This is a genomic window from Hymenobacter aranciens, from assembly GCF_030580865.1.
GTDB classification, from domain to species: domain Bacteria; phylum Bacteroidota; class Bacteroidia; order Cytophagales; family Hymenobacteraceae; genus Hymenobacter; species Hymenobacter aranciens.
Genome location: NZ_JAUQSY010000021.1, coordinates 1 through 57,239 on the forward strand (window position 1 = coordinate 1; position 57,239 = coordinate 57,239).

The 57,239-nt window shown below is 64.0% G+C and carries 46 protein-coding genes, 1 tRNA gene and 1 pseudogene (1 of these 48 running past the window's edge); 17 read left to right on the forward strand and 31 right to left on the reverse strand.

Annotated features, from left to right (window positions below; all coding sequences use genetic code 11):
- Positions 1-191 precede the first annotated feature (191 nt).
- Entirely contained in the window at positions 192-647 is a 456-nt protein-coding gene (locus tag Q5H93_RS22340) for a hypothetical protein (protein WP_305008937.1), read from the reverse strand.
- A 269-nt stretch (positions 648-916) separates the two neighbouring features.
- Here Q5H93_RS22340 and Q5H93_RS22345 point away from each other — a divergent pair, with 269 nt between their 5' ends.
- Together Q5H93_RS22345 and Q5H93_RS22350 are read left to right on the forward strand one after the other, a co-directional pair.
- Complete coding sequence (locus tag Q5H93_RS22345) at positions 917-1,156, forward strand: HNH endonuclease (RefSeq protein WP_305008938.1); 240 nt, start codon at positions 917-919, stop codon at positions 1,154-1,156.
- A gap of 27 nt (positions 1,157-1,183) precedes the next feature.
- A complete protein-coding gene (locus Q5H93_RS22350) occupies positions 1,184-2,239 on the forward strand; it encodes a DUF6687 family protein (RefSeq protein WP_305008939.1) in 1,056 nt (351 codons plus the stop codon).
- Position 2,240: 1 nt separating this feature from the next.
- Here Q5H93_RS22350 and Q5H93_RS22355 read toward each other — a convergent pair whose 3' ends face one another.
- The 10 genes and pseudogenes from Q5H93_RS22355 to Q5H93_RS22395 form a co-directional block, all read right to left on the reverse strand.
- Positions 2,241-5,957, reverse strand: a complete 3,717-nt coding sequence (locus Q5H93_RS22355) for an AAA family ATPase (RefSeq protein ID WP_305008940.1) — start codon at positions 5,955-5,957, stop codon at positions 2,241-2,243.
- A gap of 442 nt (positions 5,958-6,399) precedes the next feature.
- Entirely contained in the window at positions 6,400-7,641 is a 1,242-nt protein-coding gene (locus Q5H93_RS22360; protein WP_305008941.1) for an exonuclease SbcCD subunit D C-terminal domain-containing protein, read from the reverse strand.
- A 173-nt stretch (positions 7,642-7,814) separates the two neighbouring features.
- Positions 7,815-8,360, reverse strand: coding sequence for a riboflavin biosynthesis intermediates N-glycosidase (gene ybiA / locus Q5H93_RS22365; protein ID WP_305008942.1), 546 nt, complete (start codon positions 8,358-8,360; stop codon positions 7,815-7,817).
- Positions 8,361-8,398: 38 nt separating this feature from the next.
- The gene (locus tag Q5H93_RS22370; RefSeq protein WP_305008943.1) at positions 8,399-8,929 is read right to left on the reverse strand and encodes a hypothetical protein; all 531 of its coding nucleotides are present in this window, start codon (positions 8,927-8,929) and stop codon (positions 8,399-8,401) included.
- A gap of 7 nt (positions 8,930-8,936) precedes the next feature.
- A complete protein-coding gene (locus Q5H93_RS22375) occupies positions 8,937-10,316 on the reverse strand; it encodes an MBL fold metallo-hydrolase (protein WP_305008944.1) in 1,380 nt (459 codons plus the stop codon).
- A 242-nt stretch (positions 10,317-10,558) separates the two neighbouring features.
- A complete protein-coding gene (locus tag Q5H93_RS22380; protein WP_305008945.1) occupies positions 10,559-12,115 on the reverse strand; it encodes a hypothetical protein in 1,557 nt (518 codons plus the stop codon).
- Positions 12,116-12,183: 68 nt separating this feature from the next.
- On the reverse strand, positions 12,184-14,169 hold the full coding sequence (locus Q5H93_RS22385; protein ID WP_305008946.1) for a T9SS type A sorting domain-containing protein: 1,986 nt from the start codon (positions 14,167-14,169) through the stop codon (positions 12,184-12,186).
- 6 nt (positions 14,170-14,175) lie between these two features.
- Positions 14,176-15,816 (reverse strand): hypothetical protein, encoded by a 1,641-nt coding sequence (locus Q5H93_RS22390; RefSeq protein ID WP_305008947.1) that lies wholly within the window; start codon positions 15,814-15,816, stop codon positions 14,176-14,178.
- 594 nt (positions 15,817-16,410) lie between these two features.
- Positions 16,411-16,659, reverse strand: a pseudogene (locus Q5H93_RS24270) (ice-binding family protein); the annotation flags it as partial.
- Positions 16,551-16,979, reverse strand: a complete 429-nt coding sequence (locus Q5H93_RS22395) for a hypothetical protein (protein WP_305008948.1) — start codon at positions 16,977-16,979, stop codon at positions 16,551-16,553. The gene Q5H93_RS22395 and the pseudogene Q5H93_RS24270, both read right to left, overlap by 109 nt.
- A gap of 251 nt (positions 16,980-17,230) precedes the next feature.
- Here Q5H93_RS22395 and Q5H93_RS22400 point away from each other — a divergent pair, with 251 nt between their 5' ends.
- On the forward strand, positions 17,231-17,593 hold the full coding sequence (locus tag Q5H93_RS22400) for a hypothetical protein (protein WP_305008949.1): 363 nt from the start codon (positions 17,231-17,233) through the stop codon (positions 17,591-17,593).
- A gap of 71 nt (positions 17,594-17,664) precedes the next feature.
- Positions 17,665-18,288, forward strand: a complete 624-nt coding sequence (locus tag Q5H93_RS22405; RefSeq protein WP_305008950.1) for a hypothetical protein — start codon at positions 17,665-17,667, stop codon at positions 18,286-18,288.
- A gap of 68 nt (positions 18,289-18,356) precedes the next feature.
- Here Q5H93_RS22405 and Q5H93_RS22410 read toward each other — a convergent pair whose 3' ends face one another.
- Positions 18,357-18,824: a DUF4890 domain-containing protein gene (locus tag Q5H93_RS22410; RefSeq protein WP_305008951.1), complete on the reverse strand. Its 468-nt coding sequence runs from the start codon at positions 18,822-18,824 to the stop codon at positions 18,357-18,359.
- Between the two features lie 178 nt (positions 18,825-19,002).
- Positions 19,003-19,389, reverse strand: coding sequence for a DUF4890 domain-containing protein (locus Q5H93_RS22415; protein WP_305008952.1), 387 nt, complete (start codon positions 19,387-19,389; stop codon positions 19,003-19,005).
- A gap of 330 nt (positions 19,390-19,719) precedes the next feature.
- Between Q5H93_RS22415 and Q5H93_RS22420 the strand changes: the two genes are divergently transcribed.
- Together Q5H93_RS22420 and Q5H93_RS22425 are read left to right on the forward strand one after the other, a co-directional pair.
- On the forward strand, positions 19,720-21,276 hold the full coding sequence (locus Q5H93_RS22420; protein ID WP_305008953.1) for an amino acid permease: 1,557 nt from the start codon (positions 19,720-19,722) through the stop codon (positions 21,274-21,276).
- A 270-nt stretch (positions 21,277-21,546) separates the two neighbouring features.
- Positions 21,547-22,233 carry a hypothetical protein gene (locus Q5H93_RS22425; RefSeq protein WP_305008954.1) on the forward strand — a complete coding sequence of 229 codons (687 nt, stop codon included), beginning with the start codon at positions 21,547-21,549 and terminating at the stop codon, positions 22,231-22,233.
- 6 nt (positions 22,234-22,239) lie between these two features.
- On the opposite strand, the gene Q5H93_RS22430 is transcribed toward Q5H93_RS22425, so the two are convergent.
- Positions 22,240-22,449, reverse strand: coding sequence for a hypervirulence associated TUDOR domain-containing protein (locus Q5H93_RS22430; RefSeq protein WP_305008955.1), 210 nt, complete (start codon positions 22,447-22,449; stop codon positions 22,240-22,242).
- 247 nt (positions 22,450-22,696) lie between these two features.
- Between Q5H93_RS22430 and Q5H93_RS22435 the strand changes: the two genes are divergently transcribed.
- The 4 genes from Q5H93_RS22435 (at position 22,697) to Q5H93_RS22450 (ending at position 29,792) form a co-directional block, all read left to right on the forward strand.
- The gene (locus Q5H93_RS22435; RefSeq protein ID WP_305008956.1) at positions 22,697-24,697 is read left to right on the forward strand and encodes a tetratricopeptide repeat-containing sensor histidine kinase; all 2,001 of its coding nucleotides are present in this window, start codon (positions 22,697-22,699) and stop codon (positions 24,695-24,697) included.
- 72 nt (positions 24,698-24,769) lie between these two features.
- Positions 24,770-26,827 carry a tetratricopeptide repeat protein gene (locus Q5H93_RS22440; protein ID WP_305008957.1) on the forward strand — a complete coding sequence of 686 codons (2,058 nt, stop codon included), beginning with the start codon at positions 24,770-24,772 and terminating at the stop codon, positions 26,825-26,827.
- 217 nt (positions 26,828-27,044) lie between these two features.
- Positions 27,045-27,710: a response regulator transcription factor gene (locus Q5H93_RS22445; protein ID WP_305008958.1), complete on the forward strand. Its 666-nt coding sequence runs from the start codon at positions 27,045-27,047 to the stop codon at positions 27,708-27,710.
- Positions 27,711-27,752: 42 nt separating this feature from the next.
- Positions 27,753-29,792 carry an RICIN domain-containing protein gene (locus Q5H93_RS22450; protein ID WP_305008959.1) on the forward strand — a complete coding sequence of 680 codons (2,040 nt, stop codon included), beginning with the start codon at positions 27,753-27,755 and terminating at the stop codon, positions 29,790-29,792.
- Positions 29,793-30,000: 208 nt separating this feature from the next.
- Here the strand turns inward: Q5H93_RS22450 and Q5H93_RS22455 are convergent, their stop codons facing one another.
- Positions 30,001-31,044, reverse strand: a complete 1,044-nt coding sequence (locus tag Q5H93_RS22455; RefSeq protein ID WP_305008960.1) for a hypothetical protein — start codon at positions 31,042-31,044, stop codon at positions 30,001-30,003.
- 95 nt (positions 31,045-31,139) lie between these two features.
- Positions 31,140-32,783 carry an FAD-dependent oxidoreductase gene (locus tag Q5H93_RS22460; protein ID WP_305008961.1) on the reverse strand — a complete coding sequence of 548 codons (1,644 nt, stop codon included), beginning with the start codon at positions 32,781-32,783 and terminating at the stop codon, positions 31,140-31,142.
- 387 nt (positions 32,784-33,170) lie between these two features.
- On the opposite strand from Q5H93_RS22460, the gene Q5H93_RS22465 reads away from it, so the two are divergent.
- A complete protein-coding gene (locus Q5H93_RS22465) occupies positions 33,171-33,635 on the forward strand; it encodes a hypothetical protein (RefSeq protein ID WP_305008962.1) in 465 nt (154 codons plus the stop codon).
- A 210-nt stretch (positions 33,636-33,845) separates the two neighbouring features.
- Here Q5H93_RS22465 and Q5H93_RS22470 read toward each other — a convergent pair whose 3' ends face one another.
- The 10 genes from Q5H93_RS22470 to Q5H93_RS22515 form a co-directional block, all read right to left on the reverse strand.
- Positions 33,846-35,099, reverse strand: coding sequence for a sensor histidine kinase (locus Q5H93_RS22470; protein WP_305008963.1), 1,254 nt, complete (start codon positions 35,097-35,099; stop codon positions 33,846-33,848).
- 21 nt (positions 35,100-35,120) lie between these two features.
- On the reverse strand, positions 35,121-35,564 hold the full coding sequence (locus tag Q5H93_RS22475; RefSeq protein ID WP_305008964.1) for a response regulator: 444 nt from the start codon (positions 35,562-35,564) through the stop codon (positions 35,121-35,123).
- Between the two features lie 241 nt (positions 35,565-35,805).
- Positions 35,806-38,112: an ATP-binding protein gene (locus Q5H93_RS22480; RefSeq protein WP_305008965.1), complete on the reverse strand. Its 2,307-nt coding sequence runs from the start codon at positions 38,110-38,112 to the stop codon at positions 35,806-35,808.
- Positions 38,094-38,648 (reverse strand): biliverdin-producing heme oxygenase, encoded by a 555-nt coding sequence (locus tag Q5H93_RS22485; RefSeq protein WP_305008966.1) that lies wholly within the window; start codon positions 38,646-38,648, stop codon positions 38,094-38,096. Before Q5H93_RS22485 ends, Q5H93_RS22480 begins: the two co-directional genes overlap by 19 nt.
- Before the next feature lie 193 nt (positions 38,649-38,841).
- A complete protein-coding gene (locus Q5H93_RS22490; RefSeq protein WP_305008967.1) occupies positions 38,842-39,363 on the reverse strand; it encodes a DUF6985 domain-containing protein in 522 nt (173 codons plus the stop codon).
- Between the two features lie 55 nt (positions 39,364-39,418).
- Positions 39,419-40,972 carry a polyamine aminopropyltransferase gene (locus tag Q5H93_RS22495; protein WP_305008968.1) on the reverse strand — a complete coding sequence of 518 codons (1,554 nt, stop codon included), beginning with the start codon at positions 40,970-40,972 and terminating at the stop codon, positions 39,419-39,421.
- Positions 40,965-41,180 (reverse strand): DUF350 domain-containing protein, encoded by a 216-nt coding sequence (locus Q5H93_RS22500; protein WP_305008969.1) that lies wholly within the window; start codon positions 41,178-41,180, stop codon positions 40,965-40,967. Before Q5H93_RS22500 ends, Q5H93_RS22495 begins: the two co-directional genes overlap by 8 nt.
- A 102-nt stretch (positions 41,181-41,282) precedes the next feature.
- Positions 41,283-41,489, reverse strand: a complete 207-nt coding sequence (locus Q5H93_RS22505) for a hypothetical protein (RefSeq protein WP_305008970.1) — start codon at positions 41,487-41,489, stop codon at positions 41,283-41,285.
- Between the two features lie 146 nt (positions 41,490-41,635).
- Positions 41,636-42,919: a DUF4178 domain-containing protein gene (locus tag Q5H93_RS22510; RefSeq protein ID WP_305008971.1), complete on the reverse strand. Its 1,284-nt coding sequence runs from the start codon at positions 42,917-42,919 to the stop codon at positions 41,636-41,638.
- Positions 42,916-43,272 carry an S-adenosylmethionine decarboxylase family protein gene (locus Q5H93_RS22515; RefSeq protein ID WP_305008972.1) on the reverse strand — a complete coding sequence of 119 codons (357 nt, stop codon included), beginning with the start codon at positions 43,270-43,272 and terminating at the stop codon, positions 42,916-42,918. The genes Q5H93_RS22510 and Q5H93_RS22515 overlap by 4 nt, the downstream gene beginning before the upstream one ends.
- 75 nt (positions 43,273-43,347) lie before the next feature.
- Between Q5H93_RS22515 and Q5H93_RS22520 the strand changes: the two genes are divergently transcribed.
- The 4 genes from Q5H93_RS22520 to Q5H93_RS22535 all read left to right on the forward strand — a co-directional run bounded on the left by Q5H93_RS22520 (position 43,348) and on the right by Q5H93_RS22535 (position 45,557).
- The gene (locus Q5H93_RS22520; RefSeq protein WP_305008973.1) at positions 43,348-44,259 is read left to right on the forward strand and encodes a DUF6929 family protein; all 912 of its coding nucleotides are present in this window, start codon (positions 43,348-43,350) and stop codon (positions 44,257-44,259) included.
- Positions 44,260-44,416: 157 nt separating this feature from the next.
- Positions 44,417-44,836, forward strand: a complete 420-nt coding sequence (locus tag Q5H93_RS22525; protein WP_305008974.1) for a hypothetical protein — start codon at positions 44,417-44,419, stop codon at positions 44,834-44,836.
- 92 nt (positions 44,837-44,928) lie between these two features.
- Entirely contained in the window at positions 44,929-45,462 is a 534-nt protein-coding gene (locus Q5H93_RS22530; RefSeq protein ID WP_305008975.1) for an iron-sulfur cluster co-chaperone HscB C-terminal domain-containing protein, read from the forward strand.
- A gap of 13 nt (positions 45,463-45,475) precedes the next feature.
- Positions 45,476-45,557 (forward strand) — tRNA-Leu (locus Q5H93_RS22535).
- 107 nt (positions 45,558-45,664) lie between these two features.
- On the opposite strand, the gene Q5H93_RS22540 is transcribed toward Q5H93_RS22535, so the two are convergent.
- Positions 45,665-46,033, reverse strand: a complete 369-nt coding sequence (locus tag Q5H93_RS22540; protein ID WP_305008976.1) for an ASCH domain-containing protein — start codon at positions 46,031-46,033, stop codon at positions 45,665-45,667.
- A gap of 85 nt (positions 46,034-46,118) precedes the next feature.
- Here Q5H93_RS22540 and Q5H93_RS22545 point away from each other — a divergent pair, with 85 nt between their 5' ends.
- Positions 46,119-46,835: a phage tail-like protein gene (locus Q5H93_RS22545; RefSeq protein ID WP_305008977.1), complete on the forward strand. Its 717-nt coding sequence runs from the start codon at positions 46,119-46,121 to the stop codon at positions 46,833-46,835.
- A 31-nt stretch (positions 46,836-46,866) separates the two neighbouring features.
- Here the strand turns inward: Q5H93_RS22545 and Q5H93_RS22550 are convergent, their stop codons facing one another.
- Entirely contained in the window at positions 46,867-50,217 is a 3,351-nt protein-coding gene (locus Q5H93_RS22550; RefSeq protein ID WP_305008978.1) for a DEAD/DEAH box helicase, read from the reverse strand.
- Positions 50,218-50,262: 45 nt separating this feature from the next.
- Positions 50,263-50,754: a hypothetical protein gene (locus tag Q5H93_RS22555; RefSeq protein WP_305008979.1), complete on the reverse strand. Its 492-nt coding sequence runs from the start codon at positions 50,752-50,754 to the stop codon at positions 50,263-50,265.
- Positions 50,755-50,931: 177 nt separating this feature from the next.
- On the opposite strand from Q5H93_RS22555, the gene Q5H93_RS22560 reads away from it, so the two are divergent.
- On the forward strand, positions 50,932-52,047 hold the full coding sequence (locus Q5H93_RS22560; protein WP_305008980.1) for an AI-2E family transporter: 1,116 nt from the start codon (positions 50,932-50,934) through the stop codon (positions 52,045-52,047).
- 58 nt (positions 52,048-52,105) lie between these two features.
- On the opposite strand, the gene Q5H93_RS22565 is transcribed toward Q5H93_RS22560, so the two are convergent.
- Positions 52,106-52,528: a secondary thiamine-phosphate synthase enzyme YjbQ gene (locus Q5H93_RS22565; RefSeq protein ID WP_305008981.1), complete on the reverse strand. Its 423-nt coding sequence runs from the start codon at positions 52,526-52,528 to the stop codon at positions 52,106-52,108.
- Positions 52,529-52,601: 73 nt separating this feature from the next.
- A protein-coding gene (locus Q5H93_RS22570; protein WP_305008982.1) for an FG-GAP-like repeat-containing protein crosses the window boundary here: on the reverse strand, positions 52,602-57,239 show its 3' portion. Its footprint extends 3,723 nt past the window's final position; the window shows 4,638 of its 8,361 coding nt (coding positions 3,724-8,361); the start codon falls outside the window, past its right edge; the stop codon is at positions 52,602-52,604.

The window sequence follows — 57,239 nt, forward strand, 5'->3', positions numbered from 1 at the left end:
GTTAATGGTTAATGGTTAATGGTTAATGGTTAATGGTTAATGGTTAATGGTTAATGGTTAATGGTTAATGGTTAATGTGGGGCTTGATAGCTGGCTTAAACGAAGAAAGCCTGACGCGAGGTCAGGCTTTCTTTACGGAGCGGACATAACCGCAATTAACCGCTAACCATTAATCATTAACCATTAAAAACTTACCGTTGGCCCAGCACCGTGATATCGTTGCCGGTTTCGGGGAAGACGAAGTGGCCGCTGACGGCTTTCTTGCCCGCCACGCGGCATTCCCAGGTGTAGCGGCCGGGGACGGCTTTGGCCGCCTCGCCGCCTTCGGTTTTGAAGTAATCGGGGTCGGACGGCTCGGTGGGGAAGAGGACATCGATGCCGGTCTGGCCTTTTTCGAGCTCTTTGATGAGCAGGTATTCTTTGCCGGTTTTCTCGCTGCGCACCACAAACGTAGCAGTGTAGGGGCCGAGCTGACCGTATTTATCCAGAATGCCGAGCTTGATTTGAGCGGTTGTGCTCACCATCCAGGTTTGGGCCTGGGCCTCGGTGGTAGCGCCGAGAGCAGCCAAAAAAAACAGCAACACAACTACCCGCCCAAGCGGGGCCAACTGCTTGAGTCGGGAAGACCAGAGTAAAGTAGATGTCATCAGCAAAATGGAAAAAAGTGGTGAGTGAGGAAATTGGACTTATCGGAGAGTGTAACCAGTGTTGCTATGCAAGTGCTGCGGCCAAGTTAGGGCTTGCTTGCTGAAAAAGCAACTTGCGCCCACTTTTTTTTGTTAAACAAGCAAATCAGCTACTTCCCAAAGTTGGCTTTTGGCAATATATGGCACGACGACCCAAATCCGGTGTGGCTCCCGCGTGGCCCAGACCGGCAACTTCGCCCGAGACGTATTGTGGGCTTTGTGAGCGGCAGGTGCAGCATACCTCGCGCCACCACCTGGTGCCGCGCGAGGAAGGCGGCCGCTACGGCCCGGTGGTGGATTTGTGCCAGCCCTGCCACAGCAGCGTTCACCGCTTTTTGAGCAACCAGGCGCTGGCCCGGCACTACAATACCGTGGAAGCGCTGCGCCAGGCCGAGGAACTGCAGACGTATCTGAAGTGGATTCGGCGGCAGCGGGTGGAGCGCATCAGCAACCGGCGCGCCCGGCGGTAGCGCCAGGTTTCGCCCGACCTTTGCGCTGTGAAACGAACCTTCGTACCCTTCGCCCAGCTCCGCCAGCAGCCTACTATCATCGTGGATAGCGTGGGTACCGGCGCTGCCCTGACGCTGGCCCACTGGCGCGGCGCCAGCACGCCCGAAGCCCTGCGCGACGATACCAGCGCCGGCTCGGTGCTGCGGGCGCTGCACCAGCCTGCCACGCCCGGCCTGGAAGCAGCGGCCGTGACGGCCAACCACTTCGATGTTGATGGTTTCGTGGGCGTGTGGAGTTTGTTGCATCCGGAACTGGCGCGGCAGCACGAGAAGCTGTTGCGGCTGGTAGCCGTATTAGGCGACTTCCGGGAAATCGACTGGGCGCACCCGCTGGCCGACCACGCGTTGCAGCTGGTGGGCTGGCTCAATGCCGAGGAAAAAGCTCATTTCTACGAGCCCTTCGGCGCACCCGCCCGGCGGCGGCGCGAGGATGAGGCCTCGGTCGAGAAGTTCGAGTGGTTTTTGCCGCGCTTCGCGGCGGTTTTGGAAAATCCTGAGGCGGGCCAAGCGGCGTGGCAGCCGGAATACGAGCGGGTGAAAGCTGCGGCAGCCACTATGCGCGGCCCGGCTACGCAGCTGCGCGATTACCCGGAAATCGGGCTATTGGTGGTGCAAACCCCGGCGCCGCTACCTTATTATGCACTATTCGGACCCACGGCGGGCTTCGATATCGTGCTGAGTATGTACAATAACCAGCGCTACGAGCTGGAATACAAATACACGACGTGGATTGACCTGGCAAGCCGCCCCACGCTGCCGCGCCTGCACCTCGCGCCGCTGGTGGCCCGCCTGAATGAGCTGGAAACCAGCGGCCATAGCTGGGCCGCCGACGGCATCACCGACACCGGCCCGCTACTGCGCCTGAGCGGCCGCAAGCTCAGCAAAGCCGAGCGCTACGCCGACCCCGACGGGCGGCCGATTTATGCGTCGTCCATCGCGCCGGAGGTGCTGGAGCGGGAGGTCGTGGCGTTTTTCCGGCGGGGCTACGCGGGCCTGCTGCCCCGAAAATACTGGACCTGGGCGGAGATAAAAGCTTCTTCCTGAGCTACAATACTGCGCAGCTGGTTTCGTCGCCCATTACGCCCACTACGTGCACGGTGCTGTTGCCGCCCGCGCCGGGCCGCACCCGGATTTGGGTGCTGATACGGTCCTTCAAATCAGCGACGTGCGAGATGACGCCAATCATCTTACCGGAGTGCTGCAGGCGTTCGAGGGCGTCGAGGGCGGTGTTGAGGGCGTCGGGGTCGAGGGTGCCGAAGCCTTCGTCGATAAACAGCGACTCGATGCGGGCCTTGTGACCAGCCAATTCACTTAGGCCCAGGGCCAGGGCCAGGCTTACGAGGAAGCTTTCGCCGCCCGAGAGCGAGGCCATGGGGCGCACGGTGTCGGCCTGGTCGTGGTCGATAATTTGCAGCTCCAGGTTGCGGTTGGGGGTTTTGAGGATGGTGTAGCGGCCGGTGAGCTGGCGCAGGCGCAGGTTGGCCAGCCGGGCCAGGTGGCTGAGCGTTAGGCCTTGGGCAAACTGACTGAACTTGTCGCCCCGCGCCGAGCCGATTTGCTCGCTCAGGTCCTGCCAGCGCTGCTCTTCCTGCTGGCGCAGCTTCAGCTCGCGCTGGCCCTCGGCCTGCTGTTGGCGGGCGTCGTCGTCCTGCTTGAGCTGGTTGCCGATGGCGCCCAGCTTCTGCTGCAGAATGTCGTCGGCCGCCGACAGGGCTTGGAGCTGGGCCGTGAGCTGGGCGGTGGAGTGGGGCGTGAGGGCGGCCTCGGCGTGGCGGTGCTGCTCGGCGCTGAGGTCGGCGAGGCGGCGGGCGGTGGCGGCCTGGGCAGTGAGGTGGCTTTGGCGCCGCTTTTCGAGGCGCTCGGCCTCGGCCGGGGGCAGCAGCAGGGCCTGGGCTTCGGCCACGGTGCTGAGGCCGGCGGCGGCCAATGCCGCAGTCAGGTCGGTCTGCCTTTGGGTATGGGTTGCCTGGTGGGCAGCTAGTTGGACCTGGCGTTCGGCTTGCGCATTCTGGCGGATGGCCAGCTCCTGCTGCTGCTGGGCCAGGTGCGTCTGGGCCTGCGTGAGGGCTTCGGCCAGCTGGCGGGTGGTTTGGTGCAGCTGCTCGGCCTCGGCGCTGGGGTCGGCCCCGGCATAGTGGGTGAAGCGGGCGGCGCGCTGCTGGTCAACCTTCTCCTGCTCGGCTTCCAGGTCGGTGGCGTCGGCGGCCAGCTCGCTGGTTTTTTCAGCTAGCTTTTTCTCATACACCGTATGCTGGCCCTTACGCTCATGTAGTTCTTTTCCCAGTTTTTCCAGCTTACCGGCCTGTTCGTCGTAGTGTTCAGCGCGCTCGCGCAGGGTGGCCAAGATGCCATCGAACACCAGCCGGGCGGGCAGCGCCAGCTGGTGCGGCCGCAGCAGGTCCTGAATGGTTTGCTGAAAAATATCGGCCTGCTCGCGCCAGTGAATCTGCTCCGTGGCAATGGTATTCAGCTCGGTTTCGGTAGCTAGCTGCCGCTCTTCAAGCCGGGGAATTTCTTTTTGGGCGACGGTAGCTGCCTCGACGGCTTTCGTATATTTATCCCGCAGCTCAGCCAGTCGCTCATCAAGCGTAGCCAGGCGGCGGCGGCTGGCTACAGCGCTGGCATGCTGGGCGGTGGCTGCCGCCAGTAGCTCGCGAATAGCCGCCGGGTCGGCCGGTTGGGCGGGGCTGGGGTTGAGAATGGCGGCCAGCTCCGCTGCTTGCTGGCGGGCGACTTCGGCGGCAGCAGTAGCTTCCTGGGCCAGCAGCAGGCGCTGCTGCCGAGCCGTTTGGCGGCGGGTGAGGTCGGTGGTGGCCTCCCGCAGCTCCTGCTCTAAAATTATCAGGGCCTGCTGCTGCTGGGCTTCGCGCTGCTCCTGCTCGGTGGTTTCGGCGGTGAAATCATGGCCGAAAGCGTGCTCCAGCGCGCCGCAGAGGGGGCAGGGCTGGTGGGGCTGCAGCTGCTGGCGGTGGGCGTTGAGGTCGGCCAGGGCCTGCTGGGCGCGCAGCTCGCGCCGGTAGCTTTCCAGCAGGCGCTGGCCGTCGGCGCGGCGGGTTTCGAGGTGGGCCACGGCGGTTTCGGCGGTGGTCAGGGTGGGGGCTTCGCGCTCGGTTTCGGCGGTGAGGGCGGCGGCGCGGGCCTGATTGTCGTGGGCGGCTTCGGCTTTGGGCAATAGCTGCTGCAGGCCTTGCAGATAGGCCGTGATGTCGTCGGCGCGCTGGGCCAGGGCGGCGGGCGTGGTGCCCGCCAGCAGGGCGTCGCGCTCGGTGCGGCAAGGCTGGCCCTCGTCCTTGATTGCCTGCTGCTCGGCTAGGGCGGCTTCGGCCAGGGCCTGCTGCCGCGTCAGGTCGGCGGTAGTGGCTTGCTGGTTTTTGCTTAGCTCGTCGCGGCGCGCTTCGCGGGTGGCTAGCTCCTTTTGGGCAGCTTGCAGGTCAATTATTTCCCGGCTTAGGTTGTTGATTTGGTCACTTAACTTAATCTCGGCGCTGTGGGCCATAAGCCACTGGTCGAGCGCTGTGTTTTCGGTTTGCAGGCCGGCTATTTCCTCGGCTTGCCGGGCCAGGGCGCTTTGCTCCTGCGTCAAGTCCCTCAAGTCTTTCGCGTGCGCCTGGCGCTTCTGCGTCAGCTGCTGCTGACTCACGGCAATGGCGGCGTCCTGCTTGCCGGCTTCTTCCAGCACGGGGCGCAGGCGGGTTTCTTCGGCTACGGCGGCGGCGTGGGTTTCGGTGGCGGTGGTGTGGCGGCTGGTGGCGGCGCGCACGGCCTGCTCCCAGTCGGGCAGGGCAGCTTCCAGCTCTTGCAGCTGCGTTACGTCGCGGGCCAGCTCCTGGGCGGCAGCTTCGGCCAGGGCCAAGGGCGTGGCTACATCTTTGGCCCGCTGGTGGCCGGCCAGACGGGCAAACTCAGGCTGCAGCCGCTCGTCGTCGGCTTGTAGCTGCTCCACTTCACGGGCGGTGTCGCGCAGCTGCTTATCAAGCTGGTCAAGTTGGGTGCGCCAGGTTAGGCACACGTTCAGGTCGCCGTACTCCTCGTGGTGCTGTTCCACCTGCTCGTTAAGCTCGGCAATCTGGGTTTCCAGAGCCGTGCGCTCGTCTGCCGTCAGCAGGCGGGTGGCGGCTAGCTTGGCGCTTAGGAGCTTGGTTTTGAGTTCTTCTTCCTTGGCTTTCTCAAATGCCGCAATTGACAAGCGCGAGTAAATACCCACGTTGGTCATCTTCTCCAGTAGGGCGCTGCGCTCCTTTTCCGGCGCGTGCAGAAACCGCGCAAACTTACCCTGACTGAGCAGAATGGCCTGCTCGAACTGCCCGAAGTCCAGCCCCGACAACTCGCTCACCCGCGCCGGCACCGCTTCCTTGCCGCTCACCACCGCCTCACCCGACGGACTCACCACCAGCGTCATGGCATCCTGGTTCAGCCCGCCCTTGTCGGTGCCGCGGGTCTTGCGCTTCACCTCCCAGCGCGAGCGGTAGCGCACGCGGGTGGTGGCGCCGGTATCGGCATCGGTGGCGTACACTTCAAACTCTACTTCCGAAAACGCCTCATTAGCGTGGCGGCTCACCATCTCGCCCACCTGCCGGTCGTGGCGCGGCACCCGGCCGTAGAGGCCCACTGCAATGGCATCGAGCAGGGTGCTCTTGCCCGCCCCCGTGGGCCCGGTGATGGCAAACAAGCCGGTATCAGCCAGCGGGGTAGTGTCGAAACGAATAAGGTAGGGTCCGGGCAGCGAGTTGAGGTTGGCGAAGCGGATGCTGATAATTTTCATGCTAACTAATTTCCTGCAATACTCCCCGAAGATACGACAGGGGGCGGCCCGGCTACAATGGCTGCCTGGGCCGCAACCGGTGCCGGCCTCACACCATTTTGCCCGGCGTAACATTAGGTGAGGTGCTAACTAACCTCACACCTTTTCGAGTCAAGCAAAATTGCGTGAGGTACCGGGCGACCTCACACAATTTTGTGCCCGTCAAAATCCTGTGAGGTCGTTCTTATTCGCGGACTACAGAACTCAAGCGGCGGAATAGCCGCGAAGCGGCGACATGTTGGTAGTTGTAACGGAAAGCAGAAGTAACCAGAGCCGCAAAGCGGCGGCACTTTCACTAGGCAGTAGTGCCGCCGCTTTGCGGCTCCCCAACGTCTGGGCTTGATTATTACCAACGTGCCGCTGCTTCGCGGCTACGCCGCAACGTAGGTTTCGCAAAGCCGAACTACTCCTGCCCGCCCCAGGCGGCTGGGTCGGCTTCCGATAGTAATTGCCGCAACTCGCCGAACGTGCTGGTGAGCGCCGCCGCCCGCTCCGGCGGCAGGCCGGCCACGCGGCGGGCAAACACTTCTTCCACCGTCAGGTCGCTCAGCATTTGCAAGGGGGCCATTGCCGCCGCCAAATCCACTACTTCCGTCACGCGCTGGTGGCGCACGCCGCGGGGGGCCAGCAGCTGGCCTTTCTGCAGGTTCAGGGCGGCTTTCACCCGGGTCTGGACTTCGCCGGGCGTTTCGTCGGATTGCACCAGCACGTCGGCCCAGGCCACCAGCGGGAAGGCCGAGTTGTCGTAGGCAATGATTTCGCGCTCTACCTCTTCCAGCGAGCCGTGGAAGCGCTGCAGCCGGCGGCTCACCGGCACCGGCAGCGGCGTGATAACGGGCGGTGTGCCGGCCCCCGCAAAGTCCAGCAGCAGCACCTGCTGCCGGTCATCGGCTTCGGTGAACGACAGCGGCACCGGCGAGCCCGAGTAGCGGATGTGCGCCCGCCCGCCCACCACCTGCGGGCGATGCAGGTGGCCCAGCGCCACGTAGTCAAAGGCGGCCGGGAAGTGCTCGGCCCCCACCAGCCCCAGCCCGCCGATGTGCACGTCGCGCTCGGCGCCTTCGCGGGCCTCGCCGCCGGCGGCGTAGAGGTGGCCGGTGGCCAGCACCGGCCGGTCCTGCTCGCGCAGGCGGCGCAGGGCGTCGTGGTCGGCCAGGGCGGCGTAGTGCCCGGCAATGCTTTCGCGGATGCGGAGCTGGCGCTCGTCGGGCGTTTCGCCGGCCACGGCCAGGCGGATGTCGCGGTCGCGCAGGAAGGGCACGGCGGCTACGGCCAGGCCGGGCAGACTGATTATCTGCTCGCCGGGGTCGGTGGGCACGCCGCCCACTACGTGAATGCGGAGCTGCCGCAGCAGCTGCCGCGAGGCGTTGAGCAGGCTGGGCGAGTCGTGGTTGCCGCCCACCACCACGATGTCGCGGCAGCTGGTGGCCTGCATCCTCACCAGGAAGGTGTAGTATAGCTCCTGCGCCGCGTGCGAGGGCGAGGTGGTGTCGAACACGTCACCGGCAATGACCAGCGCGTCCACGCCGTAGGTTTGCACGGCCGTTAGCAGCCAGTCGAGAAACAGCTGCTGCTCGGTGAGGCGCTCCTGGCCGGTGAGGAAGTGCTGGCCGAGGTGCCAGTCGGCGGTGTGAAGGACGCGCACGGGGGGGTAGAGGGAAGCGTTGGGGGATTTACTCAAAGTTACGGCCGAAACCTCACCCCCTGACCCCCTCTCCAAAAGAGAGGGGGCACCGGTCCTGCACCTATCGAGAGTCGTTCGGCTCCCCCTCTCTTTTGGAGAGGGGGCCGGGGGGTGAGGTTGAACGCGGAGGGCGACTACCGCAGCCTATCCCGCACCTCCATCAGCGCAAAGCCCAGCAGGTTGAGCCCGTCCCAGCGGCGCGGGTCGGCGGCGCGCTCGTCATCCGCCACCAGCCCGATGCCCCAGATGCGGTCCACGGGGCTGGCTTCTACCAGCACGCGGTTGTTGGTATTCAGCAGGAACTCCCGCAGCTCGGGGTGTTGACTGAACTTCGCGAAGTTGCCGCGCACCACGATGGCCATGCGCTTGGCAGTCCACGCCGCGTCGTCGAAGCCGCGCACCTGGCGGCCCAGGCTCTTGGCCTCGGCCGGGGTTTTGGCGGCGATGATGCGCTGGAATACGTCTTCGTTGTCAAACAGCCGGGCCTTCTGCGCCATCATCCAGTGCTCGGCCGTGGCGTAGCTTACGCCGTCAATCACAAACGGCGCCACCCACCACTGGCTGAAGCAGCTGGCGGTGATGTCGCCGCTCTTGCTGCGCTGGTGGCCCCAGAAATAGAGGTATTTCGGGCGCTGGCCGCTGTCAATGACTGTGAGGAGCCAGTCTAGGGTGTAGGTCATGGTAACGTTTATGGGAATGCGAGGCCATTCATTCCTGACTATCCATTACTACTATCCGGGTAGAACTCCTTACTGGCTTCGTAATGAAGCAAGGCGTCTTTCAGGGTAGGAAGCACAAAAAGGGCCGGGGCAATTTCAGTGCAGCCCAGCGTGTCAAAGATGAACTGCAGGTCTGGGCTTATACCACAAAAAATAATGGGTTTGCCTTTGAGCGTCTTATAGGTCTGATTAAGTAGGTGGTATTCACAGCTGCAATGACCAGCCCACTTTAACAGACTGAAATCGATGATGAGTTGCTTCGCTTCAAATAAGGTTTCTCTGGTTGAAGCCAGTTCCGCATCCTTATGAATCAGGCCCCACACAAAGCCATACTCAATAATGTCATGTGACTCACCCGCTGCTAAAATGGCAACTTCACCTTGCAAGGTTGTTGTCCACTGATTGCGAGACACGACACTCCCTGTTGATGCAGGGAGTGTCGTGTTTTTGTGTGGCAAAATGCGCTGACGGCTAATAAATAGAATCAGCGCGGCCGTAATAAAAACAATTATTGCCAGCGCTGACCCCATAGTTGCATTAATGCACCGCCGCCTTCTGAAACTCCGTAATCGCCTCGCCCAAATCCAGTACCTCCGCGCCCGGCAGGGCGGCCTGCACGATGCTGGCCCCGGCGGCCGAGCGGTAGCCGCCGGCGCAGTGAATGAGCACCGGCTTGCCGGTGGGAATCTCGTGGGCGCGCTCGCGCAGCTCGGGCAGCGGAATCACCAGGGCGTTGTCGAACACCTGGTTTTTGGCCTCGGCGCGGTTGCGGATGTCCACGATGGTGAACTGCCCGGGGTGCTCGCGCACGGCCGGCACATCCACGGTGGGGGCGGTGGCGGGGAGCTGGCTGGGCACCAGCAGGGCGCCCTTGATGTTGCCCTCGTAGCCGATTTTGGCGGTTTTGCGCACCACGGTGTCCAGGGCAATCTGCGAGTCGGCGAGCAGGTAGAAGGGCTCGGTGGGGCCCACCACCGAGCCCAACCAGGTTTCGAACTTGCCGCCGTCCTGCAGGTTGATGGCGCCGGGCAGGTGGCCGGCGCGGAACCGGGCCGCCGGGCGGGTGTCGATGACGAGCACACCGGCTTCGAGCGGGGCGCTGGGGCTGGGGTGCGGCACGGCCCGGATGCTGTCTTCGAAGCCGCGGGCGCCCTGCTTGTTCAGCTTCACGTCGTGGCCGAAGTACTTGGGCACGAAGGGCTGGTCTTCGAGCAGCACGCGGATGAACTCGTCCTGCGCCATCGGCTGGAGGGCGTAGTTGGTTTTGAGCTCCTTGGCGATGGTCGAGTCGAGGTCGGGGCTGGTGGTTTTGCCGCAGAGGCTGCCGGGGCCGTGCGCGGGGTACACCTTGGTGGTGCCGGGCAGGGTCATGAGCTTCTGGCGGGTGCTGTGGTAGAGCTGGGCGGCCAGGGCCTCGCGGGCGTGGCCGCCGATGGCCTCGTCCTCGCGCAGGTCGGGCCGGCCCACGTCGCCCACGAAGAGCGTGTCGCCGGTAAACACGGCGCGGGTCTGGGCCAGGTCGTCCAGCAGCAGCACGCTGATGCTGTCGGGCGAGTGGCCGGGGGTGTTGAGGGCGTGCAGCTCCACGGTACCCAGCACGATGCGGTCGCCGTCGTCGAAGCCTTTGTGGGGGTATTTGGCGCCCACCAGCTTGCTGCAGTAGATGGTAGCGTTAGTTTCCTCCGCGATTTCCAGGTGCGACGACACGAAATCGGCGTGCGGGTGCGTCTCAATCACGGCCACGATGCGGGCTTCGTGCTCGTCGGCGAAGTCGTAGTAGGGCTGGGGGTCGCGGCCGGGGTCGATGATGGCGACCTTGTGGCCGCAGCGCACGGCGTAGCTGGCGTGGGCCAGGCCCTTGTCGTAAAACTGCTGAATCTGCACGGCCGAGGCCGTGCTACTGGGAAGGGGAGGCATCTGAGGGAGAATTAGGTGAGCGCCCGGCCAGGCCCGGCGCGTAGGCCAAATATAAGCGGCGGGCTTCAGAAACGCTTGGGTGAGGCGAATGTTTTAGGCGGTACCAATCGGCGCGGCCGGTGAACCTCACCCCCTGACCCCCGAAGAATGCTTAATGCGCATTCCCAAAAAAGAGGGGGCACCGGTTATGTGCGGATAAGAATCGTCAGGCTCCCTTCTTTTATTGAAGAGTGGGGCTGGCGCTAGGGCTGCACGAGCAGGCGCTGGGTGAGCGTGGGCCCTTGCGTGGGCACGAGGCGCACGAGGTAGAGGCTGGGAGCCAGCCCGGGCAGCAGCAGCGAGCCGGAGCGCGGCCCGGGGGGCAGCGGGTGGCGCTGCATCAGGCGGCCCAGCACATCCGTCACCAGCAGCGTGCCGCCGCTCGTGCCGGGCGGGAGTTGGTAGTGAGCGGCCGTGGGGGCGGTAGTGGTGCCGGGGGTAGGGTAGAGGCGCAGGGAGGCCCCGCCCGCCTGGGTGGCGGGGCGGCCGGTGGCCAGGGGTGTTTGGCGAAAGTCCCAGCGGGCCAGGTAGCCCTGGGTGACGCCGACGCCGGTGCCGGCCTGCGTACTCTGGCCGCAGAGCACGAGGGTGCCGTCGCCCAGCCACTGCCAGTCGAAGACGCGGATGCCGGTCTGGCTGGGGCTGGGCAGGGTATAGCGGGAAAGCCGTTGGCCCGTCGTCAGGTCGATTTGGACCAGGCGCAACGTGGGGCTGAACGAGCCCTGGCTACTGCGCACGTTCAGGTCACGCACAAGCAGGGCGGCCGAGCCGTCGGGCAGCAGGCGCACGCGGTTGGCATCCTGGCTGAGCTGGCCGTCGAGGGCGGGGGGGTGGGCGTAGACCCAGGTCACGTTGAGGGCCGTGTCGAGGCGCATGAGGTAGGCCCGGCCATAGTGCAGGCCAGGGCCGGGCGTCGAGTCGGCCATGCCCGAGGCCAGGTAGCCCTGCGCGTTGGGCAGGGCCAGCAGGTTTGTCCAGGTAGAAAAGCGGTAGCCGTTGTTGAAGTTGGGACCCAGCGGATAGATGAGGCGCTGTTTTAACTGGTTGCCCAAGCTATCCGTTTCCAAAAATAGGTGTTGGAAGCCAGCAGACAACTGCCCATCACCGGAAATGAGATAGCCGCCTTTTGGAGTGCGCACTAAGTCAGTCGGATAGTCGTTGGCAAAGGGCGGACGGTCGTAGGCGTGGCGCCAGCGCACCTGCCCGGAAGCCGTGTCCACACTGGTCAGGGTGTAGCGCCGGATTTGCAGGTTGGCTCCCCTGGTGACTTCGTAGCCCGCCACGAGCAGGCGGCGGCCGTCTTCGAGTACGGCCGTGGCGCTGTGCTCTGGAGGAACGGGGGCCAGCATTGGCCAGGCGGGCAGCGTGTCGCCGTGCAGCGTCAGGCGTTGTACGTAGGAGCCTTCCGATATGGGGGCAGCACACACGGGCTGCGTACCAGCCCACCAGTAGCGGCTGCCCGTACCTTGCTGCAGGGCCTGTGGATTCTCAGCTTGTCGGCGGCCCAACTGCTCACGCACCAGTTGGCCGTTCAGGTCATACAGACTGAACACCTGCTGCCAGCCCTGGCAGGGGCTCAGGCCCAGGGGCCGGGTGTAGCCCGGCACGAGCAGCCGCCCCTGCGGCGTGAGCGAACAATACACCAGGTAGGTGTTCTGGGCACCGGGCGGATTGTAGATGCGCTCCCACAACAGTTGCTGTGCCCCGCCCACGAACGGCAACGCCCACAGCAAGAACAGCCAAAGTAGACGGAACGTCATATGAACTAGTCGAAAAAGTGCCTAAGGGGTGGCCCGCTCCCACGCGGGAGCAGGCCACCCGCTCTAAGTTAGTGAACAACGACGAGTTTGGTCGTCGCCAGCGGCTGGCCGTTGGGGCCCACCAGGCGGGCGGCGTACACGCCGGGGGGCAGAGCCGCCACATTTAGCTCCAGGCTAAGCTGGGCGGGCGCCACGGGCTGGGCGTGGGCTATCTGACCGTTGCCCACGGCCACCAGTTCCAGGCGGGCTGCGGTGGGGCACGGCTGGCTCCAACTCACCTGCACCGTTTCGTGGGCCGGGTTGGGGGCTACGCTCAACCGCAGCTTTTCGGTATGAGTAGTGGGGTGAGCTGCGGCCAGCAGGCGGGCCGCCGGCGGCGGGGGCGGAGTGCCCTGGCAGGTCACGCCGGGGTAGTAGTAGCGTAGCGTGGTGCAGGCCACGGCGGCGTAGCTGGTAGCCGAGGCCGCCACGGTGGCCAGGGTGGCGCTATCGGCGGCGGTAGGCCGCTGACCGGGCCGCAGGTGGCGCAGCTGCTCACTCACGTCGAAGTACGCAATGCGCTGGCGCAGGTCGGGGTTGGCACCGCGCCAGCTCAGCAGGTCCGTCCGCAGCCGTTGGACATCGGCCGGCTGTTGGAGGCGACGGTAGGTTTCGAGCAGGTACAGGCCCAGGCGCTCGTAGGCGGCGTCGTTGCTCAACGGCAGCGTGGCCGTGAAGGCATCCAGAGTGGCCCACTGCTCCTGGGCGGCGTAGTAGGCGATGATGCGCCGCTCGTACTGGCGCAGCTGCTGCGGGCTACCGGTCTGGGTCAGCAACTGCTGCTGCCAGTGCTCCACGGTGGTAATCGGTACGGGCGGGGCCGCCCGCAGGCCGTACTGATGGCCTCGCGAGTTGCAGTCAAGATACCCGCTAGAGCTGTAAAGAACGTTCAGAAGAGGTCCTGTCACCAACTCCTGCGGGTGAGCGTAATAATCAATGCTCACGCCACTGCCATTAATCACCGAAGCCGCGTTGACGCTGTAGTTGTTGCCACAGGGCTCATCGTTAGTCCCCAGGTAGCCTACGTCGGCCCCGTTTTCCAGCACGATACCGTAATCGCTGCCCTCGATTTGGTTACAGGCCACGGTGGGGGCGTAGATGTCGTCCCGCAAGGCCACGGCCTCTTCGCAGTCGTTGAAGAGGTTGTTGGCCACGGCGCGGCTAACGTCCAGCTGGGCCGTGGCATCCTGTAGGCGCACCCCCGTGTCGAGGGTCGTAAAGACGTTGTGGTGCTCGATGCTGGTGCGCTCGAAGCACAGGTAGCCACCGAGGCCGACGAGCCGCTTTTGCGGCGAGTTGCCGCGCGACAGCCCCGTCACGTCGTTGCCGGTCACGTAGAGCTCGCTGCCTGTCGGCTGCTCCAGGCCCATGCCCATGAGCTCGATGCCCATTACCTCCGCATCGGGCGGCACCTGGCCTTCCGGGAACGGATTGTCGGGCACCGTTACCTCGTTTTCCTCCACGCGCAGGTAGCCGATGAGCTGTCCTTCATCGGGCGCGCCCACCCGAATGGCGGTGCCGTAGCAATGGTCCAGCACGTTGTAGTCAAACACGATGCCCTCGCCGGCCAGCTCGGCCCCCGCATACAGCTCGTGAAACGCATTGCTGCGGTAGGGAATGCCGGCGTGGCCGTCGCCGCGCAGCACCAGGCCCGCATTGCCGTAGTTGCCGTCGGGGCTGCCCGGGTTCTCCATCGATGTATTCTCGGGGACCAGGCGCTGGGTATGGTCGCTGTAAAACTGGCAGTATTCGATGCGGCAGTTGGCGGCCATCGCCGGGTCGTTGCCCCACACGGCCACGCCGTAGGTGTTGTTATAAAAGTCGGTATCGCTCAGGTCGTAGCTGGCCTCGGTGCTGCGGCACGAGGTGCCCACCAGCACCCCTACGGCGGCCTCGCTGATGCGGCTCGGACCGTTGTCGTATAGGGTGACGATGCGCCCGTTATCGACCAGCTCTACGCCGCCCCACATAGCATCGCAGGTCGAGGTAAGCGTGGCCCCCTGTAGTTGCAGCACGGCATCCTAGCCTACAAACAGGTGTAGATAATGGTCGCCATCCAGCAGGTCGGGGTAGCATTGGGTGCCGCGCTGCACAAACGGGTAGCCCGGCCGGCCGCCATCGACGTAGAAGACGGTGCCCGGCATGAGGATAAATTCGCCGTTCATAAACTCCACCGGCCCCACCACATGGTAGCTGCCGTCAAATATAACCTGCCCCCCTTGGCCGTCGATAATCGTGACATCGTTCCAATTGCCGGCTTCGCCCAACTCATCATCCGGGCCGACGGGGTTCCTATAGTCTCCGTTGTTGGCGTATGGATGCGAGCAGGCATTGGGGCAGGGCTGCCCCCCGTTAATGGTGATGGTGGTTTGCCCCGCTGTCAACAATTGGTTTAGGCTCGGGATAGCCACCATCAGGGTATAGGTGGTGCTGGGGGCAGTGGGCGTCACGGTGGGGTTGAGTCCACTAATGGTCGTACCGCCCACCGTCCAGAAGAATGTGGCGCCCGATATAGTGGTCCCCATACAAGTGGTCCCCAGTATGGTCGAAGCGCCGCAGACGATGTTTTGGTTGGCCCCGGCCCGGGGCGCTACGTACACGGTGCTGGAGGCGGTATAGGTGCGGCTGCGACCCGGCAGGCTAATGCTCACGGAGAAAGTAGTAGGTACCGTGGGGGATGCCGTAACGGTATTGTTCTGGGTCACGGGGGCGGGGCTGATGCTTGGGCTCGTGGTCCAGTTGTACACTATGCCCGATGCACTTGGGGCACCTGATGAGCACAGCACGCTCAGCGTAGCTGGCTGGCCACAGTTCACCAGTAGGGTGCTGGGCAGCGTGGGCTCGGTGATAGTGATGGTGGTGAGCGACGTATAGGGCAGGCCGTTCACGGTGGTGGTCAGCCTATACGTGGTGGTGTAGTCCGGCTGCACCGTTATGCTGGGAAGGATTCGTTCGCTGGGCGTCAGGGTGGGAAGGGGGCCGGGGGCAGCGCTGCTCACTATCTCCCAGAGGTAGGTGGCTCCGGTTTGGGGCGGCATGGCGCAGGTGCCGAGCGGCGTGGGCGGGGCGTAGGCGCAGAAGGTGTGGTTCGGACCGGCCTCGGTGAGGGGGACGAGGAGGACGTTGTCGATGTAGTAGGTGGCATGCCAGTTGCGCTGGTTCTCAATTTCCGTGCGGAAACCGAGGTTGCCTAGTCGGTACTGCTCTTTGTCCGGTTCTGGGTGAGGAGAGGTATTAGCAGGGAGCGGTATCTGCGAGTTACGGATGTAAGCCGGACTCGAATACTCCGAAGCTGTCATCACCGAGAAATCACCAATCATTAGGTGTTGCTCGGGGGCGGCGGAGGTGGTAAATACACCGCCGATACGTTGCCAGTTTCCGTAACTGTTATTGGGTGCACCTTCTATCACGCTCGAAATAGCAGTGCGGCTGGGCGTAGCCGAACACAGCGCTAAACCCAGGCTCTTGGCAGTATGTCCACTATTGGGCGAAATGGTATTGTAGAACTCGGCATAATACCGTCGATTGGGTTCTACGCTGTTGCCGTTGCCCAACTGCTGGTACAGATAGTCGCGCGAAGCAGGAGCCCCACCGGTCGAAACCCCACCAGCAACTAGGGCACGGTAGCCGCTGCCAGTAAGGGCTATACTATGCTGTGCCATCGCTGACAATCCTGGTGCTGTTGCAAATATGGGGTAGTAGAAGCTCTGAACAGGGCCATTAGGTCCGCTGGGATAAACGTAAAAACCACCATAGGAATTGAGAAAGTTGTTCGGTACTCCCAATCCTCTCCACGCCTGATTCTGAACGACGCCATAGAGCGAACTGTTGTTCTCACTCGCACAAGCATGGAATAGGCTGCGGCGGCCGCTACTCTGACTCTGGGTATAGAATTGTCCAACTGGTACTAGCGCACCATTAAAAGATTGCTGCCAGGCAACACTCCAGTAAGAATTGACAAGCGGTTGCGGAGCAGATTCGTTCGGGCAGAAAGGATAACACTCAAAGCTGCCATCCTGTACCAGGTTGCAGTAACCGCTTTGCGGTATATAGGTAATGGGTGGTTGCACCGTAGGCGGGTCGTCGTCGTTGCCTGGTCCAGGGATGAGCGCAACGAACAAGTTGCCTTCCCCCGCATTTAGCAGATTAGTCAGGCCGATGCCAGCTAACGATAAAACGGAACGCCGGCCTACCTGCGTACCCTGTGCACTCACCGCACCCCCGGCCATCAGTACGCCTGATACCTTGGCCAGCGAGGCCAAGCTAAGCTGCTGCCCGATGTTCCAGAATACCTTGCGGGCCAGCACCCCCTGTAGGCGTACCCGGCTGTTGCTGGCAAAGCTCAGATTGCCACTGACGTTAAGGATAATCACCGTGCTGGTATCGCCCACCAGCGTCAATGAATCGCCGCCGGCCAGCGTAGCATTGCCCGTGAGGCTATATACCCCCCCCCGAATTGTTGCCCCGTCAGGGTCGTGATGGTGGTACCGCTCAGGTTGCTGCAATAGCTGCGCGCCGCCGCCAAATCAGTCAGCGCCTGCCCGACGTTGCCGCCGCCCAGCGCAAAGGCCGTATCGCTGACGTACAGCGCCGGGATGTGCAGGCTGTCGGTGGCTCCTATCCGGCCCAGGGCCTGCACTACGCAGTTGGCCTGAATGTCGCCACCACTCAGCAGCGCATATTGAGCCGCCGCGCCAAGCGGCACTTGCGGCGGCCCAGGCAGGGTATTGCTCTGGGCTGCCGCTAGCTGCGGGCTCAGGCCCAGCAGCCAGGCCAGCAGGCCCAGCCATGCGCCGATAAAAGGATGAAGTAGAGTTCTTCGCATTGTGAAAAAGTGAAAAAGGTGGATGATGGCGTAAACATATCGAATTGAATTGGCAAAGCCGCTACACCCTATCAAATTAATTTTCAGTTAAGAGGCTTCCACTGCTACCCGTGAGCAACAGCGTCTGCATCTCCACGGGCAGGCTCGTGCGCCGCTAGCTGCCAAGGGATTGGTACTATTCCTGGGGGATATATACCTGCTCACCCCGTAAAAACACCTGTTTAGCAAATCAGGTGTTTTTACTCGTGTTTTTGGCAAAACCCGCCAATAGCTTTGTCCCCGTCAATTGTTGTTTTAGCCGTGTTACTGTTCTCCTTTCCACAGCCGGCGTGAAAAGGGGAGCTGCCACAGCCTTGAGTCTGCCTGCAGCCAGCAGTAAAAAGGTGTTACTACAAGTTGAATTGTATCAAACACAAGTGAGTTTGGCGCAAACACAATTGAGTTTGGCGCAAACACAATTGACTTTAGCGCAAACACGATTGAGTTTGACGCAAACACAATTGACTTTAGCGCAAACACAATTGACTTTAGCGCAAACACGATTGAGTTTGGCGCAAACACAATTGACTTTAGCGCAAACACAATTGTGTTTGGTGCAAATGCAAGTCGATTGACACCTATTACAAGTGCTTTCAAGCACTACTGCCCATCACTTTTTTCACCTTTCACCTTTCATTTTTTGTTTATGAAACTCAATACTACCTACAATGGCGTCCGTAACGACAAGCTGTCGCTCTATGCCCACAGCGTAATCGACAAAACCACGGGCAGCAAGTTTATCAAAACCGGCGACACGCTGGTAGGCCCGCTCACCGATGCCACGCTGGCCCTGGATACCAACGTGAGCACCATTCTCTACCCTACCCCCGCCGAGACGGCCCAGCGCCGCCGCCTACGGCTGGCGGTGCGCGTAGAGCTCGGGCGGCTGGCGGCGCAGCTCAACCTCAGCTTCCCCAACAATGAGGAGGCTTTGCGCTCCTCGGGCCTCACGCTGGGGGCCAACGTAGCCCACCGGCGCCCCGTCGAGCTGCCCGCCCCCACCGACGTGGAGCTCGTCGATGGCTCGCAGCCGGGCTACCTCTGCGTCAAGGGCAAGCGTGCCAAGGGGGCGTTGCAAAACCTCATTCGGGCCAGCCACGACCCCGCCGTGCCCGCCGAGCACAGTGCCACCATCTTCGTGGGCGGTGGCCGCGAGCGCGAAATCGGGCCCTTCCCCTCGGGTGCCGTTGTAGAAGTGGTGTGGGCCTGCCTCAACAGCTCCACCACCGAGCCCATGTACTGCGCGCCGGTACGGCGGCGGGTGCAGTAGGGCCGGCCACAAAAAAAAGCTCCCGCCGGTGGGCGGGAGCTTTTCGTGGTAGTTACTACAAGCCGGGCTTAGCCCTTGCTTTTCACTTTCATTTTGCCATCCTGCGGGCCGTGGCCGCGGTGGTCGCCGTGGCCCTTGTGCTCGGCGCGCAGCTGCTGGTATTTGGCAAACTGCTCGGCCGTCAGGGCGCCTTTCAGCTCGTTGTCGTACTTGGTGCGTACGGTTTTCATCTGCTCGTGGGCGGCTTTGCGGTCGGTGCCGGCTTTGTCTTTCAGGCCTTTCATTTCCTGGTTGCGGGCCAGCAGGATTTTCTCCACGCGGGCTTCCTGGTCGGGGCTCAGGCCGAGCTGCTTGGCCATTTTGGCCGCGCCGTGGTCGGCTTTCTGCTCGGGGCTGAGCTTGGGCTTGTCTTTTTTGGGGCCCTTGTCGGCCTTCACTTTCATTTTGGAAGTGCCGGTGGCGGGGGTAGTCTGGGCAAAGCTGGTGCCGGTGGTGGCCAGGGCCAGGGCCGCCAGCAGGATGAGGGTCTTTTTCATAACTTGAATCCGAAACGGGGGGTGGGGAATACGGGGGATAATGGCCGATACGTAAGCGCGCTTCCTACGGTGGCTGCGGGAGGTGTTTGCAAGAGGTGTGCCAATATTTTTTTGGCGCTGAAAACCCGCGTTGCAGCGCCGGGCAAGGGTTTTTGTAGCGCAAACCACAACGTTCGCGCTACTTCCGGCGGTCGCGCATTTTCTGCATCCGCTCCTGGCGCAGCTGCTCCAGCTTGGCGAACTGCTCGGGCGTGAGCACGGCTTTCAGCTGCTCGTCGTATTTGGCTTTGCTGGCCTTCAGCTCGGGGCCCAGGCCGCGGCGGTTGCCGGCGGGGTATTTCTCGTTCAGGGCCTGCAGGTCGGTCATCTGGGCCTGCAAGATGCTTTCCACTTTGGGCTCCTGCTCGGGGCTTAGGCCCAGTTGTTTGGTGAGGGCCTGGGTTTGGCGCTCGGCGCGCTCGGCGGGCGTCTTCGTGGCACCCACGGGGGCCATCCTGGTTTGGGCGAAGCTGGGGGCAGCGGTAGCGCAGGCCAGCGCGGCAAGGATAACAAACGTCTTTTTCATGGAAATGAAGCGGGGTGAAGGGATGATTTGGACGCTTCGACGCGGTCAGGCGGGCAAGGTTTAAGCGGCCTGAAATGCGCGGGCGCGCCCGCCCTTCACCTGCGGCACCCGGGGCTACGGCGCCGGGCAGTAGCTGCGCCCACCGGCACCCGCGCCGCCGGGGCCGGATTTGCTGCCTATATTTCGGCTCGGCTGCTGGGTCCGGGCGGGTTTTTAAGGCGGGCAGGCCCGGGCGCACGTCTCGGGGCGCGCCGCCGGGCTTACCCGCCGGGGCTCCGGCCGCCGTGCTATCACTCCCTATTTCACCATCTCCCCACTTCACCATCTCGCATGGCAAAAATTTTCGCTAAAAAACCCCTGGCCATCCTGCTGGGGGAAGCTAACTCTACCGGGCACGGCACGCTGAAGCGCACGCTGGGCGCCGGCAACCTCGTGGCGCTGGGCGTGGGCGCCATCATCGGCGCGGGCCTGTTTGTGCGCACGGCGGCGGCGGCGGCGCAGGCCTCGGGGCCGGGCGTCACGCTGGCTTTCGTGGTGGCCGCTATCGGCTGCGTGTTCGCCGGGCTGTGCTACGCCGAGTTTGCGGCCATGATACCCATTGCCGGCTCGGCCTACACCTACGCCTACACCACCATGGGTGAGTTCGTGGCCTGGATTATCGGCTGGGCCCTCATCATGGAATACGCCCTGGGGGCGGCCACCGTCAGCATTGCCTGGAGCGAGTACCTGAACAAGCTCCTGCAGGTCTTTGGCACCGAAATACCCTTTGCCTGGTGCCACGCCCCGGCCGAGGGCGGCATCATGAACCTGCCGGCGCTGCTCATCATCGTAGCCCTGTCGCTGCTGCTCATCAAGGGCACCCAGGAGTCGGCCATGTTCAACGCCGTCGTGGTGTTCCTGAAAGTGGCCATCGTGCTGGTGTTCATCGCCGTGGGCTGGCAGTTTGTGAACCCCGCCAACCACACGCCCTACCTGATTCCCGAAAACGCCGAGCCCGTGAAAAACGCCGCCGGCGAAATCGTGCGCGAATACACCGCTTGGAACAAGCACGGCCTGGGCGGCGTGCTGGGCGGAGCGGCCATCGTGTTCTTCGCCTTCATCGGCTTCGATGCCGTGAGCACGGCCGCGCAGGAAGCCAAAAACCCCAAGCGCGACATGCCCATCGGCATTCTGGGCTCGCTGGCCGTGTGCACGGTGCTCTACATCCTCTTCGGCCACGTGCTGACGGGCGTGGCCAACTGGCGCGAGTTTGCCGACCCCGCCAAGGGCGGCGAAGCCTCCGTGACCTACGCCATCAAGGCCCACATGCCCGGCTACGAGTGGCTGGGCACGGCCGTGACGGTGGCCATCCTGCTGGGCTTCTCGTCGGTTATTCTGGTGATGCTCATGGGCCAGAGCCGCGTGTTCTTCTCGATGGCCAAAGACGGCCTGATGCCCAAAGCCTTCTCCGAGCTGCACCCCAAGTTCAACACGCCATACAAGTCGAACCTGGCGCTGCTGGTGTTCGTGGGGGCGTTTGCGGCCTTCGTGCCCGGCTCGTTGGCCGGCGACCTCACCTCCTTCGGCACGCTGCTGGCCTTCGTGCTGGTGAGCGCCGGCGTGTGGATTATGCGCCGCTCCGACCCCGCGCAGCCGCGGCCGTTCCGGGCGCCGCTCTCGTCGCCGCTGTTCCCGTTTGTGCCCATCATGGGCATCATCGTGTGCCTGGGCATGATTGTGGCCCTCGACGCCTTTACCCTGAAGGTGGCCCTGGGCTGGATGCTGCTGGGCTTCATCGTGTATTTCCTCTACGGCCAGCGCAACAGCAAGCTGCAGCAGGGCGTGGTGGTGGTGCCCACCGAAATGGACGAGCAGGCGTTTATTGAGCCCGATAAGGATAATTCGTAAGGGAGTAGCTTCCTGCTGGAAAGCCCTGTCAGTTTCGTGCTGGCAGGGCTTTTTTGGGTATTGGGTATTGGGTATTGGGTATTGGGTATTGGGTATTGGGTATTGGGTATTGGGTATAACTTATCTTGAACACCGAACACCGAACACCGAACACCGAACACCGAACACCGAACACCGAACACCGAACACCGAACACCGAACACCGAACGGAACTCCATAAATCGTTCGTCCTGCCCTTGATACCTTTGGGCTTTATTCCTTTCTGCCATTGTGAGAAACCAACTGTACCTCCTGGCCCTGAGCGGCAGCCTGCTGGCCCACGCCGCTTCCGCCCAGAGCGCCATTAGCTCCTCCACCCGCAGCGACTCGCTCACCAGCACCGCCAGCTACAACAAGAAGCTGGTGCTGCCCATCAAGGTGTGGGGTCCTGAGCGTCGTGTGCTTCCTGCCAGCCAGGCCCTGGTGTATGGCAGCAGCGTGGGCACCAAAGGCAGCGTCTATGGGCACTATATGCGGCTGGCCAACCTTAGTACCGGCAAGGTTGTGCTCCTGGATGTGAAGCCATCTATGCCCACCAAGGTCCACGATGCTTTTTGCTACGCCTTGCCGCCCGGTCGCTACGCGCTTTACAAATACGAGTATGCCCTGCACAAGACGATTGGCGCGGGCTATGGCGCTACCAGCAATGGTATGGTACCCGGCGGAGGCGTCGAGTATTACAAAAAGGAAACGTACGAAGCGGACCTCTACAAAGCCCTGGGCGATGGGCTGCCGCTGCGGGCCCGGCGCTACGAGTTCGTGGTGGCCCCAGGCCAGCTGTACTACCTGGGCACTTGGGATGTATCGAAGTCCGACCAGCCTGTTTTCCGCAACGAGAAACTGCAGTTGGACGAGGAATTGCACGGCATTTACAAGTACATCGACCTGGAAAAGGCGCTGGTAGCCCTACCGCAGTAGCCGCCGTTACGCCACGGCCTTCACCTCGCTTTTCAGCTTGAGTACCCGGTCGCCGTTGTCCTGCACTATCACCAGGGCCGGGTCATCGGCCGAGCCGTTGCGCTTGATTTCGCTGCCCTTGATGGTGCGGCTGATGGACTCTTTGTGCACTGATTCGATTTTGCCGGTGGCCGTGCCGGTGCCGTATTTCCAGCTGACTTTGGTGCCTTTGCGCATGGGGTGGGAGGGAAGGAGGAGAGCGTACTACGCACTGATACGGAAGTAATGGCTGGTAGTTGGCCCGGGGCCGGGCCGTTAGCGCCGTAATAGCTCTGGGCAGCAGTAGCCATAGCCCGGCTACGGCCGCCGGGCTGTATCCGTGCTGGCACGGATACGAAAATCAACTGCCAATCGGAATAATTGGAATAAAAGCCGAACTTGCCCCAGTAGTACCGCTGGCCGAGGAGCCGCGGAGCTACCGACCATGAAACGTGCGTTCGGCAACGCTGCTTTACTGCTATTTGTAACCCTGTGGACGGTGGGTGCCCGCGCCCAGCCCCCCACGGGCCGCAACCCCCGCCTCGATTCGCTCGAAGTGGCCCTCAAAACCCAGACCCGGGCCGATACCAACCGCGTCAAAACCCTCAATGAGCTGGTGTGGGAGCACCGGGGCAGCAACCCGGCCCGCTCACAGCAGTTGGGGAGCGAGGCCTTGCGGCTGGCCCGACAGCTGCACTTTCGGATTGGCGAAGCCAAAACCCAGGCTCTGCTGGGCATTCTGCATAGCTACGCGGGACGCAATGAGCAAGCCCGCCGGGCCTTCGAGGCCTGCATCCGGCTGCGGCGTGAGCTAGGCGACAGTGTGGGCGTTGCGGGCATGATTAACAACATCGGCAGCACGTACGTGGCGCAGGACCGCTACGAAGCCGCCGCGCGCGAGTTTGTGAAAGCGCTGGCGATGGAGGAAAAATACGGTACCCCGCAGCGGGTGGCCGAAGACCTGGCCAACCTGGGCAACGTGATGGCCATGCTGAACCGCACCGACCAGGCCCTGAAATACCTGCGTCAGTACCTCGCCGTGAAGAACCGGGACCAGTACCCCCCCAACGAAGCCGAGATTCGCTACAACCTGGCCCAGCTACTTCTACAAGTCGGCCAGCCTGATTCGGCGCGCTATTATGCTGACGAAGCCCGTCGGCTCAGCGAATCGGTAGATGACCGTCGCGGGGCCGGAATTGCCCACCGAATTTTGGCGCAGGTGATGGCGGTTACGGGCCAGCTGGCCCAAGCTGAAGCCCATGCGCAAACAGCGCTAAAACTAGCGCAACAGCTCGAGGATAAGCCTGATATTACGTTGGCCTGGCTAACCCTGGGCCGGGTGCAGCACGAGCAGCGCAACTGGAAAACCGCCCGCGCCAGCCTGACAATTGCTTTGCGAATGAGCCGCGAAGCCAATGACCTGCGCGGCCAGCAGCAGGCCGTTGCTGCCCTGGCGAAGGTAAGCAAGCAGACCGGAGACTTCCGACAGGCCCTGGCTTACCAGGAGCAAGCCAGTAGCTTGCAAGACAGCTTGCTGGCTGCTGAAACTACCCGCCAGGTAACCGACATTCAAACGCGCTATGACACAGATAAGAAAGATGCGCAAAACCGCCTGCAAGCTGCGCAGCTACGCACGCAGCAGCAGGTGATTCGGCAACGCAACGTACAGCTGGTGGCCGGGCTGGTGATTGCCGGGCTGCTGTTGGGGCTGGGCTACTTACTCTACACCCGGCGCCGCTTGCGCCGCGAGGTGGAGTTTGCCCAGGAACGCCAGCAGCTTGAGCGCCTGCGCTCGCAGGCCGTGCTGGAGGCCGAGGAAGCCGAGCGCCGGCGCATCGGCTCCGACCTGCACGATGGCGTGGGCCAGTTGCTGACGGCGGCCAAGCTCAACCTGCACGCGCTGGGCGAGCAATTGAGCATCCAAACCGCTGGCCAGCAGACAATGCTGCAAAACGCGCTGGATGTGGTGGACGAAAGCTTCCGCGAGGTGCGCAGTATCAGCCACAACCTGATGCCGAACGCGCTCATCAAGCGGGGGCTGGCGCAGGCCGTGCGGGACTTTCTGAGCAAGATTTCGCCCGACGACCGGCTCAAGATTCAGCTCGAAGTAGTGGGGCTGGACCGGGGCGGGCGCCTGGATGCGACGGTGGAGAATGTGCTGTTTCGCGTGATTCAGGAGCTGGCCCAGAACATTGTTAAGCACGCGCAGGCCACGCAGATGACTTTGCAAATCATTCGTAGCGAAGACGAGCTGACCATCATGGTGGAAGACAACGGCGTGGGCTTCGACCCGGCGGCGCTGGGCGCGGAGGCGGGCATCGGGCTGAAGAACATCGAGAGCCGCATGGCCTACCTGGGCGGGCGGGCCGAGTTCGACTCCTCGCCCGGGCGAGGCACCACCGTCACGCTCGAAGTGCCCCTGGCGGCTCAAACCGTAGCAAGCTAGCGGATGGACCAGCGAGCGGGAAACGCGTGATGGCCGGCCTGTAGTATATTGCCCCCTAATCCCGTGGGCTTCATGATATCGACTCCTTTATTTGTACGTTGCCTGGCCGTGGTGGGGTTGTTGCTGGGGGGGCTGACGGCCCGGGCCCAGACCGACATGTCGCCGCGCCTCACCGACTCGCTGCTGACGCGGGTGCGCAACCACCCGCAGGCCGATACCGTGCGCGTGAAGCTGCTGAACGGCGTGGCGCGGAGCGTGATTTTTCGGGACCCCAGCAAGGCGCTGCCGTATTTGCGGCAGTCGCAGGCGCTGGCCCGGCAGATTAGCTACCACCGGGGCGAGCTGGTGAGTGTAAGCATTCAGGCCGCGGCCTATCAGCTGCGGGGCGACGCCGATAGCGCCCGGATACTTAACCGCCGGGTGATTCGCATGGCGCGCGGGCCCAAAGACGAAAAGGACATCGCTAAGGCCTACAACAACATCGGCGGCACCTTCATGCAGCAGGACCGCTACGACTCGGCCCACTACTACTTGGTGCGCGGCCTGCGCATGTACGAAAAGCTGAACGACCACCTGCTGGCGGCCTCGGCGCTAGGTAACCTTAGTAATATCAGCAAGCTGCTGGGCGATTACCCGCAGGCCCTGGAGTATGCGCAGGCCTACCAGCGGCAGCCCGCCGCCGTGCGGCAGCCCACCTACGATGTCACGTCGATGCTGCTGGTGGGAGAGGCGCACGACAAAATGAACCATCGGCCCGAAGCCCGGCAGGCTTACGAGCAGGCGCTGGTGCTGGCCCGCAAGCACGGCCTGAAGGTGCAGGAATCGGATGCGCTGGTGCGGCTGGCTGCGCTCAACAAGGCCGTGGGCCGGCTGGCCGAGGCCGAAGTAGCGAGCCGGCTGGTGCAGGATATCAACCGCCAGATGGTAAAAGGCGACGACGCCCGCACCTTCATCCTGGCCGATGCCGGGCGGCAGCAGCAGCGCCAGGGCCATCTGAAAGAAGCCAGGCGCCTGTTTGAGCGCAGTCTGGCCGCTGCCAACGAGCAAGGCAACCTGCGCGGCCGCCAGCAGGCCCACGAGCTGCTGGGCGGCCTGGCCGCCGCCCTCGGCGACTACCGCGAAGCCTACCGCCAGCGCATCCGGGCCGGGCAGGTGGGCGATAGTCTGCTCAATGGCACCAAAGCCCGCGAGCTGGCCCTGGCCCAAACCCAGTTCGACACCGAGCGCAAAGACGCCCAGAACCGCGAGCTGCGCCAGCAGCAACAATTGCAGCAGGCCGAAAACCGCGTGCTGGCCAGCCAGAAAGAAGTGCAGCAAGCGCAGCTGCGCACTCAGGAGCAAACCCTGCGCCGTCGCAACTTCCAGCTCATTGCCAGCCTGGTGATTGCCGGGCTGCTGCTGGGGCTGGGCTACCTGCTCTACGCCCGCCGCCGCCTGCGCCGCGAAGTAGAGTTTGCTCAGGAGCGGCAAACCCTGGAGCGCCTGCGCGCCAGCGCTGTGCTCGACGCCGAAGAAGCCGAGCGCCGCCGTATCGGCGCCGACCTGCACGACGGCGTGGGCCAGATGCTGAGCGTGGTGAAGCTCAACGTGGATGCCCTCAATGAGGAGCTGCAAACGGCCCTCAGCCCCGACCAGAGCCGCCGCTTCACCGACGCCCTCGACCTGGTGGACGAGAGCGTGCGCGAAGTGCGCAGCATCAGCCACAACCTGCTGCCCAACGCCCTCATCAAGCGCGGCCTGGCGCTGGCCGTGCGCGAGTTTCTGGATACCATGCAGCGCTCGGCGCGCCGCCTGCGCATCCGCCTCGAAACCCTGGGCCTCGACGATACCCGCCTCGACCCGGCCGTGGAAAGCGCCCTCTACCGCGTGATTCAGGAGCTGGTGCAAAACATTGTGAAACACGCCCAGGCCACCGAAATGGACTTACAGCTCATCCGCCACCCCGGCGAGCTGACGCTGCTGGTCGAAGACAATGGCATCGGTTTCGACTTGGCCACGCTGGGGCCGGAAGTGGGTATCGGGCTGCGCAACATCGAGAGCCGCGTGAGCTACCTCGGTGGCACTTTGCACGTCGACAGCCGGCCCGGGCGCGGCACCACCGTCACGGCCACCGTGCCGCTGCCGGAATAAGGGAGTACGTTGATTTTTGGGCCTTGGAAGTTATTAATTTAGTATGTTTGACTTTCCTCCTGCTTTTACTTCGTAGGTTCGCAGCCTGAATTAAGGATGAATGCAAACCCGCTGGCCCGGCTGGCTTGCTAACGCCGGCTAATTCATTGCGTTTGGCCGGCTGTTGTTGCCTTTAATACTGTCTTTTACGCTTTCTTTTATCCTTGAAAAACTGGCTATGAGCGACACGCTTACCCGTATCAACCTGCTGCTGGTCGACGACCACCAGATGGTGATTGAGGGCATCAAAACCCTGCTCAAAACCGACCCTGTGGTGCGCGTGGTGGCCCAGGCCAACTCCGGCGACGAAGCCCTGCGCCGCCTGCGCGAGCACCCCGAAGTGCAGCTCGCCATCGTGGACCTCAACATGCCGCAGATGAGCGGCGTGGAGCTCACTAAGCACATCCGCGCCGGGTACCCCACCATCCGCGTCGTGGCCCTGAGCATGTTTCATGACCACGCCTCGGTGATGGAAGTGCTGGAGGCCGGCGGCTCGGGCTATCTGCTGAAAAACACCACCAAAACTGAGCTTAGCCAAGCCATTCGCGACGTGGCAGGCGGCAAAACCCACTTCAGCAAGGAAGTGGGCGATACGCTGCTGCAGAACCTCGACGTGCCCGCCCAGCGCGGCCCCGCCCCCGAGCAGCCCGTGGAGCTGACGGCCCGCGAGCGCGAAATCCTGCAGCTGGTGGCGGCCGAAAAATCCAACCACGACATTGCTGAAACACTCTTCATCTCGGAGCGCACCGTAGAAACCCACCGCAAGAACATCCTCACCAAGACGAGCTGTAAGTCGATGGTCGGCTTGATTCAGTATGCGATGAAACACAAGCTGATTGACTAAGAACGTTACGGCTTCGGCGCGGTATGCCGTTCTTTGTGGCGTATGAGTCGATTAGTTGCCCTTTTAGTTCTATTATTCCCGCTGCTGGCGCCGGCCCAAACGCCCTTCGTGCCCGACGAGCGCGCCTTCTACGGCCTCATCGGGCGGGGCAGCGGCCGCTGCCTCGACGTGACGGGCGCCAGCAGCGCCGCCGGCGCGGCCACCGTGCAGTGGGAATTCACCCACGCGCCCAGCCAGCAGTGGCGCTTCGTGCCCGTGCGCACCGGCAGCGAGTATTACCGCATCGAGGCCCGCCACAGCAAGCTCTGCCTGACAGTGGACAAAGCCGGCGAAAACATGGCCCTGGTGCAGCGCCCTTTTCAGGGCAGCGAGCAGCAGCAGTGGCGCCTGGTGCCGGCCGGTCCGGCCGGCAGCTTTCAGCTGGAAAACAAGCTCGAAGGCCGCGTCGTAGCCCTCACGGCGGCTGATAAGTTCAACGGCACGCCCATCATAACCCAGAAGGCCACCGGCCGCGCCAGCCAGCAGTGGCGGCTGTTTCGCCTCAAGCTCAACGTGCAGGATGGCCCCAGCGGCTTCGGCACGCCCGAGCCGCTGAATGCGCAAATCAACACGCCCGGCAACGAAATTGCCCCCGTGCTGGCCCCCGACGGCAAGACCATGTACTTCTCCCGCACCAAATTCGCGGGCAATACCGAGGGCAACACCGACACCGGCGACTGCTGGCTGAGCCGCTCGGCCGACGACGGCCTGGGCCTGGCCTGGGCCCCCGCCACCCGCCTCGACGCCCTGAATACAGCACAGAACAACAGCATCATCGGCCTCGTGGGCGAGCAGGGCCAGACCATGCTGGTGCGCGGCACCTACGAGCGCGACGGCACCTTCAAAGACGAAGGCCTGAGCCGCGTGCCCCGCGCCGCCGCCGTGCCCGGCGCCACCGCCAAAAGCCTGAACCCCCAGCCCGTCCGCATCACCAATTATTACACCGCCGTGCCCGGCGCCGGCTTCTTCATGACGGCCGACGAGAAAACGCTGCTGCTCTCGCTGGAGCGCGGCGACTCGCAGGGCGGCAACGACCTCTACGTGAGCCAGCGCCAGGCCGATGGCGGCTACGGCGAACCCTTGAGCCTAGGCGCGGTGGTGAACTCGCCGGGCTTCGATTTCAGCCCCTGGCTGACGCCCGACGGCCAGACGCTTTACTTCGCCTCCTACGGCCACATGGGCTACGGCTCGGCCGATATTTTCATGAGCCGCCGCCTCGACGCCGGCTGGACCAGCTGGAGCGAGCCGCTCAACCTCGGCCCGGGCATCAACGGCGTAGGTTTCAACGCCTATTTCAGCTTCGCGCCCGATGGCAAGACGGTGTATTTCTGCTCGTCAGCCACTCCCAGCGGCGCGGCCGACATCTGGCGCACGGGCAAGGTGGTGCGGCCCGATTCGGCCGCTGCGCCAGCCCCGGTGGTCATCACCAGCGAGCGGGCCTTCCTGAGTGGCCGGGTGCTCGATGCCCGCAGCAAGCAGCCCATCGTGGGGGCAGAGGTGAAAGCTTTTTTGCTGCCCAACCCGCAGGGCGTGCAGTTCAATGCCACCAGCAAGGCCGACAACAGCGGCAACTACCAGATGTCGCTCCTGGCGGGCCGCTACAAGCTGACGGCCAGCGGTGGCGGCCTGCTCACCGTCAGCGATACCATCGTGGTGAAAGGTTCGCCGCGCCGCGATTTGCTGCTGCTGCCCGCCGCCGTGGGGGCCAAGGTGGATTTGCCGTCCATCATCTTCGCGCAGGGCAAGGCCGGGCTGCTGGGCTCGTCTTACACCGAGCTGAACCGGCTGGCGGCGGCGCTGCAGGCCGCGCCCAACACCGAAGTGCGCCTCGAAGGCCACACCGATAACGTGGGCCCGGCGGATAAAAACCAAACCCTCAGTGAGGAGCGGGTGGCGGAGGTGAAGCGCTACCTGGTAGGCCGCGGCATTGATGAGAAGCGCATTACCACCGTAGGCTTTGGGGGCTCGAAGCCGCGCTACCCGAACGACCGGGAGGAAACGCGCAAGCTGAACCGGCGGGTGGAACTGGTGATTGTGAAGTAGCGCGGACCTTGTAACCCAAATTGCGAACTAGCCGCAAAGCGGCGGTACTTTTCTAGCATGAGTGCCGCCGCTTTGCGGCTCCGGGTACGTCAGTCCACAGCGCCAGCTACCAACGTGTCGCCGCTTTGCGGCTAATCCGCAACTTGGGTTTTGTAGTCTGCGAGTCTGAACGTCCAACGACGCCGACCCGCGGACCACAAAGTCCGCGCTACTTCCGCCGCCAGATGAAGCCGTCCAGCACGTAGTGTGTGGCCTGCGGCAGCGCCAGCAGCGGCACCAGCCACATGAGCAGCTGGGCGTTATCCACGGCGGGCAGGCTTTGAAACCAGCCGAATACGCGGCCGTGCTCGCGCCACACCAGCCCGTCCCACAGGCCTTCTTCGAGGTAGGCAAACAGGGCCACGGCCCCGAGAAACACCAGCAGCCCGTAGCGCCCGGCCCAGGCCCCGCGCCGCACCGGCCGGGGCGCCGAACGCGGCGTGGGCCCGCCGTGCCACACCAGCGCCAGATATGGAATGCCGTGCGACACCACGTTGAGCAGCGTGAAGGCCAGGTCACCGTTAAACCACACGATGCCCGCGTACCACGACACCAAAGTGCCGCCCAGCAGCAGGTTGCGCGGCAGGTTGAGCCAGCGGGTGCGCCGCCACGCCACGGCCTCGCGGATGAGGTAGGCTGCAATCAGCGCCACGTACAACCCGGTGGCAATGAAGCGGCCCAGTGGCCAGTCGGCTTGGAAAAACTCGCCCTCTATAAACCAGGTAAAGTTGCGCCCCGGCGATAAATGCCAGTACAGCAGCGGATAGATGGTGGCGTAATATACCAGCGCCGTGTTTAGCCACTGGCCCGGCGCGGGCGTATCGTACCGCGAGTAGATGCGCAGGAAACCGTATTGCTGCCGGATGAAATGGAACACCGCCAGGTAGGCCAGCACCCGCCAGAACACCATCCCGCCCAGGCTGTGCAGCGCCACACCGCCGGCGTAGCAGGCCAGCGGCACCACCCACAGCAGCAACTGTCGCTCGCGGCGCTTCACGGGGTCGAAGTAGGTCTGGAACAGGGTGCCGTAGACGTGCGCCACGTCGATGAGCACCACTAAACCCACCCAGGCCAGCAGCGGCATCCGGGCCGAATGGCGGTAAGGGGCAGGCAGCAACAGCACCGCCAGCAGCGCCAGAAAGGGCGGCGCCAGAATCAGCAGTCCATCGTAGCGGGCCGAGCGTATCCAGGGTTGCTTAAAAGAAACTGTCATGCTGAACGCAGTGAAGCATCTCGTCTGTGGTAGTAAATGTAATCGTTGGGATTAGTGACGCAGGCGAGATGCTTCACTGCGTTCAGCATGACGTTCTATATAGCTACCGCCAGCATTTCCCGCGCCGCCCGGATGCCCTGGTAAAAGCCTTCCTCAAAGATGGAAACGCCGCTCAAGTCGGTATGGGCGAAGAAGATTTTGCCATTCACCGGCTGGGCCGCCGCCGTGCGCCCGCGGCCCCACACGGTGCCGGGCGTGGGCGCCACCATGCCGTGGCCCCACACCCAAAGGTCGGCCCGCTGGATGTAGGGCGTCACGCCGGGGTGGTAGGTTTCGAGCTCGGCCACGACGCGGGGGAGCCATTCGGCGTAGGTGGTCTGGTAGGCGCGGCGGCGGGCCGGGGCGGGGGCTTCGTCGGTGAGGAGCCAGTAGAGGGTGATGACGCGGGAGCCGCCGGGGCTTTGCGTGAGGTTTTGCTGGTTGGCGTTGATGTAGCCCAGCGAGGCGCTGTGGTAGCGCACGTTGTCCCAGCTCAGGGGGCGGCCGGGGCCTTGCGGGAGGCCGTCCACGGTGAGGTTGGCAATAAGCCAGGGGGCGTGGTGCAGGGGGTAATCGGGCCGGCCGGGCAGCAGGTGGCGGGTGACGTGCTGCGGCGTGGCCAGCAGCACCTGGCGGGCGCTGGCGCGGGTGGTTTGGCGCGTGGCGGTGTCGTAGAGCAAGGCTTCGATGCCGGTGGCAGTTTCGCGCAGGTTGTAAGCCAGCGTGTTGGGGCGAATGGGCGAATCAGCCTGCCGCCGCAGCTGCTCGATGAGGAAGTGGTTGCCCTCGGGCCAGGTGAGCACGTCGGCGGCGCCGGCGTTGTGGGCGCGACCCTTGCGGCTGGCAAAGTAGTGCAGCCCGGCCCAGGCCGATACCTGAGCGGCGGTGGCGCCGTAGTCGTCGCGGCAGCCATAGTCGAGGTACCAGCGTAGGGCGGGCGCAGTGAAGCCCTCGCGGTCGAGCCAGGCGGCGAAAGTCATCTGGTCGAGCGGCCGGTACCGGGCATCGGCCGAGGACTCATCGAGCGGGATGCGGAAGGCGTCGCGGCCATCGTCGCCGATGGTGGTTTTAAACTCCTCGGTTAGCTTGAGGAATCGTTGGATTTGCGCCTGCTCTTCGGAGGTCAGCCCCAGGCTGGGCACCAGCCCTTCCTGCCAGTGGCCCTGGATGTTGAGCCGGTCTTCGGGGTCGTGGCAGAGGTGGTAGTCGTTGTAGATGGGCAGGCCGTCGGGCGCGTAGCCGGTGAGGGTGCCGGCTTCCTGCAGAAATTCCAGCAGCTCGTGGTTGCGCACGTCGGGCACGGGCAGGTAGTGGGCGCCCCAGGGGTAGGCCGAGGTGGCGTTGCGGCCGGCGGCGGCATTGCCGCCGAGCTGCTGGTCCATTTCCACCAGCAATACATCGGGGCGGCCGTGGCGGTGCAGCCAGCGACGGGCAGCCAGGCCCGAAACGCCGCCGCCGATGATGAGAACGTCGGTTTCGAGCTCCCGGGTGGGGGCGGGGAGGCGGCTGGGGTCGCGCAGCAGGTGGCCGGTAGCGGCGTTGGCGCCCCGCAGTTCGCCCTTGATGTGCGCTACTGTAGAAGCTGGGGCACAACCGGGTAGCAGCGCCGGGGCCAGCAGGGCACCCGCCAGGCCGGCCCCGGCCTGCGTCAGAAAGCGGCGGCGCCCCGGCAGCTGGGGGAAAGCAGAATCAGCAGCCATGAACAGGAAACGGCTTGGTTAGAACCGGCTAAGGTAGGGCTGAAAACACGTCGGGCAGAACGGAACGCACCCCAGCATCTGAATTAAAACCCACGGCTGATTGCTGCTGCCGGTCCCCCAGTCACTCGCTTTTTGTTCGGCGTCGCCGGCCCAATACTCCCGGCTATACCCAGCGTGGAGGCAATACCGAGAACCAAGGAGAAATTCAACGTAAAAATTTTGTCGTTGTAAATCAATTGATAGAGAAAATATTCGAGCGTAAAACATTCTTTTTTTGAAACAGTACCTTGCGTTGCAAAGTACCTACCATACATTTGTACTGTTCAACGCCCGGTACTATGGCTGGGCAAGACGCTTCACTTTTCTCAACCCCTTCATTTTTTCACCATGAACCGTTCACTTTCTTTCGCCCAGCCCCTCGCCGTCACCTCTTCGTCCACTGTCCGCACGGCTACGTCGGCACCCTACCTGCGGGCTTTGGTGCTCGGTGGTCTGGCTATGTTAGGTAGCGCCGGGGCGGCTTTCGCTCAGAATATCTCGTCCGTAGAGGCCAAGCAGGGCGATGCGCAGGCTCTGTTCCTGACTGTTAACAACCCCGCACTGCAACGCATGCAGGTGCAGGTGGTTTGCCTGGATAATCACACCCGCATTACCAATGAGGTAAACCGCCAGGCTTCCTACGGCACCAAGCTGCACTTCAAAGGTATGCCGGCCGGGGCCTACGCGGTGCTGCTGCGCGTGGGGCGCGAGCGCTACCGCTACAATGTGCAGGTGGCTGACCAGAAGCAAACTATTATCTCAGTGAGCGGGGAGGCGCTAGCCAAGCCGCTGGCGGCGGCGACCACCCGCTAGCCGCGCGCAAAGGTGCGGCGCTTACTGGCGCGAGTTTGGCGCAGCGTAACTCGTGCCGACCATTCGGGCGAGGCTGAGCCTCGCATCAGGGCGACTAACCACATGATTTCTAACAGCGCGGGCGGGGGAGGCACCGCCTCCCGTGATGATGGGTACGAGTTACGCCGCGCTAAACTCGCGCCAGCTCATTTAACTCAGGTCATCAGTTAATTACCCCCGTAGCCACACCCGGAAGAGCGTGCCTTCGCCTTCCGTGCTTTCCACCTCAATGCGGCCGCCGTGCGACTGCACCAAGCGGTTCACCAGGTAGAGGCCCACGCCGGTGCCGGCGCTGGCCTGGGGGTGGAAGCGGCGGAAGAGCTGAAACAGCTTGTCGCCGTGGCGCTCCAGGTTGATGCCAAGGCCGTTGTCCTGCACTTCGAGCACGGGCTGGCCGCCGAGCAGGTGGGTGCGGATGCTGACGTGCGGCGCGCGCGCCGGGTGGCGGTATTTGATGGCGTTGGCCAGCAGGTTGAGCAGGATGGTGCGCAGGTTGCTGCGCACGTACTGCACCTGCGGCAGCTCGGCCACGTCGGTGTCGATGCGGGCTTCGTGCTTGAGAATCTGGGGGCGCAGCACTTGCAGGACTTCCGTGAGGATGTCGGCTACGGCCACGGACTCATCAATTTGGTCGTCGGGCTGGCGCTGCTCCTGCACCACGGCGGCTAGGTCGGTGATGGTGGTGTGCAGGCCCTGCAGCGAGTCGTCGATGAGGCGCAGCACCTGGGCCTCATCGGGGTCGTGGAAGGTGGCGCTGCGGCGCAGCTCCTCGAAGAGGCCGCGCAGGTTGTTCACGGGCTGCTTGAGGTCGTGGCTGGCGGCGTACACGAAGTTGTCGAGGTCGGCGTTGGTGCGGGCCAGCTGCTGGTTGGTGATGCTGAGCTCCTGGTTGCGGGTGGCCACCTCGTGGTTGGCGGCGCTGAGCTGGGCGTTGCGCTCATGCAGCTGGCGGCGGGCCTCAGTGAGTTCGGCCAGCGAGTCGCGCAACTGCTGGTTGATGCCCTGCAGCTCGTCGTGGTAGCGGCCCACGTACTGGCGCCACTCATTTTTCTCGATGGCGTGGCGCACGGTGCGGCACAGCATTTCCTGGTCGAAGTGGCCCTTCACCAGGTAGTCGAGCGCGCCGCTGTTGAGCACGCGCACGGCCAGGGCCTCGCTGCCGCCGCCGGTAATCATCACCACGCACAGCGACTCGGCGGGGAAGCGCTGCGTGAGGTCTTCCAGAAAGCTCAGGCCGTCGGTGTCGAGCAGGTTGTAATCGAGCAGCACGCAGTCGGGCTGCAGGGTCTGGAACTGGGCCAGGCCTTCTTCGCCCGAGCAGGCTTCGTGGAGCTCTAGGCGCTCGTGGCCCAGCGTCTGGCCCAGGTAGCGCCGGTACAGCAGCCGGTCGGCCTCATTATCATCAACAAGCAGAATACGCTTCACCAGCAAACGGTACTTTTAAGGCTAGGCCGCGGCGGGCAAATGCGATTCTTCGAGCCAGTAGCGGGTGATGAGGCGGATGCGCTCCTCCAATACGGTGTACTCAATGGGCTTGGTCATGTAGCTGTTGGCCCCCAGGCGGTAGCAGTCCTCAATGTCGCGGTTGCTGGCCGAGGTGCTAAAGATAATAACCGGGATGGTGCGCAGCCGCTCGTCGCTTTTGAGCGCATCGAGCACGGCGCGGCCGTCGGTGCCGGGCATGTTGAGGTCGAGCAGGATGAGGGCGGGCAGGTGCAGCGGGAAATCGGGGTTTTTGCCGTAGCCTTGCAGGTAGGTCAGGGCGTCGTCGCCGTCGGCGCAGCGCAGGACGGGGTTGGGGAGGGCGATTTTGCGGAAGGCGCGGCTGAGGGCCGTGAAATCCTCGTCGTTGTCTTCCACCGCGAGAATGGGGAGGAGGGGGTTAATCACTGGGATAGGGAGTTTTAAGAAGGAGGGATAGTCAGGGGTACTGAGCAGAAAAGAGGTGTTTATCAGAACGTCATCCTGAGCCGACCAAAGGGAGGCGAAAGGACCTCGTCCGCGCCGCGTGCAGCAGTAATTTAATTACTACCACAGCGAAGCGGGTGAGGTCCTTTGGCTAACGCCGACCTTTGGTTCGGCGCTTCGCGCCTCAGGATGACGTTCTTTTTTTGCGCTTCATAACGCTTCATTACTTGGAAATCGAGAAATAGAACGTCGAGCCCTGGCCTTGTACGGAATCGACCCACAATTCGCCGCCGTGTTTCTCAATCATTTTGCGGGCGATGGCCAGGCCGGCGCCCGTGCCGCCACCGTACTTGTCGGGACCGTGGAGGCGCTTAAAGATACGGAAAACCGTGTCATAATGCTTCTCGCTGATGCCGATGCCGTTGTCCTGCACGAAGAAGACGTGGTAGAGGGCGGGGTCGCCGCTGCCCTTGGGGCCGCGCACGGCGGGTGGGGCCACGCCGATGGTGACCAGCTTCTCGGGGCGGTCATTGTAGCGCATGGCGTTGGTAATGAGGTTGACGAAGACCTCGCGCAGGCGCACGGCATCGGCCTGGATGGTGGGCAGGGGGCCGTCGAGGCGCACAGTGGCGTGGTTGTGCTCGAGGCGCTGCTGCAGGGTGTCGAGAACGTCGGCGAGGAGGTCGTGGAGGTTGACGGTGCTGGGCTCGAGGTCGAGGCGGCCGACGCGGGAGAGCTGCAGCAGGCTTTCGATGAGGGTTTCCATGCGCTGGCTGAGGCGCACCAGGGTCTGGAGCTTGCTCTGGCCGTCGGCGTCGAGCTGCTCGCCGTAGTCTTCGAGCAGGAAGGTGGCGTAGTTGTGAATGCCGCGCAGGGGCTCCTTGAGGTCGTGCGAGGCCACGTAGGCGAAGGAGTCAAGCTCGTCGTTGCTGCGGGCCAGCTCGTCGTTGAGGGCGGTGAGGCGGGTGGCGCGGGCCTGCAGCTCGTTGAACATGCGCAGGCGCACGTCGGCAATGTGCAGGCGGAGCTGCTGGGCGGCCTCGATTTCGAGGGGCTGCCAGGGGGTAGCGGTGCTGTCGACGGTTTGTTTCCAGGCCTCGAACGACTGGCGGGGCGAGAGGATGGTCTGGCCGTTGGTATGGGTTTCGAGCTTCGCATCCTGGCCGGCCCAGGTGACGGTGCGTACCTGCTCGGGGCGGAACCAGAGGAGGTAGTCGCCGGGCTCTTTGGAGAGGGCCACGGCGAGCACGCCGCTGGCGGTGGCCCGGAGGCTAAGGCCGAGTGGGTTGAGGGCGACGTAGGAGTTGGTGTGGAACACGTTATCCTGCATGTGCGTGCGCAGCCAGGCGGTTATTTGCTTGATTTGCAGGGGCAGCGGGGTGGCGCCGAGGGTGATGATTTCGCCCTCGAAGCAGATGGCGGCGCCGCCGCAGTCGAGCAGGTCGCGCACGGTGGGCCGGTACTGGTGGAGGCCGGCGAGGAAGTTGGGGTGCTGGCTGACCTGCTCGAATAACTTCGCCTGTACTTGCTGGATGTGCTGCTGGTAGGCGGCGTTGTCGAGCTGCTCCTTGGTGGGAAGCAGGGCCGAGAAGGTCTGGCCGATGAAGAGGCAAAGCTCGCGCAGTTCGAAGCTGACGAGGCGGGGCGAGTAGTGGTGGCAGATAATCATGCCCCAGAGTCTATCGTCCTTAATCACGGAGATGGACATGCTGGCCCCCACGCCCATGTTCTTGAGGTACTCGATGTGGATAGGCGACACGGAGCGCAGCACCGAGTGGGTCATGTCGGGCGGGCGGGTGCCGGGGGGACGGCGGCTGACGAGCGTGGCGGGCTGGTAATTGACGTCGGGGATGAAGCGCAGCCAGTTTTTGAGGTACATCACCCGGGCCTGGCGCGGGATGTCGGTGGCGGGGTAATGCAGGCCGAGGAAGGGTTCGAGGTCGCCGCGCCGGGCTTCGGCAATGACTTCGCCGTTGTCGTGCTCGTCGAAGCGGTACATCATCACGCGGTCGAAGCCGGTGATGGCGCGCACCTGGGCCACGGCGCGCTGGCTGAACTCGAGCACGCTGGTGGCGGCCAGCATCTGGCCCAGGGTGACGTTGAGGGAGGGCAGGTCGAGGGAGCTGGGGCCGGGCGACGACACGGGCTCGAACTCGGCCCAGAGCAGGCCGTCGTAATTATGGAGGATGAGCTTGTAGAGGGGCTGGCCTTCTACCGCATCGAGGCGGGTGCCGAGGAGCTTGGGCTGGTGGCTGAGGGTGGGCCACACGGCGTCGAGCTCGGCCAGGCGGGCGGGGCCGAGGAGCTGGGCGAGGTCGCCGCCGAGCAGGCTGGCGGCGGGGCGGCCGGTGGCGGCGAGGGTGTTTTCGGAAGCCAGCACGACCTGGCGGGTCGTCTCCTCGAGGCAGAGCAGGAAGCCGTAGGGCTGCACAAGGCCGGGGATGTGGATGGGCTCGCGGTCGCAGTTGTTGAGCGTGATGGGCTGGCCCAGGAGGCTTTCGTCGGTGTAGTTCAGGGCTGGTTGAGCCATGCGTCGAGGTGCTGGAAGGTGAGGCGGGCCGATTCTACGATTGCCGGGGCTTTGTCGTTGGTGGCGGCGTCGCTCAGGAGCTGGCAGAAGCTTTTCCAGAGGGGGCCGGTGGCTTCGCCATTGCCCCGAAAGTACGCCTGCAGCGGCACTTCGGCCTTGGCGAGCTGCCGGGCGATGACCTGACCGCCGAGGGTGGAGCCTTCCATGACGTAGAGGGCGCCGAGGAGTTGGGCTTCGGTGGCGAGCGGGGGCAGGGCGCCGCAGAGGGGCAGGTCGGCTACGGCGGCGCCGAGGTCCTGCGCGATAAGGTGGGCGCGCTGGCGGCGCCCGATTTCCCAGGCGGCGGGGAAATGATGCTGCCGCAGCTGGGCTTCGTAGGGCAGCAGGAAGCCGTACATGCGCCCCAGGAAGTGGGCGGTGGCCGCCGTGGAGATGGTGCCGGCCTGGATGGCCTGGTTGAAGGACTGGGCTTCGAGGGCGTCGTGGGCGGCGCGGGTGCCGAGGCGCAGCTGCTGGAGGATGGGGGAGGGCGTCATTGGAAATACAAAGAAAGGAAGACGCGGGCCCACTACCCCAAAACCCGGGTTTCAGACACCTGCGGGAAACCGGAGGCCACCAAAACCCAGGTTTCAGACACCTGCACTTTCCCGCAGGTCACCAAAACCCGGGTTTCAGACACCTGCACTTTCCCGGAGTGGCAAATCATCAGATAATACTATATAATGGGCGCTAATCCTCAAATTGCCCCAGATACGTGCCGTCTTCGCCGAAGTAGTCCAGCAGCTCCCCGTTCTTAAGAATCAGCTCGCAGCCGTGCTCGGTTTCCCACTCCGGGTAGAAAAGGATTCTGACGAAGCGGTTTTTCAGGGACTCATTTTCCTCGATGGTGACGTGGCTGAGGGCGGCTTTGGCAAAAGCGCTGGCTTCATCTTTCACCCCGAACGTGCGCAGGTTGGCGGCGGCCTCCGTTTCGCCGGCCCGCACCTTGACGCCACCGTAGGAAGTGCTTTCGCAGCACTGCAGGCAATGCTGGTAGAGTAGCCGCTGCATCAGGGGTTTGTACTGCGTGGGCAAAGCCAGGAAATCGTTGACGGCCTGCGTGAACTTCGCCGAAACGATTTCGTGCGTGTTTTCCAGATTGTAGTCAGAGGTGAGCAAATCCAGGCGGACCTCTTTGCCGAAGAATTCGGAGTAGGCCAGGAGCTTGGCGTTGGTCCAGATGCTGTTAATCAGAATTTCGTCTCTGGTCATGGTCGGCTGATTTGAGGTTTTGGGTCGGACGGGAAGTGGCTGCAGACGGGCTTCCTTAGTGCACATACGGCCCCCAATCCTCCTCGAAGTACCGGACCAGCACCTGGTTGTTGAGCTGGTTGACTTCGGTGGGCACCTCGGCCATGTCGGGGGGGAAGCGGAGCATGTCGTGGATGACGCGGGGGGTGATGAAGCGCAGGCCGGGGGGCAGGGGGCCGGCGTCGCCGCGCCAGTGGGTGTCGGGGCCGGCCAGCACGTAGCCCCACTCGCCGAAGGAGGGGACGTAGGCGTGGTAGGGGATGACGTGGAGGCCCACGGCCTGCAGGGTGTGGGCCACGCACCAGAACGACTGCCGGGCCAGATAGGGCGAGGTGCTTTGCACCACCAGCCGGCCGCCAGGGGCCAAGCGCTTTTTGAGCTCGGTGTAGAAGGCGGCCGAGTAGAGCTTGCCGATGGAGTAGTTGCCGGGGTCGGGAAAATCGACGATGATGGCGTCGTAGCGGGTGGTATCGCGGCGCACCCAGAGGTAGGCGTCGTCGTTGACGACCTGGACTTTGGGATTGGCAAAGGCGTTTTTATTCAGGCCGCGCAGCAGCTCATTCTGGCGGAAGAGCTGGGTCATGCCGGGGTCGAGGTCCACCAGGCGAATGGTTTGCAGATGGGGGTATTTGAGCAGCTCGCGCACGGCCAGGCCGTCGCCGCCGCCCAGCACCAGCACGCGGCGGGCCCGGGGCAGGGCCTGCATCAGCGGGTGCACGAGGGCCTCGTGGTAGCGGTATTCGTCGGCCGAGCTGAACTGGAGGTTGCCGTTGAGGAAGAGGCGCAGGTCGTGGTTGCCGCGGGTGAGGACGATGCGCTGGTAGGGGGTGCTTTTGGAGTAGATAACCTGGTCCTGGAAGGCCAAGGTTTCGGTGTAGGTGAGCAGCTTATCGGCGAAGACGAACAGAGTGCCCAGCCCCGCCAGCGCCACCCCGATGCCGGTGGCGAGGCCGCGCCGGTAGGGGCGGGTTTCGGGGAAGCGGGCCAGCACCACGGCGGCCACCACCAGGTTGAGCGCCCCGAAGAGCAGCGAGGTGCGGATGAGGCCCAGCTGCGGCACCAGCACCAGCGGGAAGATGAGCGAAGCCAGCAGCGCCCCGATGTAGTCGAAGGTGAACACGCGGGCCACCAAATCCTTGAAGGGGTAGCGGTGCTCCAGAATACGCATCAGCAGGGGAATTTCGAGCCCCACCAGCACGCCCGTGAGGCCCACCAGCGCGTACAGCAGCAGCCGGAACGAAGTGACGTGCTCGAACAGCACGAACAGCAGCGGGGCCATGCCGCCACCCACGATGCCCACCAGGATTTCGAGCCGGATAAACCAGCGCAGCAGCGGCCCGCCCAGAAACTTCGACAGCCACGAGCCGATGCCCATGGCAAACAGATAGGCCCCGATGATGGTGGAAAACTGCGTGACGGAGTCGCCGAGCAGGTAGGAGGCCAGGGTGCCGGCAATGAGCTCGTAAATCAGCCCGCAGGTGGCGATGACGCACACGGCGGCCAGCAGCAGGCCGGGCAGGCGGCCGCTGGTATCGGTAGCTTGCGGCGCTTCCGCGTCGGAATCAACCATGCAGAGCGGCGCTGATGATGATGGCCACCGCCAGCATGAAGGCCGCGCCGAGGATGGCCAGAGCGGTGTTGTGCTCCTCGATAATCTCCTTCCAGAGTGTCTTCGGCGTCAGCTTTTCGATGATGACGAAGCTGATGACGAGAATGAAGATGCCCAGCAGCGAATAGACGATGGAGGCAACCAGGGCTTTGGTGTTGAGGTATTCCATAGGTAGCGAGAGTTGGTTTCTGGCGCTTGGTTTCTGGTTTGGTATTGGGTGTTTGGTTTTAGGTATTGGGGCAGAAGTCCCATTAAACCAGGAACCAGCAACTCACTTGTGGTAATAGCCGCTGCTGTGGTAGCTGTGGCCGTGGTAGCCGCGAGCGTGGCTGTTGCCGGCGGGGCCGTTGAGTTCTTCGGTGCTTTCGTTGTCGTCGCCGAGGATGCGGGTGTTGGTGTAGGTGGCCCAGGCGAACCAGGCCAGCGGCAGCAAAAGCAGCAGGGCGGAGAGGCGGAGGGAAAGGAGGGTTTTGAGCATGGTTGGTTCTGGCGTTCACCCCACCCCCCGGCCCCCTCCCCTCCGGGAGAGGGGGAGCCGGTTCTGCGCGGGTAATTATTAAGCTATTCAATCGAAAATTCGTCAGTCTCCCCCTCTCCCGGAGGGGAGGGGGCCGGGGGGTGGGGTTACGGCGCAAAATCACTATCCTCCCACCTGTTAGTCTCGAAGCGGGTGCGGCGGAACCACTGCACCGCTGGAAACAGCAGCAACAGCAGCGCGGTAACCCAGAAGTTAGACCAGAGCGTGGGGTTTTCGGTGACGGTTACCTGCAGGGACAGGGGCGGGGCGTTGGAGCCGGTGGTGCCGCCCGAGATGGGGTAGAGGTTGAGGTGGTAGCGGCCGGCGGGCACGCGCTCCAGCACCGCGTCGCCGCTGATGTCGCCCTCGTTCCAGTTTTCGCCGCCTTCGTAGCCGTGGTAGTATTCAATGGTTTTGGTGAATTCAAAGCCCCGGCCGGTGGTTTCATTCACCAGGCTCACGGGCAGCTCCAGCCACTGGTTGTCGAGGTTGGTGCGGAGGTCGATTTGGAGGGCGGCCTCTTCTTTCAGCTCGAAGGAGCGGCCGACGAGCACCCGGCCGGTGCCGTTGGCGGTGCTGGAATCGATGGGCGCGCTGAAATCCTGAATGACAAGGTCGCGGCTGGGTTTTACGAGGCCTTTGCCTAGTTGGAAGAGCAGTAGCAGGGCCAGCGTGGCCAGGGTGAGGGCGCGCAGGACGGGCCAGTTGGCCACCGGGTTGGGCTGAATGGCGCCCACGCCCTCGCGGTAGGGCAGGGAGGCGGAGAGGTCGAATGCTTTTTTTACCTCCTTGGGTTCGAGGTGTTCGCCGCGGTACCACTGGCCCTGCTCGTGCACTACCAGCTGGGGCGGGGCGATGTATTCGCTGATGTCGACGGTCTGGTCTTTCTGGATGTTCCAGTCGAACTCGCCGGCCGCCCACAGCACGCGGGTGCGGTAGCGGTTGAAGAGCCGAAAAACCTCGTCGCCAATCTGTAGTACCTGGCCGCTGCCGTGGCGGTAGCGCTCCTTGATGGGCCACACCAGCATCCAGTGGCCCTCGAACACGGCCAGCTGCTGGTACTCTTTTTTATCGGGGAAGAAAAGTTGAAACTCCACCCAGTTTACCGGGTATTTCTGCTCCGTGCGCTGGATGATGCCCACCACCCGGCACTCGCGCCCGCGCAGCGTGCCCTGGGTGCCCACGGGCAGCAAGCGGGCATCGGCGGGCACGGGGCCGTCGTATTTGCTAAAGACTTTGGGGCGCTTTTCGCCCTCGTACTCAAAGTAGGTGTGGCAGTGCGGGCAGATGTAGAACGAGCTGCCCTGCACGTCGAAGTAGCGCACCGGCATCTGGCACTCGGGGCAGTCGAGCTGGGCCGATTCGAGGCTGGAATCCAGATAGCGGTTCATCGGCGGACTTCGGTTTTATCCTGCTCGGTGCCGCCGAAAAAGGCCAGCGTGGCCGCGTAGATGCCGCGCACGGTGGCGGCGTTGTCGCGCCGGAAGTTGGACAGGAACACGTCGAACGTGGCCAGCCCGTGCTCGGGCCAGGTGTGGATGCTGAGGTGCGACTCCGTGAGGGCCAGCACGGCGGTGAAGCCGCCTTCGTCAGGGAAGGGGTGGTAGGCTTCGCCTACTTTTTCGAGCTGATAATCGGTGATTTGCTGGTCGAAAAAGGCCCGGCAGGCGGCCACGTCGCGCAGGGCGGCGGGCGGGGCCGCGAAGGTGGCAAGAATATGCAGGCCGGGCGTGTAGGGAGGCATAGGGGAGAGGCTTCGGGTGCCAAGATAGTAAGTTTGTCCAAGGTCGGCGTAGCCAAGCCCCGCCCCTACATCCTTATGCAAGCCCTCATCCGCTCCGAAACCGCCCTGCCCAATCTGCCCTCCGCCTCCGGCATCGAAGTGGTGGACGATACGGCCTACATCATTGGCGACGATGCGCCCTACCTCTACCAGCTCGATGCCAACCGCCTCACCGCCACCGGGCGCATCCAGCTGCTGCCGCCCGCCGAAGTCATAAACGGCCGCCTGCCCAAGCCCACCAAGCCCGACCTGGAGTGCCTGGCGCACCTGGTGTGGCCGGGGCAAGGGCCGGGCCTGCTGCTGCTGGGCTCGGGCAGCCTGCCCACCCGCGAGCGGGGCTGGTGGGTGCCGCTGGCCGCCCCCGCCGCCGGCCAGCCCGAACCGTTGAATCTGAGCGCGCTTTACACCCTGCTGCGGCCGCACCTGCCGCCCGGCACGGTGCTCAACCTGGAGGCCGCCACGGTGGCGCCCACCGGCAGCGGGCCGGTGCTACTGCTGTTTCAGCGGGGCATCGGGGCGGGGGCCGCGGCGCAGGTGTTTCAGCTGCCGATGGAGCCCACGCTGGCCTACCTGCGCGGAGCGCAGCAGCCGGTGCCGCCGGTGCGGGTGCGGGCGTTTGGGCTGCCGAATATTGGCGGGAAGCTGGCGGGTTTTTCGGGGGCGTCGGCGTTTGGCAGCCGGGTGTTTGTGTCAGCCTCCGTGGAAGATACGCTCGACCCCGTGCTGGACGGCGCGGTGCTGGGCTCCTTTGTGGGGATAGTGGATGTGGCGGCGGGCCGGGTTGATTTTGCCCCGCTGACCTGGGCCGACGGGCGGCCCTTCGCCGGCAAGGTGGAAGGCGTGGCCGTGCGCCGCAAGCTGGGCGAAAAGCACTGGGAAGCCCTGCTCGTAACCGACGACGATGCTGGCGGCAGCACGGCCCTGGTGGTGGAGCTAAGACAAGGTTGAGGCGCTGCGGCTTATACGGAAAATTATTGGTAAATGCCTGACTTGTAGCTTGCGAAAAGCCGCAATCTATAATTGGCCTCGTTCTTGCTAAGCGGCGGCTTAACTTTGTCAGGCCCGGGCTTTAGGCCCGGGCGTGCTTACCGCTTACCCCCACTTTGTGAACTCTCTTCCCCGTGCCTCCGAAACCGCTTATTTTCATAATACTGCGGGGAAGCTCTTCTACCATCCTGCCGGCTACCTACGCATGGCCTGGAGCGCCGAGCGGGTGCCAGTGGAGGTGCTGCAAGCCTACTACGAGCAGGCCCTGAAGCTGATGCTTGCCATGGGCGCCCACAAAGTGCTGTCGGACCACGGCCAGCGCGCCCCACTGGTAGCCGCCGCCCAAACCTGGCTGACCCAGAACTGGATTCCCAAGGCCATTGCGCAGGCTGGGTTCAGCCACTGCGCCATCGTGGATGGCGTGGACCCGCTGCACCGGCTCTCGACGCAATCGGTGGTGTCGGCGGCGCCGGCGGCGGTGGTATTCAAGCGCTGCAATACGGTGGACGAGGCCGATGCGTGGCTACGCGGGGTGTAGGAGGTGGGCGGCCGTGCAGGTTTCTGAACATTCAACACCCGACCCCCCGTATTAGCACGGCAAGCTACAGCTTACCTCACACTCTACACTCCGTGAACTACTTCGCCTTCTATAGCCTCCCCGAAACCTTTCGCCTCGACGAGGCCGCTCTCAAGCGCCTCTACTACGCCAAAAGCCGCGAAACCCACCCCGATTTCCACGCTACCTCCACGCCTGAAAACCAGGCCGAGATGCTGCGCCAGGCCACCCTCAATACCGATGCCTACCGCACCCTGGCCGACGCCGACCTGCGCATGGCCTACCTCCTGCGCCAGCACGGTCTGCTCGAAGAAGGCAAGCAGGAACAGCTGCCCCCCGATTTCCTGATGGACGTGATGGACCTCAACGAGCAGCTCATGGAGCTGGAGTTTGAGCCCAACCCGGAAGTTCAAGCGCAGGTGGCCGCCGAAGTCACCGCCCTGGCCGAGACGCTCGACGCTGGCATTGAGCCGGTGCTGGCCGGCTACGAGGGCCTGCCCACCGACCACCGCCCGGCCGCGCTGGAGCAAATCCGCACCTACTACCTAAAAAAGCGCTATCTGTTGCGTATCCGGCAGCAGCTGGCTACCTTTGCAGCCCGTTCCTGAATTACCGATTCTTGCCCGGATGGCGGAATCGGTAGACGCGGTGGTCTCAAACACCACTGCCGCAAGGCTTGCCGGTTCGACTCCGGCTCCGGGTACTTTCGAGTACAAATCGGTAATTCAGAACGTAAGCCCCGTCAGTTTAGCTGGCGGGGCTTTTTTGTGGCCGGCCCGATAGCCGCTGCGTCATGCCCCAGCCTGCTGGTTAGTAGCGTGCAGTGGTCCAGTGCACCAGTTGGCCCACGAAGGGCAGTTCGTAATTATCCATAAAAAACTGCCGCAGCTGCGCGGGCGACTCGAAGCCGTCGCGGCGGGCCAGCTCGGCCAGCTCCGCGTCCGGCAGCGGGCGGCCATCTACTTCGCAAACGCTCGGGCCCGGCCCGGCCGTGATGCGGATGGCCTGCACGGCCGTGACCACGCCATCGGGCCGAAAGCTACGCAGCTCGCCCTGAAACTCGTTGGTACAGAAGCAAATGGCCTGGCCGACGCTCCAGCGCTGGCCGGTGCGAATGGTATGGATTTTCGTGCCGTTTACAATCAGCGGCACAAATTCAGGGCTGAATCCTAAAGTCATGGGTTGGGAAGGGAATGGAATGCAGTAGTGTTAAATAATATGAATAAACTACATTTGTAATGCTCTAATCTATTTTTTCTTCCTCATGAAAACAATGCTCCCCCTCTTGCTGCTCCTTAGCGCTTCTCTTGCCACCCGGGCCCAATCAGTAGGCATCGGTACGGCGGCTCCCGCCGCCTCGGCCGCCCTCGAAGTAAGCAGCACCAGCAAAGGCCTCCTGCTGCCCCGTCTCACCGATGCCCAGATGCGGGCCATTGCCTCCCCGCAGTTCGGGCTGCTGGTCTACAATACCACCGATTACCGGTTCTACGGCTACAAGGCCATTGGCATAGCCGCCCAAAATGCTGCCAACGCCACTACGCCCGGCATCGGCGACCCAGGCTCCGGCACCGGCCAGAGCTTTACTTCTACCCTAACGACCAACCTGGGCACCATCACCGTGTACCTGGGCCGGAGCATTGGCGGCACCGGCACCATGTCCCTGACCATGTTTAGCGGGGCCGGCATCGGGGGCACCAACCTGGGCACCAACCTGGGCACCATCTCGCGCTCCGTCACCATGACCAGTAGTCCCTCGGCCATTACGTTCGATTTCAACGCCCTGAATATTCCCCTCACCAGCGGGCAGGTCTACACCTTCTCGCTCACCAGTGCCTCCTTCCCGGGCACCCTCTCGGTGGCCATCACCAACTACGACAGCTACGGGGGCGGGCAGTACTACTTTGGCAATAGCGGTTTCTCATTCTACGACTCCCAGTTTCAGGTAACTGCCGCCAGCGGCGAATGGGCACCCCTCAACTAAGCGGCGTAGCCGGTTGCCGGTGGCAGCCTCCTCACTCCAGCAGCGCCAGCAACTCTGCTCGCGTCAGCGCTTTCAGCGCTGCCGCATCCGGGCGCACGAGGCGCTGGGCCAGGTCCTGCTTGCGCGCCTGCAGCGTCAGGATTTTCTCCTCCACCGTATCGGGGCACACCAGGCGCACCGCCACCACCGGCTTATCCTGCCCCAGGCGGTGACTGCGGTCGATGGCCTGGGCCTCGGCCGCCGGGTTCCACCACGGGTCCACGAGGTACACGTAGTCGGCAGCCGTCAGGTTGAGCCCCGTGCCGCCTGCTTTCAGGCTGATAAGAAACACCCGCACCGCCGGGTTCTCCTGAAAATTGGCCACGGCCGCCGCCCGGTTTCTCGTCTGGCCCGTCAGGTATTCGTGCGCAATGCCCCGCGCCCGCAGCGCCGCCCGAATAAGGTCGAGCATGGCCACAAACTGCGAGAAAACGAGAATTTTGTGCTCCGGTGCGTGCGCGTCGATTTCACTCAGCAGCACGTCCAGCTTCCCCGATACCGGCCCGTAGTCCTCCTCCGTGGCCAGCAAAGCCGGCGCGTCGCAAATCTGCCGTAGGCGCGTCAGGCCCTGCAGCACGTGCAGCCGCTGGGCGGGCAGGTCGTCGGGCGGGTGGCCCATCAGCTGTTCGCGGTAGAGCTTCTTGTGGTAGTCGTAGATGCGGCGCTGCTCGGGCGGCATGGGGCAGTGGCGCAGCAGCTCGGTGCGGGCCGGTAGCTCGGGGGCCACTTGCTGCTTGGTGCGGCGCAGCACGAAGGGCGCAATGCGGCGGCGCAGCGCCCGGGCGTGGCTGTCCGACTGAAACTTGTCAATCGGCTCCGCAAACTGCTCGCGGAAGTGCCGGGCGCTGCCCAGCAGCCCCGGGCAGGCAAAGGCCAGCTGCCCATACAGGTCATACGTGTTGTTCTCCAGTGGCGTGCCCGTGAGCACCAGCCGGCCCTGCGCCTGCAGCAGCCGCGCCGCCCGGTGCCGCTGCGAATCAGGGTTTTTGATGGCTTGCGCCTCGTCCAGCACCGCGTAGTGGAAGCCGAATCTTCGCAGCCAGGCAATGTCGCTCAGCAGCGTGCCGTAGGTAGTCAGCACCACGTCATAATCGGCAAACGCCGCTGCCGAGCGGGCCCGCCCAGGGCCGTGCAGCGTGAGCAAACGCAGCCCCGGGGCAAACTTCGCTGCCTCATCCTGCCAGTTGAATACCAGCGACGTGGGTACTACCACCAGGCTGACGCGGCCCGGCTTTTCGGCCTGCTGCCCCAGCAAAAACGCCAGCACTGTAATGGTTTTGCCCAGGCCCATGTCGTCGGCCAGGCAACCGCCAAAACCGAATTTGGCCAGGAAGTGCAGCCAGTTCAGCCCGTGCTGCTGGTAGGGGCGCAGCGTGCCCCGCAGCCCCGTCGGCGGCGCCACCGGCCCGATGCCCGCAAACCCCGCCACCTGCTCCTGCAATTGCGCCAGCTGCTGCCGCGCGGCGGGCGTGAAATCCGCACTTTCATACAGCTCTGCCACTGCCGCAAAGCTGATGCGCGGCGTGCGCAAATGCTCCCCGGCCAGCTCGCCGGCTGCGAAGTAGCGGGCAAATTTTGCCAGCCACGCTTCGGGCAAAATTCCCTGCGTGCCATCATCCAGCCGCACGTAGCGGCTGCGCTTGCGCACCGCCTGGTGCAGCCGCGCCAGCGGCACCAGCTGCCGCCCGATACGTACGTGCAGCTCGGTATCAAACCAGTTGGCCTCGCTGCTCACGCGAATCGTCATCCGCGCCTTGTGCGGGCTCCGCTTGTTCAGATTCAGCTCATCGAAGCCCAGCACCGTAATGCCGCGCTCCTGCCACCCCTCAAAGGCATCCAGAAACCAATCATCCTCCAGAAACTGCCGCCGCGAGAGGTACAGCGCCGGCCGGTCCTGCGCCAGCTGCTCGGCAAACGCCGGCTGCTGCTGCAGCAGCAGCGCCGCAAACGCTGCCTCGGCTGCCACATCCCGCAGCACCCGGAAAGGCTTGCCAGTAACGTTATCAACGGCATAGATAAGCTGGCGCGACAGGATGGGCACCTCCACCGCCCCATATTTCAGCACCGGCAGCAGGTCGATGGCGTCGCCGGTGGCCGAGAGGTAAAGCAGGTGCTCCGGCCCCTTGGCAAAGCCGTGGGCGGCAAGCTGCGCTGGGGTGCCGGGCGGCAGCTCCAGGTAGCTCACGGGCACCTGCGCCGCCAGCGGGCCCAGCACCTCCCGCTGAAAGTCAGCAAACTTCACCTGCGGCAGCAGCAGCTCGTTGCGGCAGCTCTTGAAGAACGTAATGAGGCGCAGCAGCTCTGGCCGGTCCACCAGGTACCAGGCCTCGGGCAAAGCCAGAAACGCCCCAAGCTTGAGGGGCAGCGTGCGCAGGTCGCGGGGCTGGCCGTTGAGCGTGAGGCTGGCCGAGATGGCTTGCAGCGGACCCTGCGGGCGCACCGTCAGCTGCAAGGTCACCTGTCCCATCCGCAGCACCAGCGGCTGCAGCGCCGGGGCGGCCATACGGTCCGTCACCGTGCCTTCGCTGGTGAAGATGGGCAGGTTCAGCGGGTTTTGCACGAGGGCGCGCAGGCTTTCCCAGTCGGCCTGGGGGCTGCGCTCGCCCTGCTGCTGCAGCCGCGCCAGGGCGGCGTAGAAGCGCAGGTCGGCCAGCTGCTCGCTGCCCAGGCCAGCGTCGAGCGGCGGCACGGGCAGCAGCGGATTCTTCGGCTTGCCGCCGGCCGTGAAGGCGGTTTCGAAGAGGTAAGCCGCTGGGTGTTCGTAGTATTTGTGGCGGCCCAGCACCACCAGGCGGCGGCCGGCCACCGCCGGCCCGGCGGGCCGGGCCGGCAGCAGCGCAGCCACCAGTTGGGCCTGCGCGGCGGGCGTGAGCGGGTACAGCCCTGCAGACTTGGGGCTGACCTCAAGCCGCCGGTTCTGGTAGCCCAGGCTGAAATACTGGTCGAGGTCGGCCTCCGTTTCCAGGCCATATTGCCGGGCGGTGGGCAGGAAAAAATCCCGCCGCAAGGCTTTATCGAAAAACAGGCGCAGCTCGCGGCGCTGCCACACCGCCCGCAGCACGGCCGCCTGATGCTCGCAGAGCCCGGTTTTGGGCATTTCACAGGGGCAGCTTAGCGTAAGTCCTTTGCGTTGCTGACTCAGCGTAACGGCTGGAAAGGCAGCATCCCCGGCTCGTACGAAAAGGCCGAAATCAACGCTTAATTCCTCGTAATCAACGCCTGACTCAGTGGCGCCCGGAAGCTGCGCCGCGCTGTGGGCGGCCAGCAGCGCCTCGCTCAGGTCGGCCAGCAGCAGGCCGCGGAGCTGGTAGTCAGTCGAAGAAAAAGCAGGAGTAGCGGGCATAGCGGCAAACCAGCTGCAATGTTACGACGCTAGCCGGCAGCCCGCTTAGTGCATGCAGCCGCGCCACACGGCCGTACGCTTGGCGTAAGCCGTCGGATAGGCCTTGCGCACGCGGTCCAGCGTCTGACGCAGATTGGCCGAATTGGGCTCGGCCAGCGCCGCCACCACGATGTAGTAGCCTTTGGCAAAGCCCTGGTAACCATCCGAAAACTCAACCGAGAGGTAGTCGCTGTCTTCGGCCATGCCCTGACCGCGCGGCAGATAGCAGGGAAAATCGTAGCCGTTGCCCTCACAGTCGCCTTTAGGCTGGCTCAGGCCCAGCTGCTTATTGGGCTGGTTGCCGTTTAGTTTCAGCGGACGCTTCAGCCGGGCGGAGGCCTGCTTAGCGCCGGCCAGCGCGGCCTTGTAATCGCGGGTACTTTGCAGAATGACGATATTCTTCGGCACGTTAACGTTGAAGTCGGCCTGAGCCTGGGCCAGGGCTGGCGCACTCAACAGCAGCAGCCAGCAAAACAAACTTCCAAATAAAAGGCGCATAAGCAGTTATTTAGTGATAGAAGGGGCGGAACAGCAGCCCGAAGAAGGCTACTGTACAGGTACGATGCCCGGTCGCGCCGGTTCCGAGCGCTAGGCCGCCGGGCTGGTTCAGCCGGTGGCTTTCAGCTCCCACCCAATCCCAGCCGTATAGGGCGCGGCTCCTTTGCCGTTCCCTACATGACGCCTGATTCTCAACCCCGCGAGCTACAGTTCCCGCTCTACGTCAAAGCCCCGCTGATTTTGTTGGGGCTGGCGCTGCTGGTGCTCACGCTGCACCTGGCCAGCAGCATTATTTTCCCGCTGCTGTTTGCCGCCATTTTCGCCATCATGCTGCACCCCGTGGAACAGTGGCTGCTGCGCCGACGGGTGCCGCCGCTGCTGGCCATTTCGCTTACCGTGGTGCTGGGCGTGGCGGTGGTAATGGGCTTGCTGTATTTTATTTACGTCGAGGCCGTCGAGCTGTCCGACCAAGCCCCGATGTTCAAGAAAAAGCTAGCGGCTACTACCGCCCAGCTGCACGCCTGGCTGCAGCAGCGCTTCGGCTTCTCGGACCAGAAGCTGCAGGGCTGGATGAGCGAGGCCAGCGCCAAAGCCACCGTGCTGCTGGGCGGCTCGCTCACCGTGGCTTCCGGCGTGCTGCTCGAAGCGGTGCTGCTGCCAGTGTATATTTTCCTGCTTTTCCTGTACCAGAAGCGGCTGGTTAGCTTTCTAACCCAGGTGTTTTCGGGCCAGCAGCGCGACCGCAACGTGGCCGAAGTGCTGAGTGAAAGCAAGGCCGCCATCCAGAGCTACATGGTGGGTTTGCTCATCGAAGGCAGCATCGTGGCGGCGCTCAACGTGGGGGCGCTGTTTGCGCTGGGCGTGCCCTACGCGCTGCTGCTGGGCGTGCTGGGCGCGCTGTTCAATTTCATCCCCTACATCGGCGGGGTCATTGCCATTGCCATGCCGGTGCTCATGGCCTTCGTGGCCAAGGATGGCTACACCACGCCGCTGCTTGTAGTAGCGGTGTACGTGGTTATTCAGTTCATCGACAACCACTACCTCATCCCGCGCATCGTGGCGTCGAAAATCAAAATCAACGCCCTGGTGGCCATCGTTGCCGTGCTCGTGGGCAATGCCATTGGGGGCGTGGCGGGCATGTTTCTGGCCCTGCCCATCGTGGCCATTCTTAAAATTGTCTTCGACCGCATCGACTCGCTCAGGCCCTGGGGCATGGTGCTCGGCGACGAGGAAACGCCCCGCGGCCGTAAGGTGAACCCCGTCAAGCCCGAAGTGAAAGCCTCTAAGCAATGAGCAATGAGGCTACGCCCGTCTGTCGGCGCGGTTACGCAAATTTCTCATTATTAATTGTTTATTCGCCCATCAGCGTGAGCACCAGGCGACGGGCGCCGCCGTGGTCGCGGTGCTCGCCCAGGTAGATGCCCTGCCAGGTGCCCAGCGCCAGCCGCCCGCCCGCCACCGGAATGGTCACGCTGTGCCCCAGCAGCGCCGCCTTGAGGTGGGCCGGCATGTCGTCGGGCCCTTCCTGGGTGTGGCGGAAATAGGGCGCATTCTCGGGCACCAGCCGGTTGAAAAACTGCTCGAAGTCGTGCCGCACCGTAGGGTCGGCATTCTCATTGATGCTGAGGCTGGCCGAAGTGTGCTGAATGAACACGTGCAGCGTGCCCGCGCGCAGCTGCCGCAGTTCGGGCAGCTCGGCCAGCACCAGCTCGGTGATGAGGTGGAAGCCCCGGCGCAGGGCCGGCAGCCGGAATTGTTTCTGAATACAAACCATGATACCCACTACGTAAAATCGGCGGATGCCCGTCAACAACGCGCCTCCGCCGATTTCTTCAGCTCATTGCCAATTACTCTACCACCAGCCGCTGGCTAAGCTGCCGGCCCGCCGCCGTGCGTAGCTGCACCACGTAGGTGCCCGGCGCCAGGCCCGTGAGCGGCAACACGGCCCGGCCCCGCGCCGCCGCAGGCACTGCCTGAGTGCGCAGCAGCTGCCCCAGCGTATTGTACACCTGCGCCGTGGCTGCCTCGGCCCCCATGCTGGCTTCGAGCTGCACAGTGCCGTGGCTGCCGGCCGGGTTTGGATAAAGCCGCAGGATGGTGCGGGGCGCGGCCGGGCCCCGGGTGCTCAGGCCGGTGCCGCCATTGAGATGCAGCATCAGGTTGGTGCCAGTGCCACTTACCACGTCAAGGTCGCCGTCGCGGTCGAGGTCGGCGAGGGTGAACGAGGTGCCGGGGTTGCCCAGAAAGACTCCCCCGGGAGGCGGGCTGAATGGCGGGCCCAGGCTGCCGGGATGCAGCCGCATAGCCACCGAGCCAGCGGCCGGAATGAACGCGGCCACATCCAGGTCGCCGTCGTGGTCGAGGTCGGCCACCTGCAGCTGGTTGGCGCCATTATCAACCGGAATGCTGCGGGCCAGCACGAAGCGCTGCACACCGTCGTTGCGGTAAATCAGCACTTCGCTCGCCAGAGTGGTGCGGTCGCGGTTCAGCACCACCAAGTCGAGGTCGCCGTCGGCATCCATGTCGGCCAGGCGCACGTCCTGCGCCGAGGACGAGCCCGCTAGCACCAGCCGGTACTCGTCAGGCGACATTGCCGGGGTGTTGCGGTAGTTATACCACACTCCTACGTAGTTACTGGCGGCACTGGTATATACGAAGTCAAGTGAGCCATCCTGGTCGAGGTCGCCGACTGCCAGGCCATACGCACTATCCTGCGCGTGATAAAGCATGAAGCCCGGCGCCTGGAAGCCGCCCAGGCCATTGCCGGCGTATATGTCGACCGACGAGTGGGCGCTGGCCACCAGGTCGAGGCTGCCGTCGGCGTTCATGTCGGCCAGGCGCAGGGCGTAGGGGGCATTAGGGCCGCCAAAGCTGCTGCCCGGCGCAAACGTGCCGCTGCCATTGTTCAGCAGCACCTGCAGCTGGCCGCTGCCGGCCCCCGTCACCACGTCGAGGTCGCCGTCGTTGTCCACATCGCCCACCGTTAGCACCGTGGCACTGCCGGCCGCCACGGCATAGGCCGGCCAAAAGGCCGCTTGCCCGGCGTTGGTATTGAGGCGCACTTCCAGGGTGACGGTTGCCGCCGGGGTGCCTGCCAGGCTGAGCACATCGAGGGCGCCGTCGCCGTTCACGTCGGCCACGGCGGTAGCCTGCTGGGCGGCTGTTCCCGGCAACACCGATGGTACGCTCGTGGGCGGGCTGAAATTACCCGTGCCGTTACCGGCCGTAGCGGCCGTGAACTGGTACACTTCGGCGCGTACCGGGCCGGCGCCGGGCCCGGCCAGGGTGGCGGGCACCGTCACGCTCACCTGCTCGCCGGGGGCAAATGGCACGCCGGGCACGAAGCGCAGCCCGGCCGTGCCACCGCCGGTGTAGCTGCCGCTACGCCGGCCCTGGCGCAGGTTGCTGCTCACGGTCCAGCCATCGGCGGTGGCGGCCGCAATAGGCTGTGAGAACGTTAAATCGAGCGCCGCGCCGAAACCGGCCGCAACGGTATTGCGGGCGGGCACTTGGGCCGTGAGCTGCACCGGGGCCTGGGCCGGACCGTTGCGCCACAGCTGTACGCTGGTGGCAAACCCGGCCAGCATGTCCAGGTCGCCATCGTTATCGAAGTCCGCCATTGTCAAATCGTTATGGCTGGCACCCAGCGCAAACCGGACCGGCGTAAATACGCCGCTCCCCCGGTTGAGCAGTAGCGTGGCCAGGGCGCTGCCGGTGAGCGTGTAGGCATCGGTGAGCAGCAGGTCGAGGTCGCCGTCGGCATCCACGTCGCCCAGCACTGGTTTGGTTCCGGTAAGGGTGCTGTTCAGCGGGGGAGTGAGCACCGTGGCAAACTGGCCGGCACCGTTATTCGCCAGCACCGGCAGCTTCAGGCCGAACGTAACGCCGAGCAAATCAAGGTCGCCGTCGCCGTCCAGGTCGGCCAGCGCTACGTCTCTCAAGCCAGTGCCTCCGAAACTAACCTGCTGGGTGCCGCCAAATTGCCCGGTTCCGTCGTTGAGGCGTACGCTGGCAGATTGAACCATTGACGAGCTACTGGCTACCACCAGGTCGAGGTCACCGTCGCTGTCGATATCGCCCAGCGCCAGGCTTTCGGGATAGGCCAGTACGCTCGCATCGGCACCCGCCCGGAAGCCCCCCCGGCCGTCGCCGAGGCGCGTCAGCACCAGGCCCGGCACCTGGCTGAGCTGGCTCACCACAAAATCGAGGTTGCCATCGGCGTTGATGTCGCCCACGGCCAGCTTCACGGCATTGGGGCCCAGGGCCACCGACGTTGGTGCTCCAAACCGGCCCAGGCCGTCGTTGAGCAATACATTGACGGCGCTGTTGGAGGTGCCGGCCCCGGTGGTGAGCAGCGCCAGCACGTCGAGGTCGCCGTCGTTATCCACGTCGGCCGTAGCTAGTTGGCGGCAAGTGGTGTTGCTCAAGGGTAGCAGCAGGCTGGTGCTGATGCTCAAGCGGCCCGCGCCGTCGTTCAGGGTCAGGCGGGCCTGGGCGGGCGAGCCCGCCGCCGCATTCTGCTCGCGGGTGAGCAGGTCCGCGAATCCGTCGCCGTTGAAGTCGCCGGGCAGGGCTTGTTGCGTCGCGGGCCGGTTCAGGGTCTGGGTGTGGGCAAACTGGCCGCGGCCCGCCCCGCTCGTGGCCGTGCGAAACTGAAACACCTGCCCCGTCAGCACGGGGTCGCCGGCGAGGCTGCGCAGGCCGGGCGCCACGCTCACGCTCACTTCCTCGCCCGGCGCGAAGGCCGTGGTGGGGGTAAAGCTGAGCGTGTTGCCCGTGGCGCTGCCCGTGCCCAGGCGCCGCCCGCGCTGCTGCGCAAATACACGCAGCGCGCCCACGCTGGCCGCCTCCATCGGCAGCGGGAACGTGAGCTGCAGGCTGCTGCCCACCGGCACGGCCAGCGCATTGCGGGCGGGGCTGACGCTGAGCAGCGTCGGGTTGGGCAGCACCGTGAAATTGGTGCTGCTGGTGGCCGTGCCGCTGGGCGTGGTGAGGCTCAGGCGGCCCGAAGTGGCCCCGGCCGGCACCGGCACCGTCAGCTCGGTGCCCGACACCACCACGAAGCCCGGCGCCATCAGCCCGTTGAAACGGACGGCCGTGGTGCCCCCGAAGTACGTGCCCGTGAGCGTTACCAAGCGCTGCACCGCGCCGCTGCCGGGTGTGAAGCTGGCAATGCTGGGCGCGGGCACAACGAACGGCGTACTGCTGCTGCCCGAGCCCGAGGGCGAGGTGAGCACAATGAGGCCGGTGGCCGTGCCGGCGGCCGTGGTAATGGTAAGCTGCGTGCCCGACACCACCGTAAATGCCACCGGCACACCGCCAATGGTAACGCTGGTAGTCGCCCCCAGTCCGCTGCCGGTGAGGGTGATGACCGTGCCCGCCGGGCCGTTGGTGGGGGTAAAGCTGGTGATGGCCGGCGGCAGCGGGTGGTTGAAATAAACAAACAAGCCTTTCTTGTTCAGGCTGTCGCCCGCCATGACCACGTCCAGGTCGCCATCGAGGTCCAAGTCAGCTACATTCATCATCGCCACGCTGACATTGGCATTCAGCGTAAGAGGTGGAGTGCTGAAGGTGCCGCTGCCATTGTTGCGCAGCACCTGCACGCTCACCGGGCGGCTGTGGCGGGTCGTCAGCAGGTCGAGGTCGCCGTCGGCATCCATGTCGGCCAGGTATAGCCGGAGTGCTCCGCTGGTGCCGGCCAGCGCCTGCGTGGCCGTGAAATTGCCCGCGCCGTCGCCCTGAAATACCTGCATCGAAGTCTGGGAGCTGCTGGCCGAGCCGCAGCTTATCAGGTCGAGGTGGCCGTCGCCGTTCACATCGCCCATTTCCAGGGCGCAGCCCCGTTCGCCCTGCGCCATTGGCAGGGGCAGCAGCGGGGCTGCCACAAAATTGCCACCGCCCGTGCCAAAGCAGTTCTGGAGCAGCATGGTCCCGACGGTCGCAATGTCCAGGCGGCCATCGCTGTCGAGGTCGCCCAGCCGCAGGGCGATGGCTCCCGGCGCGGCCGTAGCGCCGGGACGGCGCCGCACCCCCCCAGCCCCGGTATTGAGCAGCACCAGCACGCTGTCGGCCGTGGGGGTAATGGCCGTCAGGTCCATCGTCCCGTCGCCGTCGAGGTCGCCCACGGCCAGGGTATTCACGATGCCCGTGGACACGAACAGCGGTTGCACGGGGCCAAAATTGCCGTTGCCGGTGCCCGCCCGCCACGCCAGCTGGTCAACTTCGCGGTTGTTGCTGTCAAACGAATGAAAGATGCTCATCACCAGGTCGAGGTGTGCGTCGCCGTCGAAATCAACGGCCTGCATGGCGCGCGGGTAATCGTTCGACAGCACATTAGCATTGCCGCCGAAGCGCCCCTGGCCGTTGTTGAGCAGCACCCGCGTCTGCCGGTTCAGCACGTCGTGCGACACCAAATCGGGGGCGCCATCTTCGTTGAAGTCGCCCGTCACATCCTGCAGCATCTCGGTGACGGCCCCGCTGGAATA

Coding starts and splice junctions, on each gene's coding strand:
- Q5H93_RS22375 (WP_305008944.1), bottom strand. CDS start 10,316: ATGCCTCCCCTTCCCAGTAGCACGGCCTCGGCCGTGCAGATTCAGCAG.
- Q5H93_RS22430 (WP_305008955.1), bottom strand. CDS start 22,449: ATGCGCAAAGGCACCAAAGTCAGCTGGAAATACGGCACCGGCACGGCC.
- Q5H93_RS22340 (WP_305008937.1), bottom strand. CDS start 647: ATGACATCTACTTTACTCTGGTCTTCCCGACTCAAGCAGTTGGCCCCG.
- Q5H93_RS22480 (WP_305008965.1), bottom strand. CDS start 38,112: ATGGCTCAACCAGCCCTGAACTACACCGACGAAAGCCTCCTGGGCCAG.
- Q5H93_RS22555 (WP_305008979.1), bottom strand. CDS start 50,754: ATGCGCCTTTTATTTGGAAGTTTGTTTTGCTGGCTGCTGCTGTTGAGT.
- Q5H93_RS22500 (WP_305008969.1), bottom strand. CDS start 41,180: ATGGAATACCTCAACACCAAAGCCCTGGTTGCCTCCATCGTCTATTCG.
- Q5H93_RS22520 (WP_305008973.1), top strand. CDS start 43,348: ATGCAAGCCCTCATCCGCTCCGAAACCGCCCTGCCCAATCTGCCCTCC.
- Q5H93_RS22490 (WP_305008967.1), bottom strand. CDS start 39,363: ATGACCAGAGACGAAATTCTGATTAACAGCATCTGGACCAACGCCAAG.
- Q5H93_RS22415 (WP_305008952.1), bottom strand. CDS start 19,389: ATGAAAAAGACGTTTGTTATCCTTGCCGCGCTGGCCTGCGCTACCGCT.
- ybiA (WP_305008942.1), bottom strand. CDS start 8,360: ATGACCTACACCCTAGACTGGCTCCTCACAGTCATTGACAGCGGCCAG.
- Q5H93_RS22540 (WP_305008976.1), bottom strand. CDS start 46,033: ATGACTTTAGGATTCAGCCCTGAATTTGTGCCGCTGATTGTAAACGGC.
- Q5H93_RS22455 (WP_305008960.1), bottom strand. CDS start 31,044: ATGACAGTTTCTTTTAAGCAACCCTGGATACGCTCGGCCCGCTACGAT.
- Q5H93_RS22390 (WP_305008947.1), bottom strand. CDS start 15,816: ATGGCACAGCATAGTATAGCCCTTACTGGCAGCGGCTACCGTGCCCTA.
- Q5H93_RS22420 (WP_305008953.1), top strand. CDS start 19,720: ATGGCAAAAATTTTCGCTAAAAAACCCCTGGCCATCCTGCTGGGGGAA.
- Q5H93_RS22445 (WP_305008958.1), top strand. CDS start 27,045: ATGAGCGACACGCTTACCCGTATCAACCTGCTGCTGGTCGACGACCAC.
- Q5H93_RS22495 (WP_305008968.1), bottom strand. CDS start 40,972: ATGGTTGATTCCGACGCGGAAGCGCCGCAAGCTACCGATACCAGCGGC.
- Q5H93_RS22355 (WP_305008940.1), bottom strand. CDS start 5,957: ATGAAAATTATCAGCATCCGCTTCGCCAACCTCAACTCGCTGCCCGGA.
- Q5H93_RS22465 (WP_305008962.1), top strand. CDS start 33,171: ATGAACCGTTCACTTTCTTTCGCCCAGCCCCTCGCCGTCACCTCTTCG.
- Q5H93_RS22395 (WP_305008948.1), bottom strand. CDS start 16,979: ATGCGAAGAACTCTACTTCATCCTTTTATCGGCGCATGGCTGGGCCTG.
- Q5H93_RS22515 (WP_305008972.1), bottom strand. CDS start 43,272: ATGCCTCCCTACACGCCCGGCCTGCATATTCTTGCCACCTTCGCGGCC.
- Q5H93_RS22550 (WP_305008978.1), bottom strand. CDS start 50,217: ATGCCCGCTACTCCTGCTTTTTCTTCGACTGACTACCAGCTCCGCGGC.
- Q5H93_RS22545 (WP_305008977.1), top strand. CDS start 46,119: ATGAAAACAATGCTCCCCCTCTTGCTGCTCCTTAGCGCTTCTCTTGCC.
- Q5H93_RS22450 (WP_305008959.1), top strand. CDS start 27,753: ATGAGTCGATTAGTTGCCCTTTTAGTTCTATTATTCCCGCTGCTGGCG.
- Q5H93_RS22565 (WP_305008981.1), bottom strand. CDS start 52,528: ATGGTTTGTATTCAGAAACAATTCCGGCTGCCGGCCCTGCGCCGGGGC.
- Q5H93_RS22410 (WP_305008951.1), bottom strand. CDS start 18,824: ATGAAAAAGACCCTCATCCTGCTGGCGGCCCTGGCCCTGGCCACCACC.
- Q5H93_RS22435 (WP_305008956.1), top strand. CDS start 22,697: ATGAAACGTGCGTTCGGCAACGCTGCTTTACTGCTATTTGTAACCCTG.
- Q5H93_RS22440 (WP_305008957.1), top strand. CDS start 24,770: ATGATATCGACTCCTTTATTTGTACGTTGCCTGGCCGTGGTGGGGTTG.
- Q5H93_RS22510 (WP_305008971.1), bottom strand. CDS start 42,919: ATGAACCGCTATCTGGATTCCAGCCTCGAATCGGCCCAGCTCGACTGC.
- Q5H93_RS22460 (WP_305008961.1), bottom strand. CDS start 32,783: ATGGCTGCTGATTCTGCTTTCCCCCAGCTGCCGGGGCGCCGCCGCTTT.
- Q5H93_RS22405 (WP_305008950.1), top strand. CDS start 17,665: ATGAAACTCAATACTACCTACAATGGCGTCCGTAACGACAAGCTGTCG.
- Q5H93_RS22485 (WP_305008966.1), bottom strand. CDS start 38,648: ATGACGCCCTCCCCCATCCTCCAGCAGCTGCGCCTCGGCACCCGCGCC.
- Q5H93_RS22560 (WP_305008980.1), top strand. CDS start 50,932: ATGACGCCTGATTCTCAACCCCGCGAGCTACAGTTCCCGCTCTACGTC.
- Q5H93_RS22380 (WP_305008945.1), bottom strand. CDS start 12,115: ATGACGTTCCGTCTACTTTGGCTGTTCTTGCTGTGGGCGTTGCCGTTC.
- Q5H93_RS22370 (WP_305008943.1), bottom strand. CDS start 8,929: ATGGGGTCAGCGCTGGCAATAATTGTTTTTATTACGGCCGCGCTGATT.
- Q5H93_RS22505 (WP_305008970.1), bottom strand. CDS start 41,489: ATGCTCAAAACCCTCCTTTCCCTCCGCCTCTCCGCCCTGCTGCTTTTG.